We start from the raw sequence: 54,440 nt of genomic DNA on the forward strand, positions 1-54,440 counted from the left end.
CATCGGGCGGCTCCACGGCCCGCCAGGCACGCCCGTCCCACCGCATCATCAGCGACTGGTCGCCCGCGACGAACGCCCACGCTTCCCCCGACCTCATGGCAGCGATCGAGTGCCACCCATGTTCTCCGGCCCCGTTCCAGGTGTGCGTCAGCCGCCACGACCCATCCGACGCCTCTGGCGTCTGGGCGGGTGATTCGGCGCTGGGAGCACACCCCACGAGCAGCAGAAGCAGTATCCAGGCCAGCCGCATACCGGCCAATCTTAGGACGCTTCGGACCGAGGGCCTCCGGCGAGCATGACCTGGCCAGGCGCACAGTTTGGCATATCTCGCCCTTCTCCGTACATTAGTAAATGAATATCCATTTACTAACGGGAGACTTCCATGACCACCCGCCGCCCGTTCACCTGCTCGGTCTTCATCGGCATCAGCCTCGACGGGTTCATCGCCCGCGAGGACGGCGACCTTCACTGGCTCACCAGCCGGGGCGAGGCCGCCGGCGACGACCTCGGCTACGACGCGTTCATCAAGGACATCGACACCGTCGTCATGGGCCGCGGCACGTACGAACCCGGCCTGACCTACGATCCATGGCCGCACGAGGACAAGCACGTAGCCGTGCTCAGCAGCACCCTGCCCGAGGACGCCGACCCCCGCGTCACCGTCCACCGCGACCTCGACGCGCTCCTGAAGCACCTGACCGAGCGCGGCGCCAAGGGCGTGTACGTCGACGGCGGCCAAGTGATCCGCACGTTCCTCCGTGCCGGGCTGATCGACGAGATGACCCTCACGACGGTCCCGGTGCTGCTGGGCACAGGGCTGCCCCTGTTCGGCCCGGTCGGCGGTGACATCCCGCTCGTCCACGTGTCGACGCAGGTGTTCGGCGCGGGCGTCGTCCAGTCCGCCTACCAGGTCCAGCGCCCTTCCGGCTGAAGCCGCGCATGATGGCGTTCGCCCAGCTCAAGCGGCTTGTGACGGCATGTCGGCGGTGTAAGACTGGACCTGACGGGAGGAGAAAAGTCATGATCGAAGTCAAGAGCATCGACAAGCCCGACGAACGCCGCGACTTCCCGATGGGCCACCTGGAGGTGTGCAACCTCAGCGGGCTCACCTTCGGCGTCGCCACGTTCGAGCCGGGCTGGCGCTGGTCGGCCTCCGTCAAGCCGATCGCGGGGACGGACCTGTGCGAGGTCCACCACAACGGGTTCGTCGCCGAAGGGCGCCTGCGCATCCGCATGAACGACGGCACCGAGGCCGAGGTGGGCCCGGGCGAGGTCTTCGTCTGCCCGCCGGGCCACGACGCCTGGGTCGTCGGCGACCAGCCGGCCGTTGTCTACGACTTCGCGGGCGGCGCCGCCGACTACGCCAAGACCAAGAGCGGCTGATCGCGCCGCTCACCGCCACATTCCGGCCCGCCCTCCACCGGCGCCCATCCGGGGGATCCGCCTCACCTCTCACGGAGCACGGGCCGGACACACCGGCCTTCGGCGGGCGGACGCGGGCTACGCGCGGCGGCGGGCTCGGTAGGCGCTGGCCTTGGCGCGGTTCTGGCAGGAGACGCCGCAGAACCGGCGCGAGGCGTTCCTGGTGACGTCGAAGAACACCAGGTCGCAACCGTTCGCGTCGCAGGAGCGCAACCGTACGCCCTGTCCGACGCCGATCACCATGGCCAGCGCTGTCGCGGCGTCGGCGGCCCAGGCGTCCACCCGGTCGGCCTCCGGCCGATGGAAGGCCAGCATCGGCGGATCACCGTACAGGTTGGGCACGGCGGCGTGACGCACCAGGCACTGGTTGAGCATGGCGACCGCGTCGGAGGCGCCGGTGAAAGCGGGGTGCAGTTCGGCGGCCACACCCGCGAGCAGGTTGGCCTCCTCGTCCGTCAACGCCAGGTCGATGCCCGCGCCCTCGTCCGAGACGGAGCCGGCCGCTCCGGCACGCGCTTGGCCGTCGCCCTCGCCCGCGCCGAGCCCACCCGCGCCGGCGCCGCCCCGCCGCGGGGTGGTGTACGGCTGTGCGGTGGTGTCCGGCCCTGGGTGGGGCGGCGGGGCGGGGGTCCATGCGCTGCGGGCGAAGGCGGCCTCGAGGGCGACGCGCCGCCCGGCAAGAGGCCCCGCGAACGGCCCCGCAGGCAGCCCCGCAGACAGGTCGGCAGGCAGATCGGCAGGCAGATCGGCAGGCAGATCGGCAGGGCGGCTGGCGGGTCGGCATGCTGAGCGGCCGGCTGAGCGGCCGCGGGCCTGGGTGACGGCCAGTTCGTTCACCAGCAGGACGGCCAGCTCCACCCATCGTCCGACATAACTGTCTATTTGCGATTGACCAGTGATGCGCCATGCCTCTATTGTCACCGTCATACCTTATCTAGACAGTGAGGATGTTCCATGAGCACCTGGTCCAGGCTTGCCCGCCGCATGTGGCACCAGCTCGAGCCGGTCCACGCCGCGGTGTACTTCTCGCCCCAGGCGTTCGAGGCGGCCGCGGCCCTCGGATACGACGTCGAATCGCGCTGGCCGAGCTACTTCGCCTACCGCACGGCCCCGCTCGGGCGGGCCGGAGCGGGGCTGGCCACGGCGGCGTACTACAGCTTCAGCCCGCGGACGGTGGCCGAGCACGTGCCGGCCGTGTGGGAGGTGGCCACGCCCGGGCAGGTCCTGGCGGCCCGGCTGGCGGCGGTCGACAGGACGTACCGCGACCTGATGGGCGGCAAGGTGGACGGACCCGAGGCGGCGGAGGCGGCGGAGCTGGCCAGGCGGGCGGCCGAGAGCGTGACGGTGGCGGGGCGCCCGCTCGCCGCGGCCAACCTGGATCTGCCCTGGCCCGAGGAGCCGCATCTGGTGGTGTGGCAGGCCGCCACCGTACTGCGCGAGCACCGGGGTGACGGGCATCTGGCGGCGCTGCAGGCCGCGGAGCTGGACCCGTGCGAGTCGCTGGTGTCGTTCGCGGCGATCGGAGCCGCCCCCGTGGCGAACTTCGCCGGGCGCGGATGGAGCGAGCAGGAGTGGGCCGCCGCGCGGGAACGGCTGGCCGAGCGCGGGCTGGTCGGCCCCGACGGCGGGGCCACCGAGCAGGGCCGGGCTCTGCGCGAACGGGTCGAGCTGATGACGGACGAGCTGGCGGCGCAGCCGTGGCGGTTGCTCGGGGAGGAGCGCGCCGAGCGGCTGGCCCAGCTCGTCTCGCCCTTCCTGGGCGCGGTGTTCGAGGCGGGACTGCTGCCCATGACGAGCACGCTGGGCATCACCACCGTCGCGACCCCGGGCTGACCCTCCGATCAGCCGAACCCCGGGGCGGGCTGCCACAGGCTGATCTGGGTGCCCTGGTCGTCGGTGCAGGAACAGCCGCGCCCCGACCGGCCGGCGAAGACCTCCCCCGTGCTGCCGCCCAGCTTGCGCACCTGCTCGACCGCCGCGTCTATGTCGTCCACGTGGTAGTAGAGGTTCGGCTGCGCGCTGGGCTCGCCGGCGACGAAGCCCATCGGCACGGCGGTGTTGGTGACATGCAGGTACGTGTCGCGCTCGCGCCTGAACTCCCAGCCCAGCAGCGGCCCGTAGAAGGCGGCTGCCCTGTCGATGTCCCGGACGGACAGGGTGTAGTAACCGAGATCGGCGGCCATGGGCTTACCTCCGCAATAATTGTCGCTATCGTTAAGGAGAGAGCCTAACAAAAGGCGGCAATCATTAACAACAACGTTAACGATCTGGACGGCACGCTCGCGGCGCTCGCCGACCCCACCCGGCGCAAGGTCATCGACCTGCTCCGCGACGGGCCACGCCCGGCCGGCGAGCTCGCGCAGGCCGTGCAGATGAGCGCGCCCGCCCTCAGCAGGCACCTGCGCGTGCTGCGGGCGGGCGGTCTCGTGCAGGCCGAGGCCGGCGGTGACGACGCCAGGCTGCGCCTCTACACCCTGCGCCAGGAGCCGTTCACGGCGCTGCAGGCCTGGCTCGACCAGGTGCAGGCGTTCTGGGCCGAACAGCTCGGCTCGTTCAAGGACCACGTGGAGCGTGGCGGATGAGCTCCGTGCAGGCCAGCGTCACCGTGCCCGTCGAGCCCGCGGACGCGTTCCGCGCCTTCACCGACGAGATCGACAGCTGGTGGGTGCGCGGCCGCCACAGCTGGGTCGATCCCGCCCGCGCGGTCGGCATCCGCTTCGAGGACGGCTATCTGCGCGAGCTGTGGTCCGACGGCGGCCACGTCGACACCGGCAGGGTCCTCACCTGGGATCCGCCGCACCGCCTGGCGTGGGCCGACCTGATCAACACGACCGGGCGGATGGAGATCGAGGTCTCCTTCACCCCCGTCACGGGCGGCACCGAGGTCCTGCTGGAACACCGCGGCCTGGACACGCTGCCGCCCGACGTCGCCGATCGCATCCGGCGCGGCTACTCCTGGCAGATCGCGCTGCGCTGGTTCGCCGCCCGGTGGGAGACCTAGCGGCGGCCGTACTTCTTGTGCACGGCCTGCTTGCTCACGCCGACCGCCTCGGCGATCTGCGCCCAGGCCAGCCCCGCCACCCTGGCCCGCCGCACCTGGACCGCCTCCAGACGTTCGATCTCCCGGCGCAGCGCGGTCGTGGCGTGCAGGGCCCGCAGCGGATCGTCGTCCTGCGCCTGCCTCATGAGGGTCGCCAGGTCGTTCGTCATGCACTAAAGGTAATCCAGCAGCAGCGCGCTGATCTCCTCAGGACGTTCGAGGGCCGGCAGGTGCCCGGCCCACTCCAGCTCCACCAGCCGCGCCCGGGGCAGCTCGGCGGCCAGGTGGCGGGCGGAGGCCGTGAAGTACGGCAGGTCGTGCCCGCCGGCCACCACCAGCGCCGGCACGTCGATCGCCGGCACCGACAGCTCCCCCTCGACCTGCTCGGGCTCGGGTTCGGCGGCCAGCTGCACCTCGAAGGCGTGCCGCTGCATCGCCACCAGCCGCTCCCATGCCTCCGGGGAGGCCTCGGGACCGAGGAGGGTGCGCGCGTTCAGCTCGGCCGCGCCCTGCGCGTCGCCCTCTTCCAGCAGGCGCTCCTCCTCGTCCCAGTACGCCCGCAGGTCCGGCGTGGGTGGCAGGTCCGAGATCGGGTTCAGCAGCACCAGCCGGCCGGCCAGCCCCGCCGCGGCCAGCTCCAGCGCCACCCGGCCCGCGCCCGACGAGGAGACCAGCGCCGCACGGCTGATCTCCAGTGCGGCCAGCAGGCGGGCCACGTCACCACTGTCGCTGTACGGCCCGTCGGCACGGTAGGGGCTGCGCCCGTACCCGCGGAAATCCACCTTGATCACCCGGAACCGCTCGGACAGCGCCTCCCACTGCGCGTCCCACATGCCGGAGTCGGCCGCCGTCGAGTGCAGCAGCACCACGGGCTCGCCCGTCCCCCGCTCGTCGTGCCAGATCGTCATCGCGACTCCACCGCCAGCCGTACGCCCAGCCCGATCAGCACCACGCCGGAGACCTGCTCCAGCCGCCGCCGCACCGCGGGCCGGCCCAGCCACGCCTTCGCCCGCGCGACGGTCCAGATGACCAGCGTGTACCAGAGCAGGTCGACCAGCACCCACACGAGCGCGAGCGTGACCAGCGTGAACGGCACGTTCTGGCCCGCCGGCACGAACTGCGGCAGGAACGACATCGCGAACACCGCCGCCTTCGGATTGGCCAGGCACGTCCCGAGCCCGGCCAGGTAGGGCCCGCGCAGTCCTGGCACCACCTCGCCTTCGGCGGGCGGCAACCCCTTACGGGCCTGCCACAGCGCCTGTGCGCCCATGACGACCAGCACCACCGCGCCTGCGACCCGCATGGCGTCGTAGGCCAGCTGCGAGGCCACCAGCAGTGCCGACAGGCCGGAGGCCGCGCCCAGCCCCCACAGCAGGACGCCGGTCTCGTTGCCGAGCGTTGCCGCCAGGCCCGAGCCGCGGCCCGCACGCAGCGTCTGGCGCATGATGACGGCGGTGCTCACCCCTGGCGCCATGGCCACCAGGACGCACGCGCCCGCGAAAGCGAGGAGATACATGTCGGAATGCTGGCAGAATCGGGCCCCGGATATCGCCTCATTATTCGTACAACTTGCCGAGCTCGGCGACCGCCTCACGCATGAGGGCCCGCAGCTCCGGCGGCTCCAGCACCTCCACGTCGGCCCCCATGCGCAGCAGCAGCCAGCGGGCGTGCGTGACGGACTCGACCGGCACGGTGAGGGTGAGCCACCCCTCTGGGTCGGGCTCCCCCGCCGCGGCCAGCGCCGCGGCGACGACGTCGCCGCCCATCGTGTACGCCAGCAGGTCGCCTCTGCCAGGCGCCAGCCGGATGACGACCTCGGCGGTGTACATGCGTTCGCGGAACTCCTGGGCGTACGCGCGCCAGAACCCGCCCAGCTCGAACCCCTCCGGGCGTCCGAACCGTCCCGGCAGCGTCTCGACGGTCAGGATGCGCGCCACCCGGTACGTACGGGGCTCGCCACCGGGCCGGCCGTCCGCCGGCGCGGCGACCATGTACCAGGAACCGCCCTTGAGCACCAGCCCGTACGGATGGATCACCCGCTCGACCTCGCGCGGCCCCCAGCGGCGGTAGGTCATGCGCAGCGGCCGCTGCTCCCACACCGCCTCCGCCACCTCGCTCAGATGCGGCACGTCGTCGCTCGTGCGGTACCAGCCGGGCACGTCCAGCAGGAAACGCTCGCGCATCCGGGAGGCGTGCGAGCGCGGCTCGGGCGGGAGCGCGGCCAGCAGTTTCAGCTCGGCGTTGGCGGCCACCTCCGCCAGCCCCAGCTCGGCGGCCGGGCCGGGCAGCCCCGCCAGGAACAGCGAGGAGGCCTCCTCGGAGGTCAGCCCGTTGAGCCGGGTGCGGTAGCCGTCGAGCAGCTGGTAGCCGCCCGCCGGGCCGCGGTCGGCGTAGACCGGCACGCCGGCCGCCGACAACGCCTCGACGTCGCGGTAGACCGTGCGTACCGACACCTCCAGCTCTGCCGCCAGCTCGGGCGCGGTCATGCGGCCGCGCGACTGCAGGAGCAGGAGCAGCGAGAGCAGGCGGCTGGCACGCATGGCCACAGTGTATTTGCGCACATAACTGATGTTTGTGCTGCTGTGCGGCGAGGTACGCCAGGGCGAGCTGAACTTCATGGGCCCCCTCACCGAGAGCTCCATCAAGGCGCTGCGCTTCGACACGGCCGTGATCGGCTGCTGCGGCCTGTCGGCCGAGCGCGGGCTGACCGCGCACGACCTGCCCGAGGTCGCCGGCAAGCAGGCGGCCATCGCCTCGGCGCGGCGGGTGATGGATGTCAGCCGAACTGCTGCCAGCCCAGCCTGACCACCATGGCCGCCACCACGCACAGCAGGATGACCCGTACGAAGCCGGTGCCCCGCCTGAGCGCCATGCGCGCGCCGAGCTGGGCGCCGGCCACGTTGCAGGCCGCCATGCCCAGCCCCAGGGCCCACTGCACGTGCCCCTGCGCCCCGAACACCAGCAGCGCCCCCAGGTTCGTCCCGATGTTGATGATCTTCGCGGAGGCGGAGGCCGAGACGAAGTCCAGGCCGAGGATGGCGGTGAAGGCGATGATGAGGAACGTTCCCGTGCCGGGGCCCAGGATGCCGTCGTAGAAGGCGATGCCCACCCCCGCCGTCGCCACCGCCGCGGCCACCCGTCCCCGGGTGCGCAGGTGCGGCTCCGGCACGGCGCCCATGGCCGGGCGCAGCGTCACGAACGCCGCCACCGCCAGCAGCACCACCATGACGGCCGGCCGCAGCACCTCGGCCGAGATCGACGCCGCCGCCCACGCCCCGAGCCCGGCGCTGAGCACCGCCAGCGCGGCGCCCGGCAGCGCCACCTGCCGGTCGACCTTGGTGGAGCGCGCGTAGGCCACGGCGGCCGACGCGGTGCCGAAGACGGAGGAGAACTTGTTGGTGGCCATCGCCTCGACCGTCGGCATGCCGGTCACCATGATCGCGGGCAGCTGCAGCAGCCCGCCGCCGCCCACGACGGCGTCGACCCACCCCGCTCCCGCGGCGGCGCACAGCAACACCAGGACCTGCTCCAGTGGCACGCCACTCCCCCGATTTCCCCCAAGAAACCTCAAGAGTGTACAAGTCGCCCGTCAGCCGCCGGTGAGGGGATCCTGGCGGTCAGCGGGCCCCGGCCGGCGTGCGCTTCCTGGAGGCGTAGATGTCGTCCACCAGCCCGTAGGAGCGGGCCTGCTCGGCCGTGAAGATGCGGTCGCGCTCGATGTCCTTCCTGATCTCCAGCGTGCCCCGCCCGGTGTGCCGCGACAGGATCTCCTCCTGCTGGTCGCGCATGCGCAGGATCTCTCTGGCGTGAATCTCCAGGTCGCTGCCCTGCCCGCGCCCGCCCTCCGTGGCCGGCTGGTGCAGCAGGACGCGCGCGTGCGGCAGCGCCGCCCGCTTGCCCGGCGAACCGGCCGCCAGCAGCACCGCCGCCGCCGAGGACGCCTCGCCGATGCAGACCGTGTGGATCTCCGGCCGGACGAACTGCATCGTGTCGTAGATGGCCGCCATCGCCGTGAACGACCCGCCGGGCGAGTTGATGTAGATGTTGATGTCCTGGTCGGGGTCGAGCGACTCCAGCGTGAGCAGCTGCGCCATCACGTCGTTGGCCACGGTGTCGTCGATGGGCGCGCCCATGAAGATGACGCGGTCCTCGAACAGCTTGGTGTAGGGGGTCATCTCCTTCATGCCGTAGGAGGTGCGTTCGGTGAACGAGGGCAGCACGTAACGGCCGTTCATCGGACTTTCCTTTCGCCGGAGCCCTCGGGCTCGAGCCTTGGGGAGGAAGCGGACCGCCGCGTGGCGGTGCGTGGATCGACGGTTCGCCGTCCGGGCGAAACATCGCATGCGGGAAACGGCGGTGCACCTGTGTGCGAGCTGCCACCGCCTGTGACGCCCGCGGGAAGGTCCGGCCCGTGAGAGCACGGACCTCCCGGAATCGTCCGTCAGGAGGGACTCACATCAGTTCATCCCTTCTGCGATGTGGTCGACGAAGCCGTAGTCGAGCGCCTCCCGGGCGGTGAACCAGTGGTCGCGGTCGGAGTCGGCCTGGATGCGCTCCAGCGGCTGGCCGGTGTGGTGGGCGATGATCTCGGCCATCCTGCGCTTGGTGAAGAGCATGTTCTCGGCCTGGATCGCGATGTCGCTGGCCGAGCCGCCGATGCCGCCGAGCGGCTGGTGCATGACGATGCGGGCGTTGGGCAGGGCGTAGCGCTTGCCCTTGGCCCCCGCCGACAGCAGCACCTGGCCCATCGACGCGGCGAACCCCATCGCCACCGTCGCCACGTCGCACGGCACGAACTGCATCATGTCGTAGAGCGCCAGCCCCGCATGCACGGAACCGCCAGGAGAATTGATGTAAAGGGTGATGTCGCGCGCGGGATCCTCGGCCGCCAGCAAAAGCAGCTCGCCGCATAGCCGGTTGCAGATCTCGTCGTCGACCTCCTGGCCGAGAACGACGATGCGCTCCTTCAGCAGGCGCTGGCTGAGCTGGTCAGGCCACTGTGCGCGCTGGGTCTCCGTCATGACCGTCACCTTCCTGTGCGGGTATTTCCGCGAAAAACGTTAGTGCGGGAAGACGCCAATACAGAATTCTTTCGCTGGCGGCGCATTTCTCTAAGGGCGCATTATTCTGTGAGCGAATAAACATCGACATATAATCGCCGGTGTGAGAAGGAACCTGCCGCGCCGGTGGGCGTGCCTCATCCTGGGCGGCGCGCTGCTGATGCCGTACATGATGGTCGGCGTCCTGGTCGCGGCGATCTGGCAGGGCGAGAACGCCAACGTCCTGCTGCCCACCCAGATCGGCGTGTTCGTGGCGGTGCTGCCCGTGGTGGCGGCGACCGGGCTGTTCCTGCCGGTGCGGGCGCTGGAGGTGAACGCGGCGCAGGGCCTGCTCGGGGCGCACGTCGAGACCCCGCCGCGGCAGGCGGGCCGCTCCTGGCAGGAGCGCCGCCGCACCGCCGCCTGGTTCACGCTGCATCTGGCGGTCGGCGGCGTGGTCAGCGGCTGCACGCTGGCGATCGTGCCGTTCACGGCGTTCACGCTCCTGTTGCCCATCGTCGGCAACCCGACGCCGGTGTTCGGCGCCGTCGTCACGCCGGGGTGGAACGCGGTGTCGTGGGCGCTGGGCGGGCTCGCGACGCTGGCGGCGCTGGTCGTCGTGGCCGCGGGGGCGGGCGCGCTGCTGGCCAGGCTGGCGCCCGTCCTGCTCGGCCCCACCCCGGCCGAGCGCCTGGCCGCCGCCGAGGAGCAGGCCCGTACGCTGGCCGAGCGCAACCGGCTGGCCCGCGAGCTGCACGACTCGGTCGGCCACGCGCTGAGCGTCGTCACCCTGCAGGCCGCGGCCGCGGGCCGGGTGCTCGACCGCGACCCCGCCACGGCCAAGACCGCGCTGGCCGCCATCGAGCAGTCCGCCCGCGCCGCCCTCGACGACCTCGACCACGTCCTGGGCGTGCTGCGTGACGGAGACCGCAGCGGCGCCCGTGACGGCACCCACGGTGGCATCCGCGACGGCGACCACGGTGCCGACCACGGTGGCGACCACGGTGGCCCCCGCGGTGGCGACCACGACGGCGGCGGTGTGCCGAGCAGGCGCCCGCAGGCCACGCTCGCCGATCTCGGCGACCTCGTCGCCGCCTCGGGCGCGCAGGTGCGGCAGGACGTCGGCGACCTGTCCGGAGTGCCCGCCGTCGTCTCCCGGGAGGGTTACCGCATCCTGCAGGAGGCGCTCACCAACGCCATCAAGCACGGCCGGGGCCCGGTGCTTCTGTCGGCCGGCGTCCAGGACGGCGAGCTGCGGCTCGAGGTCACCAACGCCGCCGGAGGCGACGGCGCCCGCCCTTCGGGGGGCAGGGGCGTGGCGGGCATGCGCGAGCGCGTGCGCCTGCTCGACGGCGACCTCCACGCCGGCCCCACGCAGGCCGGGTGGACGGTCTCCGCGCGCCTGCCGCTACGGTCGAGTCCATGACTCTCACTGTCGTCATCGCCGACGACGAGGACCTCATCAGGGCCGGCCTGCGCATCATCATCGACGCCGAGCCCGGCCTGAGCGTGGTGGGCGAGGCCGCCGACGGCGCCGCGGTCCTGCCCGTCGTCCGCCGCGAGCGCCCCGACCTCGTGCTGATGGACGTGCGCATGCCCGCCCTCGACGGCATCCAGGCCACCGAGCGCCTCATGGCGCTGGACGACCCGCCCAAGGTGCTGGTGGTGACGACCTTCGAGAACGACGACTACGTCTACGACGCGCTGCGCGCGGGGGCCAGCGGCTTCCTGCTCAAACGCGCCAGGCCCGACGAGCTGGTGCAGGCCGTCAAGCTGGTCGCGGCCGGCGAGTCGCTGCTGTTCCCCGCCGCGATCCGCACCCTCGCCGGGCGCCGCCAGGAGGCCTCCTTCTCGCCCGCCAAAGTGCCGGGCATCGACCGGCTGACCGGGCGCGAGGGCGACGTGCTGCGCCTGATGACCCGGGGCCTGTCCAACCACGAGATCGCCGCCGAGCTGGTCGTCAGCCAGGAGACCGTCAAGACGCACGTCGGCAACGTGCTGGGCAAGCTGGGAGCCCGTGACCGCACGCAGGCGGTGATCGCCGCCTACGAGTCCGGCTTCGTCTCCCCCAGCTGAGACCACCCGCTGACCACCCGCCTGACTACCCGCGCAGGCCCGCGCGCCTCATCAGCTCGGCGGCCGGCAGCACGGTCGCCTCGGCCGCCGTCAGCCCGGTGGACTCCAGGATCTGGTCGACGAGCCGCAGCCCCACCGCATATCCCGCCATGTCGGGAATGCCGCGCGGCTCCTGCCCGAAGTTGCGCGTCGCGCTGTCGCCCAGCACGTACGCCGGCGTGTTCTGCATCCCGGCGAGGTCGAAGGCCGCCATGATCTTCTCGTACGCCAGGTCGTACCTCTCCCCGGTCACCATCGACGACCACGGCCCCATCGCCCGCGCCCCCGACAGCTCCCGCACGAACGCCTCCGCCAACCCTTCGGCCAGCACGTGCTCGCCGACGGTCACGGTGACCGGATTCCACTCGACGTTGGTGTAGCGCACGCCGTGGTGGAACTCGTGCACCGCGAGGTGCCCGATCTTGCCGATCACCTCGTCGGACGGCCAGGCCAGCAGATAGATCATGCCCGGCGCGCCGCCCATGCCGTAGTAGCCGCCGGCCGTCGTCATGAGGTGCTCGTTGTCGGGGTTGCCCATGACGAACCACACGTCCAGCGTGTCGCCCTGCTTGGCCCCGGACAGGCGTTCGCAGGCACGGGTCAGCTCACGCCGCACCTGGCCCAGAACGTCTGCCTCGATCATGCGCTCGACGGCGGGCAGGTAGCGCGGATCGTCGGTGTCGGCCCGGAAACCACCGCCGTTGTGGTGGATGTCGACGATGTCGCCCGGCATCGGGATCGCGTCGCGCAGCGGCGCCAGCATCTCCCGCAGCGCGTCCGGCCGCCGGTCGAGCGGCCCGCGCAACATCCCGGCCATCGGCGTCAACGTGTCATGAACGATGAACTCCATGGCGCAGGACCCTAGAGTCTCACGTTACGTGAGGGTCAAACGCGTTACCGGCCCCGACGCGTCAGAGCTCCGGTTCTTCGCCCCTCTCGTCGCCCGGCGACTCTCCCGGGGTGCCCGGCCCGGTCCGGCTGGGCTCGGGCGACTGCGACGGCGAGGGCTGCGGCTCGGGAGTCTCCGGCGTCGGCGGCGGCGTCGGCACGAACACCGTCGGCGGCAGCTGCCTGGGCTGCGGCTCGCTGTCCTGCCGGCCGAGCACCAGCAGCAGCAGGATGGCCGTCACCAGGAGCAGCAGCAGCACCAGGGCCAGCGCGGCCATCAGCACCCGCTTGCGCGTCTCGGTCAACGGCCTGCGCCGCCTGGTCAGCCGGGGCAGCGCCGGCGCACGGTCGGTCAGCCAGTACGGTACGAAGTCCGGCCCGTGAGCCTTCCCGATGAGGGTCCCGCCCACCATCACCGGCTCCAGGAACCGTTCCGCCCCCGGCCGGCCCGGCGCGTACGGCACCGCCACCCACGGCGCCCGCCCGCCGTCCATGTCGAGCACCTCGGGCGCGCCCTCCAGCACCGCGGCCCGCGGCCGGCCCGCCCGCCCGAGCCATCCGCGCATCCCGGACGGCCGGCTCTCCCCGGCGTCCTTGACGGCCGTCACGAACCGGTCGCGCGCGGCGGCGTCGAGCGCGGCGCCTCTGGTGAGCACCGCCAGCGACACGGCGCGCCCGTCGGGCGCCTGGCCCAGGTACACGAACCCGGCCGGTGCCGTCTGCAGGCGCGCCCGCACCAGGTAGGGCCCCAGCCGGGGCGGATCGCCGTACTGCAGGGGACTTGCCACGTTTGCCATGAAAGCACAGACGTGGCGTCGTGCGAGTTTGCGGCACGTTTGGTGGAATGGGGCTCATGAGCGTCGTCGAAGAGTTGCCGGGCGGAAACGACGCGGCACTGCTGCGTCAAAGTCTCGACGAGGTCCGGCGTGTCATCGTCGGACAGGACCACATGGTCGAAAGACTCGTCGTGGCCCTGCTGGCCCGCGGGCACTGCCTGCTGGAAGGAGTCCCCGGCGTCGCCAAGACCCTCGCCGCGTCCACGCTGGCCACCGTCGTGGGCGGCACGTTCGCCCGCATCCAGTTCACCCCCGACCTCGTGCCGAGCGACATCATCGGCACCCGCGTCTTCCACCCCTCCAACGAGAAGTTCGACGTCGAGCTCGGTCCCGTGTTCGTCAACTTCCTGCTGGCCGACGAGATCAACCGCGCCCCCGCCAAGGTCCAGTCCGCGCTGCTTGAGGTCATGGCCGAGCGCCAGGTCACCCTGGCCGGCGTCACCCACCCGCTGCCCAAGCCGTTCATCGTGCTGGCCACCCAGAACCCCATCGAGTCCGAGGGCGTCTATCCCCTGCCCGAGGTGCAGCGCGACCGCTTCCTCTTCCGGGTGCGGGTGCCCCACCCCACCGCCCACGAGGAGCTGGAGATCCTGCACCGGATGAGCGTCACCCCGCCCGTCCCCGACCGGGTGCTCGACCCCGCCAAGCTGCTGACGCTGCAGAAGGCCGCCGAGGACGTCTCGGTCCACCAGCTCGTCGCCGACTACGTGGTACGCCTGGTCATGTCCACCCGCTCCCCCGGCGAGTACGGCCTCGACGAGCTGGCCGACACCATCGAGATCGGCGTCAGCCCTCGCGCCACGCTGGGCCTGGTCTCCGCCGGCCGGGCGCTGGCCCTGCTGCGGGGCCGCGACTACCTGCTGCCCGACGACGTGCGCGACGTGGCCGTGGACGTCATGTCGCACCGGCTGATGCTCACCTTCGACGCCCTGGCGGACGGCGTCGACCCCGAGCAGGTCGTCCGGCAGATCCTGCACGCCGTGCCCCCGCCCGTCGTCGTCTGGAACCAGAACCGGTGACCCGATGAACACCGCCGAGCAGGCGCTGCGCCGGCTGGAGCTGACCGTCACCCGGCGGCTCGACGGGCTGCTGCACGGCGCGCACCAGGGACTGCTGCCCGGCACCGGCAGCGAGGCCGGCGACAGCCGCGTCTACGTGCCCGGCGAGGACGACGTGCGCCGCATGGACTGGGCCGTCACCGCCCGCACCACCATCCCCCACGTACGCGACCTGATCGCCGATCGCGAGCTGGAGACGTGGGCGCTGGCCGACCTGTCGCCCAGCATGGACTTCGGCACCGCCGACACCGACAAGCGCGACCTGGTGGTGGCGGCGATCGGCGCGATCGGGTTCCTGTCCAGCAGGATGGGCGACCGGTTCGGCGCGCTGGTGATCCACGACGAGTACATTCACCGCATGCCCGCCCGCACCGGCCGGGCCGCCCTGTACGGGCTGCTCCACTCCCTCATGGAGGCCCCCCGCGGCCAGGTCGTGCCGGACCCGCCCGACCTGGCCGAGGGCATCGAGGTGCTGTCGGCCAGCCGCAGGCGGCGCGGCATGCGGCTGATCGTCTCCGACTTCCTCGACGCCCGCCCCGACCTCGACCCCGACGCCGAACGCCCGTGGGAGCGCCCCATCAGGCGCCTGGCGGCCCGCCACCAGGTGCTGGCCGTCGAGGTGATCGACCCGCGCGAGCTGGAGCTGCCCGACGTGGGCCGGGTCGCGTTCGCCGACCCCGAGACCGGGAACGTACGCGAAGTGCATCTTTCACCCAAAGTCCGGCAAGCGTATGCCGAAGCGGCAGCCCAGCAACGCGAGGGCACCCGCCGGGCGCTGCGCCGCGCCGGCATCGCCCACCTCGTCCTGCGCACCGACCGTGACTGGGTGTTCGACGTGGCACAGTTCGTCCTGCGCCAGCGCCGCATGAGCCACCTGGCCCACCGGAGACCCATGTGAGCGAGCGAAACGAGGAGACCATCACCGACGCTATCGTGGTCACGATGCCCGGGAAGGAGGCCTGGTGAGCTTTCTCGCCCCTGCCTGGCTGTGGTTGTTCGTGCTGGTGCTGCTGCTGGTGGCCGGCTATGTCGTGGCGCAGCTCGCCCGCCGCCGCTACACCGTGCGCTTCACCAACCTCGCGCTGCTCAACCTCGTCGCCCCCGCCGGGCCGGGCTGGCGCCGCCACGTGGCGCCCGCGCTGTTCCTGGTCATGATGTCGCTCCTGGTCGTCGGAGCCGCCAAACCCGCCGGCGAGGTACGCGTGCCGCGCGACCGCGCCACCATCATGATCGCGCTCGACGTGTCGTTGTCGATGGACGCCGACGACGTCGACCCCGACAGGATCAGCGCCGCCAAGGCGGCCGCGCAGGCGTTCGCCAAGGAGCTGCCCGACCGCTTCAACGTCGGCGTGGTCTCCTTCGCCCGCTCCGCCAACGTGGTCATCTCCCCCACCACCGACCACCAGGCCGTGATCACCGCCATCGGCAACCTCACCACCCGGCCGGGCACCGCGATCGGCGAGGCCGTCTTCAACTCCCTCGAAGCGGTGCGCTCGTTCGACCAGCAGGCCGTCACCGACCCGCCGCCGTCCGCCGTCGTGCTGCTGTCCGACGGCGACAACACCTCCGGCCGGTCGGTCAACGAGGCCATCGAGGCGGCCCAGCAGGCCGGCGTGCCGGTCTCCACGATCGCGTACGGCACCCAGGAGGGCACCGTCAACATCGACGGCAGGCCGGTGAACGTGCCGGTCAACAAGCAGACCCTGCAGTCGTTGTCCGACGGCACCAGCGGCCGCGCCTACACCGCCGAGTCCGGCTCCGAGCTGCGCGAGGTCTACGAGCAGATCGGCACCTCGCTGGGCTACAAGCTGGTCAACCAGGAGATCACCCAGTGGTTCATCGTGGCCGCCATCATGGCCGGGCTGCTGGTGGCGGGAGCGGCCGTGCTGTTCGGCACCAGGATCCCGTAACGTTCTGCCCCGTGGCCCACTACTTCTCCGAGCAGCCGAAGAGCGCGAGCAAACCGGGCTCGGCCGACCTGGTCCTGCCCGACCTGCACCTGCGGCTGGAGACCGACAGGGGTGTGTTCTCCCCCGAGCGGGTCGACCTCGGCACGCGCGTGCTGCTGGAGAGCGTCCCGCCGCCGCCGCAGGAGGGCGACCTGCTCGACCTGGGCTGCGGCTACGGCCCCATCGCGCTGACCATGGCGTCGCGCGCGCCGCGGGCGACGGTGTGGGCCGTCGACGTGAATCGGCGGAGCCTGGAGCTGACCGCGCGCAATGCCCAAGCCGCCCGCCTTTACACAGTAAGGTCGGTGCATGTGGACGATGTGCCGGACGACGTGAGGTTCCGCGCCATCTGGTCCAATCCCGCGATCCGCATCGGCAAGCAGGCCCTGCACGACATGCTCACCAGGTGGCTGACCCGGCTGACGCCCGACGGCGTGGCCTACCTGGTCGTCCAGAAACACCTCGGCTCCGATTCCCTGCAGCGCTGGCTCGGCGAGCAGGGCTGGCAGGCCTCCCGCGAGACCAGCCGAGCCGCCTACCGCATCCTGAAGGTGACCCGATGAGAAGGCAGTTGCGCCCCACCGACGTCAAGCGGCTCAACCGCACCTGGCGCAGGAACACCCACAACCGCCTCGGCCTGATCGTCGAGTCGGTCACCGGCCCGTTCAACATCGGCTCGATCTTCCGCAGCGCCGCCGCCTTCGGCGTCGACGAGGTCTGGCTCGCCGGCAACGCGACCCCGCCGACCAATCCCAAGGCGGGCAAGACCGCGCTGGGCACCGAGCGGCTCGTCACCTGGCACGAGGCGATGCCGGCCACCGAGGCGGTCAAGGCCGCGCGCGAAGTGGGCTACACGGTGCTGGCCGTCGAACTGACCGCCGATGCCGTGCCCCTGCACCGGGCGGAGCTCGGCCGCGACGTGTGCCTGGTGGTCGGCAGCGAGGACCACGGCTGCTCCCCCGCCCTGCTCGACGCCGCCGACGGCGCCTGCTACATCCCCCAGGTCGGCCGGGTGGGCTCGTTCAATGTCGCGGTGGCGACGGCCATCGCCCTGGCCGAGGTTCGCCGCCAGGAATGGGAGAATCTCCCCGAATCGTAATCCGCACCGTTCCCCCAGAAGGGCATACTTCAGGACGTGCTCAGCCGCCGTTTCGCCTTTCTCGACCACCCGGGCCCGCTGGCCTTCGCCCACCGCGGCGGAGCGGCGGAGAACGCGGAGAACTCCGCCGCCGCGTTCGAGCGGGCGGTCGGCCTCGGATACACCCATCTGGAGACCGACGCCCACGCCACCGCCGACGGCGTGCTGCTCGCCTTCCACGACCACACGCTCGACCGCGTGACCGACCGGCGGGGCCGCATCTCCGAGCTCCCCTACCGGGAGGTCAAACGGGCCCGCATCGACGGCGTGCACGAGATCCCGCTGCTGGAAGACCTGCTGGGCTCCTGGCCGGAGATCCGTTTCAACATCGACGTCAAGGAATCGGCCGCCATCGCCCCGCTCGCCGCGGCGGTCCGGCGCACCAACGCCTACGACCGGATCTGCCTGACCTCCTTCTCCGACGAGCGCCTGGCCCTGGCCAGGGCGGCGCTGGGCAGGGAGGTGTGCTCGGCGCTCGGCCCGCGTGGCGTCGCCGCGCTGCGCGCCGCCGCCGCGACCTCCGGCTACGGGCGGCTGCTCGCCCGCCTGTCCCGCGCCAGGGTGCCGTGCGCGCAGGTGCCGGCGGGTTTCCGCGGGCTGCGCGTCACGACCCGGGCGCTGGTCCGCACGGCGCACGCCATCGGCATGCAGGTGCACGTGTGGACCGTCAACGACACCGCCCGCATGGAGCGCCTGCTCGACCTCGGCGTCGACGGCATCATGACCGACAACGTCACCGGCCTGCGCGACGTCCTCCAGCGTCGCGGCCAGTGGCACCCCGGCCGGTTGGCCGCCTGAGAGCGACGCACCCCCGCCCTGCCCTCATAGGAGCGACACGACACCATGCCCGCACCCGCACCCCCCGGGGCCCTCGACGACTCCCCCGCAGCCCGCCGGCGCGAGCAACGCGGCTGGTACCTCTACGACTGGGCCAACTCCGCCTTCTACACCACGATCATCTCGGTCTTCCTCGGCCCCTACCTCATCCCGGTCGCCAAGACCGCCGCCTGCGCCCAGGACTTCCCCGGCATGGCCTCCGGCCAGTGCGTGGCCGCCTTCGACGACCTGGTGATCGCCAACCCCGGGCTGGGGTACGTCGACGTGCTCGGCGCCGGCATCAGGCCGGCCGCGTTCTTCGGGCTGATCATGACGGTCGCGGTGCTGCTGCAGATCCTGTTCCTGCCCATCGTGGGCGCGCTGGCCGACCACACCGGGCGTAAGCGGGAGATGCTCGGCGGTTTCGCCTACGTCGGCGCGCTGGCCACCATGGGCCTGTACTTCGTCGAGGGTGACCGCTACATGCTCGGCGGCGTGCTGTTCGTCGTGGCCAACCTGGCCTACGGCTCCTCGGTCGTCGTCTACGACTCGTTCCTGCCGCAGATCTCCACCCCGGCCGAACGCGACACGGTCTCCTCGCGCGGCTGGGCCATCGGCTATCTCGGCGGCGGCCTGCTGCTGGCTCTCAACCTGGTGCTCTACCTGCAGCACGAGAGCCTGGGGCTGGCCGAGGGCATGGCGGTGCGCATCAGCATGATGTCGGCGGGACTGTGGTGGGCCATCTTCACCGTCGTCCCGCTGCTGCGGCTGCGCAACCGGCCGGTGCCCGCGCACGAGACCACGGCGCTGCGCTCGGCCGGAGGCAGCTTCCGCCAGCTCGGCCGCACGCTGGCCGAGCTGCGCCGCTACCCGCTGACGTTGCTGTTCCTGGTGGCCTACCTCGTCTACAACGACGGCGTGCAGACGGTCATCGGCAACAGCGCGGCCTTCGCCTCCGAGGCTCTCAAGCTGGACAAGACCGTGCAGATCAGCGCGATCCTGATGGTGCAGTTCGTGGCGTTCTTCGGCGCGCTGCTGCTCGGGCGGCTGGCGGGCGTCTTCGGCACCAAGCGCACGGTGCTGGCCAGCCTGGTGGTGTGGACCGCGATCGTGGTGGTGGCCATGTTCGTCGGTGAGAGGCAGGCCCTGCAGTTCTACCTGATGGCGTTCGCGATCGCGATCGTGCTCGGCGGCACCCAGGCGCTGTCGCGCTCGTTGTTCTCGCAGGTGATCCCGAAGGGGCGCGAGGCCGAATACTTCAGCCTGCTGCAGATCAGCGACAAGGGCTCGGCGTTCATCGGCTCGCTGACGGTGACGGTGGCGCTGCAGCTCACCAACAGTTACCGCATCGCCATCGTCTCCATGATTATCTTTTTCGTGCTCGGTTTCGTGCTCCTGGCCCTGACCAACCTGCCCAAGGCCATCCGCGCCGCGGGCAACGAGGTGCCCGAGCGCATCTGAGCGCTCAGCCGGCGCCCCCTCCGGCGCCACCGGCGGCCCGAGTGCCGACGAGCATCGTGCCCGGCCCCTGGGACGCTCCAGGGCCGGGCACGGCCGTCACCGTGCCGGCGGTGACCTCCCCGCCGCAGTGCGGGCAGGTGACCACGGGCGTGAAACGCTCGCCACAGGAGTGCACCAGCAGCGCGGGCGGGCCGCCCGGCGGGGTGGACCAGCGATCGCCCCAGGCCATCAGGGTCGTCAGGGCGGGCACGATGTCGCGGCCCGCCTCCGTGAGGACGTACTCGTGGCGCACCGGCCGCTCCTGGTAGGGGCGCTTCTCCACCACCCCCGCCGCCACCAGACGCTCCAGGCGGCCGGCCAGGAGGTTGCGGGAGATGCCCAGGTCCGCCGCCAGATCGTCGAACCTGCGCAGCCCGAGGAACAGGTCGCGCAGGATCAGCGGCGTCCATGGCTCGCCGACCACCCCGACGGCCTGGGCGATGGAGCAGTGCATCTCACCGAACCTGTTCATGGACCCAGGATAGTGGGTTGATAAAGTGTACTCATGACAGTTCATATTCAGGCCTCACCAGCCGCGGCCTACCGCCGGGCCGGCGAGGCCCACGACCTCGACGCGCTCATGACCACGCTCGCCGCCGACGTGACCCTGCACTCCCCGCTCAGCGCCGGGGCCACCTTCGAGGGCAAGGACCAGGTGGGCGAGCTGTTCTCCGTCGTGCTGAGCGTCCTGTCCGGCATGCGCTACCACAGCGACATCGGCGACGACCGGACGCGCGCGCTGACCGCGACCGCCCGCCTGGGGAGCCTGGAGATCCACGAGGCCGCCGTCGTCGAGGTGGACGACGACGGTCTGGTCAGCGACATCACCCTGTTCATCCGGCCGCTGCCCGCCTTGACCGCGCTGATGGGCGCGCTGGGCCCCGGCATGGCCCGCGCGTCCGGCAGGCCGGGCCTGGCACTGCTGGTCGGCGCCGCCGTCAGGCCGCTGGCGGCGATGACCCGGCTGGGCGACAGGACACTGGTGCCGCTGGTGACCCGGCGAGGCAGAAGATAGCCGATCTCAATCGAGAGCAGTGCTCTTGACATGAGCCTCGCAAGTGGAGAGCATTGCTCTCACACAAGAGCGGAGCACATTTCAAGGAGCACTGATGTCCACCAAACCGGTCGCCGCGGCGTTCGCCGCGGCAGGGATCCTCTTCTTCCTCTATCCCGCGATCCGCCCCTCGGGCGACGATGCCGCGGCCATGGCCTCCTCCGCCTGGGTCGCCGGGCATTCCGCCGCGATGATCGGGTTCGTCCTGCTCGGCCTGGCGGTGCTCGGGCTGCACCAGGTGCTCGGCGACCGGCTGTCGCTGCGGGCCGCGGCGGTGACCTGGGCAGGCGCGGGCCTGACACTCCCCTATTACGGCGCGGAGACGTTCGGGCTCCACGTGATCGCCCGGCGCTCCCTGCGCGACCAGGCGCCCGCGCTGACGGAGCTGGCGGCGGAGTTCAGGTTCGGGGCCGTCCCCGTCAGCATGTTCGCGGCCGGGCTCGTCCTGCTCGCCGCCGGCACGGTGATGGCCGCGGTGTCCGTCTGGCGGTCAGGAACGCTGCCCAAGTGGAGCGGGACGGTGCCGGCACTCGGATTCGTGCTGTTCATCCCGCAGTTCTTCGGGCCGTATCCGCTGCGCATCGCGCACGGCGCCCTCATCATGGCCGGCGCGCTGTGGCTCGCGGCGGCGATCGTGAGCGGGCGTCGCGGGAAAGCGGTCACGGGCCGAGCAACCGGCTGAAACGCGGTGCGTACGCGCTGAGCTGGCCCGGAACCCCCGAACCGCCCGGCCAGGAGACCCGCGGCCGGGCCTCGCAGGAAGAACCGAGGCCCCAAGCGCGATTGGATCACCCCACGGGTGGGAATCCCATCACGGTACCAAGCGTTAGACACCGTGGGAGACAGACCCCCCACGCATGGGGGCCCTGTAGGAGGCATTGAAACATGGGCGAGCGCGCGCTTCGTGGCACCCGGCTCGGGGCAACCAGCTACGAAAACGACCGTAACACGGATCTGGCCCCACGCCAGGAGGTGTCCTACACCTGTCCTAAGGGGCATTGCTTCGAGGTTCCGCTTGCCGCCGAGGCTGAGATCCCCGCGACGTGGGAGTGCCGCATGTGCGGTGCGACCGCCGTCCGCGTGGACGGCGAGCAGCCGGAATCGAAGAAGACCAAACCGCCGCGGACACACTGGGACATGCTCCTGGAGCGGCGATCCATCGAAGATCTCGAGGAGGTGCTCAACGAGCGGCTCGCCGTGCTGCGAGCCCAGCGTCGTAAGAGCGCCTGATCTCCTCTCACGGTGAAACCCCCGGGCGGCGCCCGGGGGTTTTCTCGCGCGGAAACGTCAGGATTCGCGGTCTTCCCGGATCACCTCGCCGTGCACCACCTGGGCGCCCTTCGGCGCGCCCTCATCGGGAGAGGCGGTGCCGGGGAAGTCACCACCCGGCGGGAACATGCCGGCGTAGGGGGAGGCGGCGGCCATGCGCTTCACCCTGCGTTCGAAGAACGACGAGCCCAGGCGGCGCATCAGCGGCCGGGTCACCGGCAGGACGCAGGCCAGCCCGAGGACGTCGGTGACGAAGCCCGGCACCAGCAGCAGCCCGCCGCCCACCAGGATCAGGCCGCTGTCGGCCAGCTCGCGCTCGGGCATGCGCCCCGTCTGCATCGACTCCTGAAGGACGCGCCAGGCCCTGCGTCCCTCGCGCCGCATCAGCCAGGCCCCCAGCAGGCTGCCGGCGATGAGCAGGGCCACGGTCGCCGGCCCGCCGATCGCGGCCCCGACCTGGAACATCAGCCAGATCTCCAGGACCGGGAAGAGCAGGAAGGGCAGGAAGAGCAGCAGCCGCATCGTTTCCTCGATTCCACACGCGCGTACAGCAGGAACAACGCGCGGCGCCGCCGAACCGTTCCGCCGCGTCCGAGATCGGTGATCCTCGCCCTAGTCGTGGCCTCGCCTGCCGCGCAAACGTTTGGGCAGGCCCGTGACACCCCACAGCCCGATCCGCCACAACGCCTCGGACATGACCTTGCCGCTCATCTTGCTCTTGCCGACCGTACGCTCCACGAACGTGATCGGCACCTCGACCACCCGCAGCCCGTGCCGTGACGTGCGCAGCGTCAGGTCGACCTGGAAGCAGTAGCCCTGCGACTCCACTCCCGCCAGCCCCACCTTGTCCAGCGTGGCCGAGCGGTAGGCGCGGAACCCGGCGGTCGCGTCGCGCACGGGCAGGCCGAGCATGACCCTCGTGTAGATGTTGGCGCCCTTGGACAACATCTCGCGCCGGTGCGGCCAGTTGACCACCTTGCCACCGGGCACGTAGCGGGAGCCGATCGCCAGGTCGGCCCCGTCGGCCAGCGCCTCCAGCAGCTTGGGCAGCTCCTCCGGCTGGTGCGAGCCGTCGGCGTCCATCTCGACCAGCACGTCGTAGCCTTCGTCCAGGCCCCAGCGGAACCCGGCGATGTACGCGGCGCCGAGGCCCTGCTTGCCGGGCCGGTGCAGGACGTGCACGTGGTCGTCGCCGGCGGCCAGCCCGTCGGCGATCTCGCCGGTGCCGTCGGGGCTGTTGTCGTCGGCCACGAGCACGTGGGCCGTCGGCACGGCGGTCCGCAGCCGCTCGACGATCTTGGGAAGGTTGTCGCGCTCGTTGTATGTCGGCACGACGACGAGCACCCGGCCGAGAGTCTCCATGTCAGTCGTTCCTCATCCGGTCTTCTCGCCGCCTGCCACGCCACGCGGCGACTCCGGCCGCCGCCGCTCCCATCACCATCAATGCCCACTCAGGAAACGCCCCCACCCTGGTTGCAAGCGTTTTCTCAGTGCGTACGGGCACCTTGACCACGTTCATGTCCGCGACCAGTTCGCGGGTCTGCCAGGAGACCTTACCGTCAGGCGTGACAAACGCGGAGATCCCTGTGGTGGCCGCGGTCACGACGGCCCTGTTGTGCTCCACCGCCCGCAGCTTCGACATCGCCAACTGCTGCGGCGGCAGGTTGGACAGGGCGTAGCTGGCGTTGTTGGTCTGCACCACGAGGGGGGTGCCCCCGGCACGCACGGTCTCGCGCACGGTGCCGTCGTAGGCCACCTCGTAACAGTTGACCGCGCCGATCGTCACCGGCCCCATCCTCAGGTCGCCCGGCTTGTCGCCCGGCACCGACTGGCGGCCCACCAGTCCGGCCCGTTCCCACAGGGCCAGCACGATGTCCTTGAGGGGCGTGAACTCCCCGAACGGCACCAGGTGCTGCTTGTCGTAGTAGTCGCCCGCTCCGGTCACCGGGTCCCACACGAGGCTGCGGGTGGCGCGGTGCTCGTCGCCGATCGCCACGACCGCGCCGACGAGCGTGGGAACCCCGATGTCCCGAACGGAGTCGTGGATGGTCTCCCGGGCGAACTGGTCGCGGTAGGGGTCGATGTCGGTGGAGTTCTCCGGCAGGACGACCAGGTCGGGCTTGGGGAGTTTGCCCTCGCGTACGGCCTGGGCCAGGCGCTTGGTCTCGTTCGCGTGGTTGCGCAGGACGACGGCGGGCTCGTCGCCGAGCACGTTCATGCCCCGGCCGGGCACGTTGCCCTGCACGATGCCGATGTTGACCGTACGGCCCTCGTCGCCCGGCCTCGGCACGGCCAGGCTCAGCACGGGCACGGCCAGGGCCAGCGCCACGGGAGCCGCCCTGCGCCAGAGCGCGTGCCCGCCACGCGACAGGAAGGCGTGGGCCAGCAGGGCGCCGCACAACACGACGGCGAACGACACCAGCGGCACGCCGCCCAGCGCCGCGTAGGTCGTGAACAGCGACTCCCCCTGGCTGAAACCCACCCGCGCCCACGGGAACCCGCCGAAGGGCACCAGGCCGCGCAGCCATTCCATGGCCACCCACAGGCCGCCGAACCACACCGGCCAGCCGGGCAGGCGGAACACGAGCGCCGCCGCGGCGGCCATGGCGGCGTAGAAGAGGCTCTCCGCGCCGACGAGCATGAGCCAGACGTCGTCGCCGATCGTGCGCACCCACGCCACGCCGGGGAACAGGAACGCCGCGGCGCCCACGTAGCCGAGCCAGGCGGCCCTCCTGGGGCGGGTGCCGTGGAGGGAGGCGACGATCAAGGCGATGCCCAGCGGTGCCAGCCACCACCAGTCGAGCGGCGGGAAGGCGGCGAACAGCGCCAGCCCGCCGACCACGGCCGCCGCGACCCTGGCCGCCAGCACGCGCCGCGGCTCGCGTCCCGGCTCGCCTGCGGCCCTGGGCCCACCCTTCGCCGGCACGCCGTCACCGGTCACGGCCTCGGCTTCGCCCCGCGTCCCGCGCGCCTCGCCACCCTCGCTCACGCCGCGGCCCCGCACGCCCTGGCTCACCTCGGACGCGGGCCCGGATTCAAGCCCGGACTCAAGCCCGGGCCCGGGCTCAGCCAGGGACTGGGACGTCAGTTCAGGCCCGGCCCCGGGCTTGGACTCGGACTCGGGTTCGGGCTGGGGCGACGCGGCGGCAGGGGCGTGACCACCGCCAGGGGTCGAGTCGCGCCCGGGTGTGGGCGGTAGGCTCGTTCTGTCCTGAACCACTCCGGGGTCTCCTCCGCCGTCATCGCACGCCTGCTTGCGAAAACGCTACCGTCCCACGGCCCCACTTCATGCAGCGCGGCGCGGGGAGATCGAAAAAAGGCGGGCGGTCGCGGCAGGGTGATCCCGCGGGTGACGGGACCACCCGGCGCACGGCGGTCCTGCGCACGAGAACGGGAAGAGGGCCCGGAAACCCTTCGGACCGGACCCGTCTCGTCGGCGGCGAGCGCGGAATTCCGTTGTCTACTGGGCTCCCGGGCCCGTCCCGGGTCCAACCCCCCGCCCGGTTGGGGTGCCCCGACTCGACGGACCGACGGCCCTGCACCTGGCTGTGTGGACGAAGTCACACTCCGTCACGGACGCAGGATCCGGCGATGTCAGAGACGGCCAACCGGCCAAGTCCCGTGCTGGACTGCGCAGCAAACTACCGACTCCACCTCAGATGTCAACCGTGTCCCGATCAGCAGAAACATCAAGTTTTCGCAGGTGGTACATGATCGGCGGCCCGCGGTAAAGCGGATCAAAGCCCCTTTGCGGGCACCTGCGAGCGGCCGGGCAGGCCCTTCAGCGCCTCGGAGAGCGGCTGCTCGTGCACGACGCCGAGCCGTTGCGTGGCACGGGTGAGAGCAACATACAGGTCGCTCGGCCCTCGTGGCGACTGGGCGGCGATGAGGTCGGGCTCGGCCACGATGACCGAGTCGAACTCCAGCCCCTTCGCGTCCGTCACCCCCATCACGGCCACCGGCGCGTCGAGCGCCTCCGCACCCTTCGCCCGGCCGGCCCCCGGCGTCACCACCACGGTGCCGGCCACGGCCGCGGCGACCTCGGCGCCGAGCGTGGCGAGCAACCTGTCGGGCACCACCACGGCGATCTTGCCGCCCTCGCCCACCTCGGCCTTGACCAGCTCGGCCAGCGCGGAGAGCGGCGCCGACCAGGGTTGCACGCCCAGCTCGCGGACGGACACCGGGGCCTCGAGCGCGGGGTCGACGGTGGCCAGGACGCGCGCCGCGACCGCCATCAGCTCCACCGGCGTGCGGTAGTTGACGCTCAGCCCCTCCTGGCGCCAGCGCCCGGCCACGTAAGGGTCGAGCACCTCCGCCCAGGAGCGCGCGCCGGCCGCCGAGCCGGTCTGCGCGATGTCGCCGACGATCGTCATCGAACGCGTGGGGCAGCGCCGCATGACGGCCCGCCAGGCCATCGGCGACAACTCCTGCGCCTCGTCCACGATCACGTGCCCGTAGGCCCAGGTGCGGTCGGCGGCGGCGCGCTCGGCGGTGGTGAGGTGAGGGCCGTCGCCACGCTGGCGTTCGGCGAGGCGCTCGGCCTCCATGACGTCGGACAGGCCCGTCAGCTCCAGGACCTCCCGGGCGTAGGCGAGTTCGGCCTCGCGCTCGCTCTCCTCGGCCTGCCTGGCGGCGGCCAGTTCCTCCTCCGCCTGCATGGCGCTGGCGCGCAGCACCTGCTCGTCGATGTCGCCGAGCAGGTCGGCCGCCTCGTCGAGCAGCGGCACGTCGGACTCGGTCCACGCGCCGCCGTCCCGGCGCAGCAGCGCACGCTCGCCGGGGGTGAGGGACGAGGCCGCGTACTCCAGGCGCTCGGGCGAGCCGTACAGGCCGAGCAGGAGGCGTTGCGGGGTGAGATACGGCCACAGCCGGTTGAGCGCGGACTTGACGACCGGCTCGGTACGCAGCTCCTCGCGCATGTCGGCCAGGTCGTCCTCGTCGATGAGCCCCTTGCCTATCTTGCGGGCCTGCTGCCGGGCCAGCGCGTTGAGCAGCGACCTGACGAACACCGCGCGGGCCTGGTTGTGCGGGCGGCGCGAGCGGGTCGCCTTGTTCCTGGCCGCGTCGAGCATGGCGCGGTCGATGGTGAGGGTGAGGCGGCCGAGGGTGAGCTCGACGGGCTTGCGCGGCACCCGCTGCCGGTCGCGTACGGCCTTGGCGATCACCGCGGCCATCCGTGCGTCCCCCTTCAGCGCCGCCACCTCGGCCCGCTCGCGGGCGGTGGCGGTGACGCCGGGATAGAGCTCGCCGACCGTGGACAGCAGCACGTCGTTCTCGCCGAGCGAGGGCAGGACCTGCTCGATGTAGCGCAGGAACGTGAGGTTGGGCCCGAGGATCAGCACACCCCTGCGCTCCAGCCGCTCCCTGTGCGTGTAGAGCAGGTACGCGGCGCGGTGCAGGGCCACGACGGTCTTGCCGGTGCCGGGGCCGCCCTGCACGACCAGGACCCCGTTCAGGTCGCCGCGGATGACGCGGTCCTGCTCGGACTGGATGGTGGCCACGATGTCGCGCATGCGGCCCGTGCGCCGCTCGTCCAGCGCGGCCAGCAGGGCCGCCTCGCCGTTGAGCGTGGCCCGGTCGTCGTCGGTGAGCGAGTCGAGGTCGAGCAGGTCGTCGTCGACGCCGACCACCGCGCGGCCCTTGGTCTGCAGGTGGCGACGCCTGGTCACGCCCATCGGGGCGGCGGGTGTGGCGCGGTAGAACGGCTGCGCGACCGGCGCCCGCCAGTCGATCAGCAGGCGCTGCTGCTCGTCGTCGGTGAGGCCGAGCTTGCCGATGTAGAGGCGGCCCTCGTCGACGTGGTCGAGCCGGCCGAAGACCAGGCCGCGCTCGACCGCCCAGAGCCGGGCGAGCCTCACGGCGTACATCTCGGCGAACGTGTCGCGCTCCGACCTGTTCTGCATCGTGCCGACGGCGCCGCTGGCCAGCACCTCCTTCAGCTGTCGCTGGGTGCGCTCGCGCAGCTCGTCGAGACGGTCATAGAGGCGGGTGACGTACGCCTGCTCTCTGGCGCGTTCCGTTTGACGCGTTACCGTCTGACCATTAATGTGGTTAATGGGACACTCCGGGCCATTCTGCTTGTTGTTACGACAAACGATGACATTAGCACGCCTGGTGCAGCACTCCCATCACTTCGTCCCGTTCACTGCGACTCTCGGATTATCAGCGATCCGCCGCGTAGCGGGTATCCCGTTCGCCGCCGCCCGCGCAGGCGGGCGAGAAGCCGCTCTCTTCTGGGAGCGGAGGAGTCACTCCTGCGCCCGGTCATCCACAGCACGTACAGCGTGCACCACACGACACACACGGCGGGAGCCCGGCGTGCCCGGGCGCCCGCTACGGGCGGCCGTGGGCGGCGCCCACCGGAGCCGTGCCTGACCCGCGGAGAACGGCGCCCACCAGGACCACCGCCCCGGCGGCGGCGTAGGCGGGCGTGCCCGCCGCCGGGGCGAGGTAGGCCACCGCGCCCGCCAGGGGGACGCCGAGCCACTCCCAGCGGCCGTCCAGGGCCACCAGGGCGACGATCAGCAGCGCGTACCACGGATATCCGGGGGTCAGCAGCAGGAACGCCGTCCCGGTGACCACCAGCGCGCCCCGCCACGGCCGGTCCGGATCGCCGCGCGTGACGACGTGGAACGTCACCGCCGCCATGACGAGGAGGACGGCGGGCACGGCCCAGGAATCGGGAAGCACCAGCCGCAGCAGCCCGTAGCGGTCGCGCGCCCCGGCCTCGTCGTAACCCTCCTCGGCCACGTACCCGGACAGGTAGCCCAGCACCGAACCCCGCGACACCAGGACGTAGGGCAGGTAGGCGGCGGCCACGACGAGAACGGCGAGCGCCGTCGTCCCCACGGCCCGCCGTGCCGCCCGGCCGCTCGACAGCGCCCCGGACAGTGCACCGGGCAGCACCACGGCAGGCACCAGCTTGACCGCGATCGCCCCGCCGAGCAGCACCCCCCGCAAGAAGGGCGCCGCCCGCCCGCCGAGGGCGAGCACCACGGCGGCGACGGCGAGCATGTCGACATGGGCGTTGTTCACCGCCTCCATGGGAACGGCCGGGCACCACGCCCAGTACGCGGCCCGCCGGCCATCGCTCCCGCGCAGCAGGACCAGCAGCGTGCCCGCGGCCAGCAGCGCACCGGCGACCTGGAGCGGCTTGTGCCGGGTGTCGCCGGGCGACAGCCGGTCCACCACCATGAAGTACGCCTCCGCCAGCGGCGGGTAGATCGTGTGCGCGGACGGCCTGTTGATCCTCGTGCACGCGCCCCCTTCGATCGGGTAGAAGTGCCCCTCCGAGCAGCGGGGGAACAGCCACGGGTCCCGGAGCGAGGCGAGCGCGGGGTCGGCCGGGGCGTGGTCGTAGGGCGAGATGCCGGCCGACTGGACGCGGCCGTCCCAGGCGTAGCGGAAGGAGTCGGTGCTGGTCGCCGGAGGCCCGAGCAGCCCGGTGGCGATCATGGCCAGGCCGCCCGCCAGCACCAGCCTTCCCGCCGCCGGTCCCGGCACGCCGCGCGACACCCACACCGCGGCCCCGAACAACGCCCACGTGATCGCGTACCACCCCACCAGGGTGCTGCCGGGGGGCGCTTGGAAGATCGCGGCCAGCACCGCCGCCTGGACGGCGAGCAACGCGGCGACTGCCGGGCCCCGCCGTCCGGACTCCCCCATCGCCCGCCTCGCATTCCCCGCCACGTCCGCGGCGTCTCCCCCGACAGGGACACGTCCACATCATCGGCCACGCTCCCCCGGAAGGCGCCGATCTCCGGCTCCCCTGGCGTGCCTCGCCGGCGAGGGCCTCACGCGAATCCCCCGGCGGGACGGGGTCAGCCGGTGCGTTCCGCGGCGGCTTCGCCGGCCAGCTCGGGGGCGCGGTGCTCGTAGGGGGTGCTCAGCACGACCGTGGTCCGGGTCGAGACGTTGGCCGAGGCCCGGATCTGCTGCAGCAGGTCTTCGAGCGCCACCGGCGAGGCCACGCGGACCTTCAGGATGTAGCTTTCGTCACCCGCCACGCTGTGGCACGCCTCGATGGCCGTCAGGTGCGCCAGCCGGTCCGGGGCGTCGTCGGGGGCGGCGGGGTCGATCGGCTTGATCGACACGAACGCGGTCATCGGCAGCCCGACGGCGTCATGGTCGATGATCGCGGCGTATCCGCGGACGACTCCTCGTTTCTCGAGCCTGCGTACGCGCTGGTGCACGGCCGAGACCGAGAGCCCGGTCTCCCTGGCCAGATCGGTGAAGCTCATGCGGCCGTCGCGGGCCAGCAGCGTGACGATCCGGCGGTCGATTTCCTCCACCGGTCAAAGGTAGCCGGTCATGGTCACGACATGGTCCCGACCGGGGAGACGCCCCTGCGGATCGCGTGCTCCATCAGCGTGATGAGCACCTCCCTGCCGGAGTCGCGCCTGCGGGCGTCGCAGAGCACGATGGGGACGTCCGGCTCCAGGCCGATCGCCGAGCGCACCTCTCCGACGGTGAAGGGCCTGCTGCCTTCGAAGCAGTTGAGCGCCACGATGAACGGCTGGTCGCGCTTCTCGAAATAGTCGACGGAGGGGAAACAGTCGTCGAGGCGGCGGGTGTCGGCCAGCACGACGGCGCCGAGCGCGCCCACGGCCAGCTCGTCCCAGACGAACCAGAACCGTTCCTGGCCGGGGGTGCCGAACAGGTAGAGCATGTAGTCGTTGCGGATCGTGATGCGGCCGAAGTCCATGGCCACGGTGGTGGTGAGCTTGCGCTCGACGCCCGCGAGGTCGTCGATGTGCGCCCCGATATGGGTGAGCGCCTCTTCCGTGCGCAGGGGCCGGGTCTCGGACACGGCTCCGACCATGGTGGTCTTCCCCGCGCCGAAGCCCCCGGCGATCAGAATCTTGATCGCCGTGGGAAGCCGCCAACGGTCAGTGTGACCGAATTCCATCCAGCACCGCCTGTACCTCTCCCGCGCATGCACAACCCCGCCCCTGTGGTGCCGTGGTCAGTGGTACCTGTCAAGGCGCGTTGAGGAGGTCGATCCACATGCCTGGCATCGAGACACCCTAGCAACGCCACATTTTCCTCTCAAGCCGCAAGCTTTTACAAGAAACAAAATGTCACGGTTTGTTGCCCATAACGCCCTTATTCGCCGATACTGCCGGGCCAGTGTCAAGCTCGCCTGTCAAGGAATCCGACAAGTCTTTTACGCTGTCCGGTCGAAGTCCGAAATTCCGTTGATGCCGGCGGTGAAGCCGATCTGTCTTCGCAGGTAGATGGCGGTGCGCGGGCTGCGCTCCCGTACCGGCTCGATGAGGCCCGCGGCCTCGCGCGCCAGCCCGGCCATCGCCTCCCTCACCTCGGTGCTGCTGACGCCGAGCGACAACACGTTCAGATCGCCCCAGCTCACGTCCTTGCGGTAGGAGGTGACGTCGCCGAGCAGGTGCAGGTAGCGCTGGACCAGCCTGCTGACGTCCCGCAGGTCCTCCAGGTGCGCCCTGGCCCAGCGGTCGGCGGTGTAGATCCAGTGCGACAGGTCGACGAAGCACGAGCCGCGGCTGTCGGCGTTGTCGAGGTAGCGCTCCAGCGTCGGCACGGCGTTCCCGTCGCGCCACACCCACGCCCTGACCATGCACGCCAGCATCCTGGCGAGCTGGTCGCGCCAGAGCCACCGCAGCTCGCCGAACTCCCGGGCGGTGGCCAGCTCGTCGCGCAGGTCGGCAAGGAAACGGGTGGCCGCCGACCGGGGCACGGCGCCGTCGGCGACGGACAGGCACTCGCGGACCACGCGGTCGACCTGCTCCCGGGTGATCGCGCTGTGGTTGACCAGCCGGTCGACGGCCTTCACCCACAGGGCGGCCCTGTTGACCACCTTCAGGCGATCGGCGCCGGCCCAGGGCGCGCTGAAGGCCGTGGTGAGAGTGAGGGCGTTGTAGCACTCCGCGTCGAAGGCCGCCGCGGGGAACAGCCCGCTGTACATCTCCGCGCACCGTCGCAGGTCTCTGCCGCATTCGGCGGCCAGCGCGCATGTCCGCCCGAGCTCGAACGCCTCGTTCAGCTCGTCGTCGCGCATCCTAGGGCCGCTCGATCGGCTCGCGGATCATGGGCGACGACCCCCAATATCCGGCTATATATCCTGTTACCGAATTGTTTCATGATCGTGCGCGTGCGATCAAGGTATCAGCAGCGTGGCCGATCAGCCCGCTCCGTTGACTGCGGGCGACACTCCTCTGGCCGGCCCGCGCCCGGCAGCGGATCCCGGCCGGCCCCGGGCGTCCTGGGCGAAGGCCCGGGCAGGTCTAGCCGTCCAGGCGTCCCCAGGCCACGGTGGCGTCGTCGTGCGGCTTGCCGGACACCGGCCCGCGGGCCGACTCCAACTCCCGCACGGCCGCGATCAGCGCGGCGGGCCCCTGGTCGGCCAGCGCCGCCGGCACGTCCGCCCACCTCCATCCGTACCAGTCGACGAGTCTCGCCGCCCCGTCGGTGAGCACCGCCACCCCGGTGGCGGCCACCGCCCCGCACACGCTCTCCCTGGCCGCCTCGGGGCGCGCGCCCGCCACCCAGAAGCCGCCGGGCGCGTTGCGCATCCGCCGCACCAGCTCCAGCGAGTACGGCCGCCCGCCCGGCAACCGCTCGAGCCGGTCGTCGACCACCGCCAGGGTCCCGCCGTCGGCGAGGGAACACACGACCGGCGAATCCCCCAGCACGAGGTAGTCGACCCGCCCGCGATCCGCCCGCACCATCGCCACCGTCGAGGACGGCGAGTCGGGGTTGCCCAGGTCGCAGCCGCCGCCGTGGGCCGCCGCCAGTTCCTCGATGGAGGACTCCAGGATCGCGGCCAGCGTGTCGCCCTGGCCGGTGGCCAGCCGCGCCGCCAGCGCTCCCCCGAGCCGCGCCACGAGCCACGGGACGTCGTGCGCGCACCCGCTGTCCACCCCGGCCGCCGCGGTGGCCCCGTCGAGCACGACGATCCACGACGGCCCGGCGATCACCAGGTCCTCGTTCCTGCGCGGAGAACCGGCGCTGGTGGCGTACGTGACCTCAGTGAACATGGCAGCGACTGTGCCACACCCGCCCGGTCAGCGGGCGGACGGCACGCGCCGGCGCTCCTCGCCGGGGGCGGCGCCGCCCACCGGCCGGGCCCGGATCTCCCTGAGTTCGGCCTGGCTGTCGCGGATGCCGGTGATCAGCACGTACGCGACCAGCAGCAGCCCGAGGCAGAGGGCGTCGGCCGCCCACCAGGGGATCTCGGCGAGCAGCAGGTAGCCGTCGCGGTCGCTCAGCTCCCTGATCACCACCGTGACCACGGCGATCACCACGGTCACCAGTAACCAGGTGCGCAGCCGGGGCAGGCTCCCCTTGCTCCACAGCCGGAGCCGCCAGTTCATGAACACGGCGAGCACGCCGAGCAGCGCGCAGAACCCGATGAGCCACCAGGGCAGGGCGAAGGCGGTCTGGTCGGCGATCTGCTGCTGCGTGGTGCGCAGTTCCGCCTCGGCCTTGCGCTGGGCCGCCACGGCCGCGTCGAGCTCGCGTTCGAGCTGGGCCACGGTCTTCTGCTGCCGCTGGGGCGGCGTGGCGTCCTCCGTAGGCAACATCCGCGCCACGACGGTCAGCATGATCGCGATGAACGACAGCGCCAGCACGATGGCCATGAACAGGTCGATGAAGCGCAGGTCGAGCGGCGGCGCGAACGAGGTGGAGGGCCGCTTCCTCACGGCTCCCTCACCAGGGTGTACTTCTGCGGACGGGTCTCGGCCGCGCTCATCCGCTCGACGGCGGTGCGCAGCGCGTCGAGGCCCTTGACCAGCTCTTCGGTCCTGCCCCTCGTCTGGGCCATCTCCTGCCGGGACTGGGCCAGCTCCTGAGTGAGGCCGTGCATGGCGGGAGCGGCCTGCTTGGCGGGCAGGCGCGCGATGTAGATGAGGAACACGTCGTCTGCGGCCACCACGCTGGCCCGCTCGGCCCGCTCGACCAGGGCCATCGCGCCGAACGCGACCACGCTCAGGAACAGCGCGATCAGGGTGACGCCGAACGCCGAGGCCAGCTCGGGCAGCACGTGCTGCTTCAGCGCGTCGATCAGCACGCTGGGGTCGCCCTGGTCGTCGAGGGCGTTGGAGAACGAGGTGACCATGCCGGCCATGGTCAGGGCGGTGCCGATGAACCCGAAGACGGGCAGCGCCCAGATGAGCGCGTGGTCGAGATGGTGCTTGTTGGCCATCTCGCTGTCGTCGAGCGCGGAGCGGGCGCTCAGCACCGCCTCGCAGTCGTTGCCCGCCTCGGCCGCCTCCCTGAACAGGCGCAGCCGGCGCCCCACCAAGGTGTCGTCACCGGGCTTCACCGCCTGCACGTTCGCCACCGCCCGCGCCGTCGCGGCGCTCTCCCGCCGGATGTCGGGCACGGCCCTGACGATCCGGAGAACGGCGGTCAGGAACACCGCGATGATGAGCGTGACCACGAACGCCGCGCCCGCCGGCGCCGTCGTCGCGCCCACGAATGTCAGCAGCGCGCCCACCGCCCCCGACACCAGCAACAGCATCGAGACCATCAGGCTCACCGCCGGCGCGAACGCCGAATGACACCAGCCGTACCTTGACACCCTTCAACTCCACTCCGGCACACAACAAGTCAAAGGAATACCTAAGCACACGTAAAGGAGTCGTAGAGTCACGACTGGCGACCGATTCGCGGGAATCTGGACGGGCGTCTAGACGATCACCAGGTCACGCGGGGTGGTGTTCAGCCGTTCCCCGCCGTTTTCGGTGCAGACCACGATGTCCTCGATCCTGGCGCCGTGCCGCCCCTGCAGGTAGATGCCCGGCTCGACCGAGAACGCGAAGCCTGGCTCCATCACCTCGCCGTTGCCGGCGACGATGTAGGGCTCCTCGTGCGTCTCGATGCCGATGCCGTGGCCGGTGCGGTGGATGAAGGCCTCGCCGTAGCCCGCCGCGGCGATCAGGTCGCGGGCCGCGGCGTCGATCGACTCGCACGGCACCCCCGGCCGCACCGCCGCGCAGGCCGCGTCCTGGGCCCGGCGCAGCACCTCGTAGTAGGCGGCGAAATCGGCGGGCGGCTCGCCCACGCTGTAGGTGCGCGTGGAGTCGGAGCAGTAGCCGTTGTGCAACTGGCCGCCGATGTCGACCACGACCGGCTCCCCGGCCTCGATCACCCGGTCGGAGACATCGTGGTGCGGGCTGGCGGCGTTGGGGCCCGAGGCCACGATGACGAAGTCGACGGTCGCGTGCCCGGAGGCCAGGATCGCCTCGGCGATGTCGCGGCCCACCTCGCGCTCGGTGCGCCCGGCCCGCAGGAACTCCGGCACCTGCCGGTGCACCGAGTCGATGGCCCGACCCGCCTCGCGCAGCGCCGCCACCTCGGCCGGCGACTTGCGCATGCGCAGCTCCCGCAGCACGCTCCCGGCCAGCACCTGCTCGGCGTCCGGCAGCACCTCACGGAAACGCAGCGACGACATGGCCCACATGCGGTCGGCCAGGCCCACCCTGGCCACCCGGCCCAGGCGCGCGGCCACGACCGCGTAAGGGTCGTCGGTCTCGTCCCACGCCACGAACTCCAGCCCCAGCCGCGCGGCGGGCGACGCCTCGGCGGCCGGCGCCTCCAGCCGTGGCACCATCATGAAGGCCTCGCCGGAGGCGGGCACCACCAGGCACGTCAGCCGCTCCAGCGGCTTGGCGTCGTAGCCGCTGACGTAGCGCAGGTCGGGACCGGGAGTGAGGAGCAGGGCGTCGAGGCCGCCCTTGGCGGTGGCCTCGTGAACGGCGGCAAGGCGGGACACGGGATAAAGATCTGAGGACGTCACAGGCCCAAATCTACTCCTGACGGCACCTCCTAAAATCCGCGAAAAGCTCTCACAACACCGGAAGACGTCGCTACGCTCCGCCCCACGGCACTCACGTAATGTGAGGCCAATTGTCCAGTTCCACTGCGCTTTGAGAGTGAGACCCCATGGTCGACGTCATAGGCGCCGCCGGGCTGCTCGGGCATGAGAGCGACGCCGAGCGGCTGGCCGTACGACTGGCGCACGCCCAGCGGCTGGGCAACATGGGCTGGGCGGAGTGGCACCCGCACACCGGCGAGACCATCTGGTCCGACCAGGTCTACGTGATCTTCGGGCGTGACCCAGCCCTGGGCCCGATCCCGCTGCCGGAGCTGGCCGAGCTCGTCGAACCCGCCGACATGGGCACGCTCGACCGCCTGCTGTGGTCGGTGGTGCGCGGCGTCGAGCCGGTGCAGGCCGAGTTCCGCATCCGCCGCGGATCGGGCTCCGGCGAGCTGCGCGACCTGCGGGTCGTCCTCGAGCCGCTGACCACGCCCGGCGGCCCCGTGGGCATGCACGGCGTCATCCAGGACATCACCGGCCGCCGCCGCGCCGAACGCATGGTCTCCGAATCACGCCGGCGGCTCCTCGAAGCCCGCGAGCAGGCCGCCGAGGAACGCCACGTCATGCTCGCGATGCGCGACGCCGTCCTGCCCGGTCCCGCCGGACGCCTCGACCTGCCGCACGCCAGGATCGCCGTGCGCTACGTGCCCGCGGAGAAGACCGCCAACCTGGGCGGCGACTGGTTCGAGGCCGCTCCCGCGCCCGACGGCCGGCTGCTGCTGGCCGTCGGCGACGTCTCCGGCCACGGCCTGCCCGCCATCGCGCGCATGGCCCAGCTCCGCCACGCCCTCGTCGGCCTGGCCATGACCGGCCGGCCCGCCCACCGGCTGCTGGCCTGGCTCAACGAGCTGGTCATGCACCAGCTGAAGGACACCACCGCCACCGCGATCGTCGGCCACCTCGACCCCGACACGCGCGTGCTCGCCTGGAGCCAGGCGGGCAACCTGGCGCCCGTCCTGGTGCGCGACGGCGTGGCCAGCCGGCTCGCCCAGCCCCGAGGTGTGCTGCTCGGCGCCGGCTGGCCGGGCCCGTACGAGCCGGCGACCACCCGGCTGCTGCCCGGCGACCTGCTGCTGATGTTCACCGACGGGCTGGTCGAGCGGCGCACCCGCGACATCGACGTCGGCCTCGACCTGGTCATGGCCGCCGCCCGCGACGTGTCCGTCCGCGACCTGGAGTCGGGTCTCGACCGCCTGCTGGCCGACATCGGCGGCCCCAACCCCGAGGACGACGCGTGCCTGCTCGCCGTCGGCGTGCCCGCGCGCGAGGAGGAGCGGCCCGGGTGAGCGGGGAGAGTGCGACGATAGAGGCGTGCTCATGCTTCTGGACACCCCATCGCTCTACTTCCGCGCCTTCTACGGCGTCCCCGAGTCGGTCAAGGGGCCGGACGGCTCGCCCGTCAACGCCGTACGCGGCCTGATCGACATGATCGCCACCCTCGTGCGCGGCCACTCCCCCACCGCGATGGCGGCCACCATGGACGCCGACTGGCGGCCCGCTTTCCGGGTGGCGGCGATCCCGACGTACAAAGCGCACAGGGTCGCCCACGGCGACACCGAGGAGGTGCCGGAGGCGCTCGTGCCGCAGATCGCGGTCATCCAGGAGGTGCTCGACGCGCTCGGCATCGCCCGCCTGGAGTCGCCGGGCTACGAAGCCGACGACGTGATCGGCACGCTCACCCACCAGGCCGCGGGCGCCGTCGACATCGTGACCGGCGACCGCGACCTGTTCCAGCTCGTCGACGACGCGCGCCCCGTACGCGTCCTCTACACCGCCCGCGGGATCCGCAACCTGCAGATCGTCGACGAGGCGTTCGTCACCGCCAAGTACGGCATCCCCGGGCGTGCCTACGCCGACTTCGCGACCCTGCGCGGCGACCCCAGCGACGGCCTGCCCGGCGTCGCCGGCGTCGGCGACAAGACCGCCGCGGCGCTCATCACCCGCTTCGGCTCGCTCGACGCCCTTCTCGAAGCCCTCGACGCGGACGTCACCGACGGTTTCCCCGCCGGCAGCCGCACCCGCCTGGCCGCGGCCCGCGACTACCTGCGCGCCGCCCCCGCCGTCGTCGAGGTCGCCTCCGGCGCGCCGCTGCCGGCCGCCGACCTGACCCTGCCGGCCAAGCCGCGCGACCCCGAGGCGCTCGTCCGCCTGGCCGACCGCCACGGGCTCGACAGCCCGCTCAACCGGCTGCTCGACGCCCTGGGCGGCTAGCTCCCGAGCAGGGCCAGGACGGCCGCCTGCGCGGCGTCGCGCAGGCGGGCGTGCACGAGCACGTTCTCCTCGCGGTCGGTGCGCACCTCGACCAGGCGGGGCCCCTCGCCGCGCAGCGCCTTGGGCAACTCGGTGATCTCGCCCACCAGCGTGTACGGCGTCCCGGTCGCGGCCGCCACATAACCGAGGTCCACCCCGTGCGGCGTGCCGAAGACCCGCTCGAACGGGTCGCGGACCGCCGCCTGGGGCAGCAGCGAGAAGATGCCGCCGCCGTCGTTGTTGACGACCACGAAACACAGGTCGGGCCGGGGCTCGCGGGGCCCGAGGATCAGACCGTTCTGATCGTGCAGGAACGACAGGTCGCCCATCAGCGCGTACGCCGGGCCGTTGTGCGCCAGCGCCGCCCCCATGGCCGTCGACACCAGCCCGTCAATGCCGGAGGCGCCCCTGTTGGCCATCAGCCGGATGCCGCGCCGCGGCCGCATCGCCTGGTCGAGATCGCGGATCGGCATCGAGGACCCGCAGAACAGCAGGGCTCCGTTCGGCAGCGCGTCGACCAGGTCTCTGGCCAGGCGGGGCTCGCTCGTGCCCGACACGTCGAGCACCTCGTCGAGCGCCGTCCTGGCCGCGACGTCGGCCTGGCGCCAGGAGTGCAGCCACGTGTCGTCGCCGGAGGCCACCGGGATCTCCACGGCCTGCGCCACCTGAGTGGCCGACCTGGTGGGGTCGGGCCAGCGGTCGAGGTCGGGCGCCACCACGATGTGCTCCCCCGCGCGCCGCAACCACGACAGCAGCGGCCGCGACAACCCGGGACGGCCCAGCGTCACCACCACGTCGGGCAGGTGCGTGTCGGCGAACTCCGGCGTGCCCAGCAGGTAGTGGTAGGTGGAGACGGCGTGGTCGCCGTAGCGTCCGCCGCCGTTCGGCTCCGACAGCACCGGCCAGCCCGCCATGCCGGCCGCGGCGACGTAGCGGCGCACGTTGGCGGCTCCGTCGCCGACCACGAGCACGCCGCGCCTGGTCGGCGGGAGGTGCAGGGCGACCGGCGGAGGCGCGACCCTGGCCCGCGCCCAGGGGCCGTTGGCGCCGCCGTCGAGCGGCTCGCACCACGCGGTGTCGCCGTCGGGGATCAGCGGTTCCCTGAAGGCCAGGTTGAGGTGGACGGGCCCCGGCGCGGCCGGGCCCGACGCCCGCTGGTAGGCGCGGCAGGCCAGCGACCGCCAGTAGGCCACCTGCCCCGGCCGGTCCTCCGGCACGCCGACCTCGGCGAACCAGCGGGTGGCGTCGCCGTACAGCTTGATCTGGTCGATCGTCTGGTTGGCGCCGGTGCCCCGCAGCTCGGGCGGGCGGTCGGCGGTGAGCACCAGCAGCGGCACGCCCGCCTCGCTCGCCTCGATCACGGCCGGGTGGAAGTTGGCGACGGCCGTGCCGGAGGAGCAGATCAGCGCCACCGGGCGCTCGGAGCGCCTGGCCAGCCCCAGCGCCAGGTAGGACGCGGAACGCTCGTCGATCCGCACGTGCAGGCGCACCCGCGACTCGGCGTGCAGCGCCAGCGCCAGGGGCGCGGAGCGGGAGCCGGGGGCCAGCACGACGTCGGTCAGGCCGCAGCGCACCAGCTCGTCGACCAGCACCGTGGCCAGCGCGGTAGCGGGGTTCAACGTGACGCCTCCTGCATCCGGCTCAGCCACTGGGGAGAGTCGATTTCATATGCCGACAAATGCTGATAATTCACCGTCGGACGCCGTACGCCCAGCCGCCCGTCCACCGGCACCAGCGAGTCGTCCACGACGTCACCCGACAGCAGCGGCATCGTGCCCAGCCCGCACGCGTACGGCAGGGACGGCAGCGCCGCGGCCAGCGCCAGCCCCGCGGCCAGCCCCACCGACGTCTCGACGGCGCTGGAGACCACCGCGGGCAGCCCGCACGCCTCCACCACCCGCAACGCCGCGCGCACCCCGCCCAGCGGCTGCACCTTGACCACCGCGATGTCGGCCGCCTCCGCCGCCTTGACCCGCAGCGGGTCCTCCGCCCTGCGGATCGACTCGTCGGCCGCGATCGGCACGTCGCACGCCCGCCGCACCGCGGCCAGCTCATCGAGGGTGGCGCACGGCTGCTCGGCGTATTCCAGGCCGAACCGGTCGAGGCGTCTGAGCCGCTGCACGGCCTCGCCGACCTCCCACGCGCCGTTGACGTCGACCCGCAGCCGGCCCGACGGCCCGAGCGCGTCGCGCACGGCCTCCACCCTGGCCACGTCGTCATCGAACGTCTGGCCCCGCTCGGCCACCTTCACCTTCGCCGTGCCGCAGCCGGAGCGGCGCACCATGTCGTGAGCGCGCGCGGGATCGACGGCGGGCACGGTCGTGTTGACGGGCACGCTGTCGCGCACCGGCTCGGGCCAGCCCTCGAAGGCCGCCTCGCGGGCGCACGCCAGCCAGCGGGCGCACTCGCGCGGGCCGTATTCGGGAAACGGGGAGAACTCGCCCCAACCGGCGGGACCCTGGAGCAGGACCCCTTCCCTGACGGTCTGCCCGCGAAAACGCGTGCGCATCGGGATGCGGAAGACATGGACCCCGTGGTGGTCACGCTGCTCGGGCGCCATGGGAGAACGCGTCACGACCCTCCCTGCACATCTGTCCGACCTGTCGCCACTAACCTTACGAGCATGTGGAGGAACCCGTCGCATCCGGACCGTCCGCTTCATGCCATTGTGCAGCCTCCAGGACCTGCCCTGTTCGCGGCGATCCGTGACGCGCTCGCGGGCGACGGCCCGGCCGTCCTCCCCCTGCCGCCCGGCCACTCCGAGGCTGCGCTGGCGGCCCTGCGCCCCACCCACGTCGACGGAGCCCTCCAGACCGGCGGCGAAGGCGTGCCGGGCGACGTGGCGGTCGTCATCGCCACCAGTGGCAGCACCGGCGCCCCCAAGGGGGTGCTGCTCTCGGCCACGGCCCTGCGCAGCTCGGCGGCGGCCTCCCTGCGCCGCGTCGAGGCCTCCAAGGGCGAGCGCTGGTTGTGCTGCCTGCCCGTCTCCCACGTCTCGGGGCTGCAGGTGCTCGTACGCGCCCTGCTGTCCGAGAGCGAGCCGATCATCCACCCGTCGTTCGACCCGCGCGCGGTCCTCGCCTCCGGCGCCGACCACGTCTCCCTGGTGCCCACCCAGCTGCACCGGCTCGTCGGGCTGGGCGCGGACCTGTCGGTCTTCCGCACGATCCTGCTCGGTGGTGCGGCGCCCCGGCCCGGGCTGCTGGAGCAGGCCAGGGATCTCGGGGCGCGGCTGGTGACGACGTACGGGATGAGCGAGACGTGCGGTGGCTGCGTCTACGACGGCCAGCCCTTTTACAATGTAGATCTCAAGGTCGGCGACGACGGCCTGATCAGGATCGCCGGCCCCGTGTTGTTCTCGGGCTACCGTTTCGGCGGGCCGGCCCCGCTCGAGGACGGCTGGTTCGTCACCTCCGACCTCGGCGAGCTGACCGGGGGCCGCCTGCGCGTGCTGGGCCGCGCCGACGACGTCATCAACACCGGCGGCGAGAAGGTCGTGGCCGGCGCCGTGACCGCCGTGTTGTGCACGCATCCCGAGGTGGCCGACGCCGCCGTGTTCGGCACGCCCGACCCCGAATGGGGCGAGCGGGTCACGGCCGTCGTCGTTCCCGCCAACCCCGACACACCCCCCACGCTTGAACAATTAACGGCATACTGCCGCGATAGGCTTCCCCCCTATGCCGCCCCGCGCGAGCTGCGCCTGGAGCTCCGGCTGCCGCTGTTGCCGAACGGAAAGACCGACCTTGTGCGGTTGAGGGCAGGAACCTGATGAGTTGCGGCTGCGTCAAACCGGGGAAAGGGAGGGAGCCTTCATGGACCAGACCCGCAAGATGTGGGCATCCGTCGCCGTCGTCGGCGTGATCGTGGTCGGAGGCGCCTCCATCGCGGCGGCCGCCTCGGCGGGCAAGCTCTCGCAGGTCGACGAGGAGACCAGGGCCGTGGTGGAGCAGGCGTCGCCGTCCGGCCGGCCAGATACCTCCACGTCCGACCCCACCGGCGACCCCACCGGCGACCCCACCGGCGACGACGTCGTCGTCTCCCGCGAGGTCAACCCCGATCCCGGCCAGGTCATCGAATACTGGACCGGCGAGCGCATGGAAGACGCCGATCCCATGCCGATGCCCGAGGTCTCGATCGAGGTGGGCGACTAGCGAGCGAACCGAGGGGTGGTCCGCCGAAACGCGCGATCCGCCCCTTTTTCATGACATTCGTCCGCACAGGGAACAAATGGCGGCGATTGGCGTTATTGATACTGGTGCGCCGTGCGGACGACGAAGCCGCCCCACCACAACCTGCCTGATCGCTTCTACTCCGTACGGAGGAGGTGTCCTCATGCCCAGAACCGCCTTGGCGACCCCGCCCGTGTCTCTCGACCAGCTGCTCGAACGAGGGCGAGCCCAGGGTCACCTATCTCTGGCGGAGCTGCGGGACGCGTTCGGCGAAGCCGGGATCAGCCCCTCTGAGGGCCGCACGATATTGCGGGAGCTGTCAGAGGCCGGCGTGAGCCTGGCCGCCGAGAACGAGCCGTCTCTCAGCACGACCGCCACTCCCGGAAAGACCACCCAGAAGAAAGCAGCGACCCCCAAGAAGCCTTCGCGGGCCAAGACTACCGGCCGCAAGGCAGCCGAGGCAAAAACCCTTTCCCCGGCGGACGCGAAGTCCGTCGTCCCTCCGGAGCCCAAGCCGGAGCACGAGGAGGACCTGCCGGAGGAGATCGAGCTGAGCGCCGAGGACGACGGCGACTCCGTCGACCTCGACGACGCCCAGTCGGTCATGGGCGACTCGGTGCACACCTATCTGAAGTCCATCGGCCGCCGCACGTTGCTCACCGCGGCACAGGAGGTCGAGCTGGCCAGGCGGATCGAGGCCGGCCTGTACGCCGAGTACAAGCTCGAGTCCCAGCCCGATCTGCCGCCCGCCGCGCGGGACGACCTGCGCATGGTCGTCGAGGACGGCAAGCAGGCCAAGGACCACATGCTGGAGGCCAACCTGCGCCTGGTCGTGTCGGTGGCCAAGAAGTACACCGACCGCGGCATGTCGCTGCTCGACGTGGTCCAGGAAGGCAACCTGGGGCTCATCAGGGCGGTGGAGAAGTTCGACTACACCAAGGGCTTCAAGTTCTCGACGTACGCCATGTGGTGGATCAGGCAGGCCATCCAGCGCGGCTTCGCCGACTCGGCGCGGACGATCCGGCTGCCGGTGCACGTGCTGGAGATGTTGTCCAAGCTGTCGCGCATCGAGCGTGACATGCACCAGCGCCTGGGACGCGAGCCCACCCCCGAGGAACTGGCGGTCGAGCTGGACAAGACCCCGGACCAGATCGAGGAGCTGCTGCGCACCAGCCGCCAGCCGATCTCGCTGAACGCGACGATCGGCGAGGACGGCGAGACCACCATCGGCGACCTCATCGAGGACGTCGACTCCCCCGAGGCGTCGGAGATCGTCGACCGCCAGCTGCTGGGCGACCAGCTGCGCGGCGTGCTCGACAACCTCTCACCGCGCGAGTCGAAGATCATGGCACTGCGTTTCGGCCTGGTGGACGGCAAGCCGCACACGCTGGACGAGATCGGCAGGCACCTGGGGCTGACCCGGGAGCGGATCCGCCAGCTGGAGAAGGAGTCGCTGTCCAAGCTGCGCCACCCGAGCAACACCCGCCCGCTGCTCGACTGGGCCAGCTGACAAGGGAGCCCCGGCACACCACGTGCCGGGGCTCTCGTTTCCTGGACGCCTGGTGACCGGCGCTCAGACGGTGGCGGGCACCGGGCGCGGCACCCGCGGGATGCCCCACATCCGGTTGTCCTCGCGCAGCGTGCGCAGGCGCTCGACCTCGGCCGTCCACATGGCCCCCGCGGGGGTCGCCTTGGCCTTGCGGCGCGCGATCCGGTCGTCGTAGGCCTTCACCCCGAACGTGGCCCGCTGCCCCGCCTCCGCGGCCCGCAGCGCGTCGGTCAGCGCCCGGTCGAGGGCCTGGCCTGCGGCCAGCAGCTCGATCTCGTCGGCCGCCGAGGCCTGCAGCTCGCGCAGCGTCCGCTCGGCCTCGCGGGCCTTCTCGAGCAGCTCGGGGAAGCCCCTGGAGATCTCCTGGTCCGCGTGGAAGCGAACCTCGGCCTCCCGGCTCACCCGCGGACGGAAAAACGCCATCGACTCGGCCCCTTCACGCTGTCGCCATTCGTTCCGACGCTTAGCGTACGCCGTTACGCGACACGTGCGGAAATCGGCCCGGAGCGAGCGCCTTTACATAGTAAGATGATCTCCATGCCCGCCAAGCGACCACCCGTCCCCCTCTCCCGCGAGCGCATCATCGAGGCCGCACTCCACATCGCCGACGGTCAGGGCCTGCGCCGGCTCACCATGCGCCGCCTGGGCGACGCCCTGCAGGTGGAGGCGATGGCCATCTATCACCACCTGCCCCGGGGCAAGGAAGCGCTGATGGACGCGCTGGCCGAGCACGTCACCGCCATCCACGTCGAGCAGCGCTCCACCTGGCAGGAGACGGCCAGGGCCTGGTGCCGGGCGAGCAGGGAGGCGCTGCGCGAGCATCCCGGCGTGCTGGCCCTGGCCCTCACCAAGCCCCCCAAGGGCGCGACGGCGGTCGCCGTCAAGGAGCAGACCGAGCAGCTCGCCGACGCGGGCCTCCCGGACGCCGCCGAGGCCGTGCGCACGCTGCGGGCCTTCGTCTTCGGCAGCGTCGCCGTCGAGGTGCAGCAGTCAGGCTGGGCCGACCCGGACGTCGATGAATGGGTCAGACGGGATGAAAGAGCCGATATCGACTTCGAGCGCGGGCTCGACGCTCTTCTCAAGGGATTGCAAACGTGATGCGCGTGTCACGCTTGGCCGGTTATCCTGCATAAGGCACGCTGTGTCGAAGGTCACACGCACCAGGGATCCTCCTGTAACAGCCCGAACGGGCTATGTCGGAACGCGTGACACAGTCGCACACTTGCCAGGACAACAACCCGAGCCGGCTCCCGCCCCTCCAGAACGGGAGCATCACACGAGATATCGGAGGCACGCCGATGTGCCCGCACGACCCGGCCTGTCCGGATGCCGAGGCGCCTGACCGCGAGGCGGCACGCACCCTCGCCTGCCACCCCGAGCAGGGGTGGAGCCTGCTCTGCAACGGGGTCGTCCTGTTCGAGGACACCGGCGAGCTGCTGCCCAGCGGCACCGTCATCGCACCTCATCGGCCCGATCCGCTGGTGGGCGCGGCCTGAGCCACACGCGGGCGGCGCCGCCGGCCGGTGTTGCCCTGCCGTGGCGGCCCGCCATAGCGGGTGATCCACTCCGCCACGACCTCGCCCACCCGGGCGGGGTCCTTTTTCAGGTCATGGCCCTCTCCCGGCAGCACCACCAGGCGCGCGGCATCCGCGGCGTCCGGCACTCCGAAGGGGTCACGATCGCCGTTCACGACCAGCACGTCCACCCCGGCGCCGCGTAGCTCCCCGGCCCGGGAACGCTCCGGCTTCCCCGGCGGATGCAGCGGAAAGGCCAGCGCCACCACCGCCTCCGCGCCGACCGCCTTCGCCGTACGGCACGCCACCCGAGCCCCGTTGCTCCGCCCGCCCTGCACGAGGGGCAGCCCCGGCAGGCGCGCGCGCAGCTCGGACAGCACGATCTCCCACGCCTCGTCCTGCCTCGCCGGCGAGCCGGGCGCCCGCGCCCCCGCCAGCCTGAACGCCTGCGTCACCCGCGCCACGCTGGCTCCCACGCCCATGGCGGCGTCGCGCACGGCCAGCAGATCGGGAGCGTCCACTCCCCCGGCCGAACCGTGGGTCAGGACCAGCAGCAGCCGCGCCCCCGGCACCTCGTCGATCTCCACGAGCGCGGGCCCGCGCGGGGTCATCACCTCCATGCCAGCACCGTACCTGGGGAGGATGACACGCTAGCCCTCAGGTCGGATGACGACACCACATCCGGGATGGATGATGACCTTATGCCGGACCAGCGCCCCATCAGGGAAGACCTTCAGGCCACGCTCGACGCCCGCCGCGATCTCGGACCCGACTACGAGGCCGCGCTCGTCGACTCGTTCACCGAGCGCCTCGAGGCCACCATCGCCGCCCGGGTGCGGGCCGAACTCGACCGCCACGGGCCCCCGCCGCACAAGAAGTCCACGCCGGGCGCGGCGATGATCCCGGTCGCGCTGGGCTCGATGGCCCTGGGCATCCCGCTGACGGGCATCGGAGTGGCCAACGCCGGGCTGGTGGGGCTGATCATCACGTGGCTGGCCATCGTCGTCATCAACGTGGCCGCCGCGGCGGCCATCATGCGCCGCGGCTGACCTCCGCCCGGCGGAGGGGACGGGAGCACCTCCGCCATCCCGCGGGCATGCCCGGGAGGAGCGCCTCGGTGGCACGGGTCAGGGCGTCACGCACACTGGAACCCCCGGGCGTCAGGTGTCGCGCTGGTAGCGGAGCCTGACCTCCGCGGCCAGCGTCTCGTCGGCGTGCTCCAGCCCGTACGACCAGACCCGCCCCGCGTCGTCGTCGCGCCCGCGCAGGGGCAGGGTGCGGGCGAGCAGCTCGATGGCCAGCGCGCTCGTCTGCGCGTCTGCGCCTCCCTCCACGGTCTCCGCGAACTCCGCGCAGGCCAGCTCCAGGTGCGCGATGCCGAGCCGGACCCGCAGCCCCGGCGTCTCCTCCTCGGGCACGGCCTCCAGGGCGTCCAGGAGGAGCTCAGCCGCCGCCCCGGGCTCTCCGTGCTCCATCAGCAGGTCGGCCAGCTCCTGCGCGGCTCGCGCGGCGACCTCGCCGTCGCGGGCCTCCATCGCGGCCCGCAGCTCCCGCTCCGCCTCCTCCAGGTCCAGCGCCCGCACGGCCAGCCGGGCCAGCGCGAGATGGGCCAGCGGGACGTACGCGGCCGCCCCGACCCCCAGCACGGCCTGCCAGGCGGCCCTGGCCTGCTCGGCCCGCCCTTCCCGCTCGAAGCCCTGGGCCAGGTGGCAGGCGGCCTGCGAAGCGTATTCGGGGTGCCCCGTCGCCAGGGCGGTCCTGGCGGCGGCCCTGGCGGCCTCGACGTCGCCACGCTCCTCCAGCACCACGGCCAGCCCGACGGCGGCCTGAGCCCTGTCGGGCTCGTCGGGGTCGGCGGCGAGCTCGCTGAGGATGGCGGCGGCGCCGTCGAGGTCGCCGCGTTCGGCCAGACGCCGGGCGGTGTCGAGAGGCGGGGTCTCCAGCTCTGAGGACGTCAAGAGAGCTCCTTCTGGCGACGGTCGCCCTGAGCCTAACGACTTCCGGCGATCATGTCTGCCCGGTTGACGCCGAAGGTCTGACCCTCCCGGTGACTAGTCCTCGTACGCCTCCAGCGGGGGGCACGAGCACACCAGGTTGCGGTCGCCGTAGGCCTGATCGATGCGGCGCACCGGCACCCAGTATTTGCCGTCGCGCAGCGACGGCAGCGGGTAGGCGGCCTCGGTCCGCGTGTACGGGTGGTGCCACTCGTCGGCGCTGACCGACTCCGCGGTGTGCGGCGCGTTGCGCAGGGGGTTGTCGCTCTTGTCGTAGTCGCCGGACGCCACCTTGGCGATCTCGCCCCTGATGGCGATCATCGCGTCGGCGAACCGGTCGAGCTCGCCGAGGTCCTCGCTCTCGGTCGGCTCGATCATGAGCGTCCCGGCGACGGGGAACGACATGGTGGGCGCGTGGAAGCCGTAGTCGATGAGGCGCTTGGCCACGTCGTCCACGGTGACGCCGGTCTCCTTGGTGATCTGGCGCAGGTCGATGATGCACTCGTGGGCCACCAGCCCGCCGCGTCCGGTGTAGAGCACCGGGAAGTGGGGCGCCAGCCGCTTGGCGAGGTAGTTGGCCGACAGGATGGCCTGCTCGGTGGCCGCCGTGAGCCCGTCGGAGCCCATCATCCGGATGTACGCCCACGAGATCGGCAGGATCCCGGCCGACCCGTAGGGCGCCGCGGAGACGGGCCCCACCGGCGAGCCGTCACGCAGCGGGTGGCCGGGCAGGTAGGGCGCCAGGTGGCCGCGGACCGCGACGGGGCCGACGCCGGGGCCGCCTCCGCCGTGCGGGATGCAGAACGTCTTGTGCAGGTTGAGGTGGGACACGTCGGCCCCGAACTCCCCGGGCTTGGCCAGCCCGACCAGCGCGTTGAGGTTGGCACCGTCGACGTAGACCTGGCCGCCGGCCTGGTGCACCTTGGCGCAGATCTCGGTGATGGTCTCTTCGTAGACGCCGTGCGTCGACGGGTAGGTCACCATGATCGCGGCGAGCGCGTCGCGGTGCTTGGCGATCTTGGCGTCGAGGTCGGCCAGGTCGACGTTCCCCTCGGAGTCGCAGGCCACGACCACGACCCGCATGCCGGCCATGACGGCGCTGGCGGCGTTGGTGCCGTGGGCCGAGGAGGGGATGAGGCAGACGTCCCGCCCGCTGTCACCGCCCGCGTGGTGGTAGGCGCGGATGGCCAGCAGCCCGGCGAACTCGCCCTGGGAGCCGGCGTTGGGCTGGATGGAGACGGCGTCGTAGCCGGTCACCTCGGCCAGCCAGCGCTCCAGCGTGCCGATCAGCTCGAGGTAGCCCTCGGCCTGGGCGGCGGGTGCGTAGGGGTGGACGGCGGCGAACTCCGGCCAGGTGATCGGCTCCATCTCGGTGGTCGCGTTGAGCTTCATCGTGCAGGAGCCCAGCGGGATCATGGACCGGTCGAGTGCGATGTCCTTGTCCTGCAGCCGGCGCAGGTAGCGCAGCATCGCGGTCTCGGAGCGGTGGTCGTGGAAGACCGGGTGGGTCAGGTAGGCGGACTCGCGCAGCAGCGAGGCGGGCAGCGCGTCTGCGGCGCCCTCGACGTCGGTGGAGGTGGTCGTGACTCCGAACGCGGCCTGCACCGTGGCCAGGTCGGCGGCTCCGGTCTTCTCGTCGCAGGCGATCGAGACGTGGTCGGCGTCCACCTGCCAGAGGTTGACGCCCCGCTCGGCGGCCGCGGCGACCACGGCGGACGCGCGCCCTGGCACGCGCACGAGCACGGTGTCGAAGAACTCCGCGTGCACGACCTCCACGCCCGCCCGGCGCAGCCCTTCGGCCAGGGCGGCGGCGTGGCGGTGCACCCGGTGGGCGATGCGGCGCAGGCCGTCCGGGCCGTGGTAGACGGCGTACATGCTCGCGATGACGGCGAGCAGGACCTGCGCGGTGCAGATGTTGCTGGTGGCTTTCTCGCGGCGGATGTGCTGCTCGCGGGTCTGCAGGGCCAGGCGGTAGGCGGGGTCGCCGTCGGCGTCGACGGAGACGCCGACCAGGCGGCCGGGCAGCTGCCGCTGCAGGCCCTCGCGTACGGACATGTAGGCGGCGTGCGGCCCGCCGAACCCGAAGGGCACCCCGAACCGCTGCGAGGAGCCCACGGCGATGTCGGCGCCCAGCTCGCCGGGGGCGGCCACGAGCGTCAGCGCCAGCAGGTCCGCGGCGGCCACGACGAGGGCGCCCGCCTCGTGCGCGGCGGCGGACACGGCGCGGAAGTCACGCAGCCGGCCGGACGCGCCGGGGTACTGCACGAGCACGCCGAAGCACTCGGGCAGCTCGCCGTCGAGGGAGTGCTCCACGAGCGTGATGCCGAGCGGCTCTGCCCTGGTGGCGAGGACGGCCTTGGTCTGGGGCAGCGCGTCGGCGTCGACCACGAACACGGCGCTCTTGGACTTGCCCGCCCGGCGGGCCAGCGTCATGGCCTCGGCCACGGCGGTCGCCTCGTCGAGGAGCGAGGCGCCCGACACCGGCAGGCCGGTGAGGTCGGAGACGACGGTCTGGAAGTTGAGCAGCGCCTCGAGGCGGCCCTGCGAGATCTCCGGCTGGTAGGGGGTGTAGGCGGTGTACCAGCCCGGGTTCTCCAGCAGGTTGCGGCGGATGACGGCGGGCGTGACCGTGTCGTGGTAGCCCAGCCCGATCATCGAGGTCAGCACCTGGTTGCGATCGGCCAGGGCGCGCAGCTCGGCGATGGCCTCGGCCTCGCCGGCGGGGGCGGGCAGCGTGAGCCGGTCCTTGGCCCTGATGGACTCGGGGACGGCGACGGCCACCAGGTCCGCCACGGACTCGAAGCCCACGGCCTCGAGCATGCGCTGCTGATCGGGCTCGGAGGGGCCGATGTGCCGGGACGAGAACGGCGGGGCGGACAGATCGGTCATGGAGATGCCTCCCGAGGCTGTGGAGACCGGCGCCAGGGCGCGGGCGTGTGCCGGATCTCCCCCTCTGTCAGCGCGGGCCCGGGACAAGCGCGGGGCCGCGACCTGAGAGCTTCACCCCCGGTGGGGCTTGCACCGTCGGTGAGGCGCGCCTGGCGGGTGCGCCTGCTTTCCAGAGTTGCCTCGCCCGAGCGGTACGGGATGCCTGAGAGATTCCGGGGAGGGTTGCTCCTTCGGCGCCCCGGAGCCCAGAGGCCCGGGGACTCTCCCGCACGGGGTCGTCGGCCTTGCTGCCCTCAGGTTACTACGCCCGATTCGTACGGCTGCCAGGAGCCGTACTCACCCCGTGCGGCGGGCGCGGCGCCTACGGGCGAGTTCGTCAGCGGGATGGTCGGCCGGGACGGTGTCCTCGACCGCCGCGCGTTCCCCCGGCAGCTCCGCGAGGGAGCCCTCGACCTCGCGCCAGACCCGGCCGAGCGCGATGCCGAACACGCCCTGCCCGCCCTGGAGCAGGTCGATCACCTCGTCGGCCGAGGTGCACTCGTAGACGCTGACGCCGTCGCTCATGAGCGTGATCTGCGCGAGGTCGGCGACCCCGCGGTCACGCAGATGTTGCACGGCCGTGCGGATCTGCTGCAACGACACCCCGGTGTCGAGGAGCCGCTTGACGACCTTGAGGACCAGGATGTCGCGGAAGCTGTAGAGACGCTGGGAGCCTGAGCCCTGCGCGGCTCTTATCGTGGGCTCGACGAGGCCCGTGCGCGCCCAGTAGTCGAGCTGCCGATAGGTGATGCCGGCCGCCGAGCATGCCGTCGGCCCGCGGTATCCGATGTCGCCCGGCAGCGCCGCGGGCTGTTCGTCGAAGAGCAGACCCTGCTCCCCGGCACGCTGCCGCGCGCTTTCGCGCCGCACCGGATCTTCCTGGCCGGCCGTCTTTCCCTCGCCGCTGCTGACCGCCACGCGGACCTCCGGCTTTCTCTCATCCCGCGGCCTGATCTGGGGGTACGTGAAGCGCGGCCACGGGTTTCACTTGCACCGTAGGACCGCGACCATGCTCAGTCAACGATCCGGCTCGGCGCGTCGTGAAGCGTAAATGCACTGAAATACCTACCCCGCCCGGCCGAAGTCCTCGGGAGTGATCGTGTCAAGAAACTCCCTGAACTTCTCCACCTCGTCTTCCTGGTCGTCCGGGATGATCACCCCGGCCTCCTGGACGACCTCTTCGCTGGCGAAGATGCGCGCCCCGGTGCGCAGGGCGAGCGCGATCGAGTCGGACGGCCGCGCGCTCACCTCCACGCCGTTGGAGAACACCAGGTCGGCGAAGAAGATGCCGTCACGCAGGGCGACGATGTTGACCGCCCGCAGGCCTACGCCCAGCGCGCTCAGCACGTCACGGAAGAGGTCGTGGGTGAGCGGCCGCGGCGGAGGCTCCTCTGCCTGGGCCAGGGCGATGGCCGTGGCTTCCGTCATGCCAATCCATATAGGAAGGAACCGCTCCCCGTGTGCCTCCTTCAGCAGGACGATCGGCTGATTTGTGGGCATTTCAACCCGAACGCCCACAACCTCCATCTGCAACACGGGCTGCTCCGTATTCCTGACCGGTGACCCGGCACAGCTATTTGGTCGTTGCTTCTGCTGACTGGCTTCTGCATTTCAACGTAACACCCGGCGGGCCTGGAATGTGCCCCCGCCTCCCAGCTCGCCGGGCTCTCAGCGCCCCAGCACGGACCGGACGCCCGTGCGCACAAGGGATGCGTGCAGGTCGAGCAGGAGCGCGGAAAGCTCCCTGGCCACCTCGTCGGCCTCGCCGATGGCGCCGGGGGCGCGCCGCTTGAGTATCGGGGCGACGGTCTGCTCGACCAGGCCGCACTCGCGCTCGGCCGCCGCTTTGACCGCGCGCAGGTGCCGGGCGCGCAGGCCGAAGCGGGCCAGCGCGCCGACGGTGCGCGCCACCGCGAGCGCCTCCTCGTCGTAGCGACGGGCCACCGGGGCGAGCAGGTCGTAATCCTCAAGCTCGGCAAGGGTCTCCTCGTCGATGCTCGCGGCCTCGATCAGCTCGGCGCGGCTGAGCCTGATCTCCTGCTTGTCGTTGTCCTGGAGGGCGCGCGGGCGGCCGAAGCCCTCCGCCATCTTGTCCTTGATCACCCGCAACGGCAGGTAGTGGTCGCGCTGCTCGGTGAGGATGAAGCGCAGCTGCTCCACGTGCAGGTGCGTGAACTTGCGGTAGCCGGACGGGCTGCGCTCCGGCTCGATCAGCCCTTCCCCCTCCAGGAAACGGATCTTGGAGATGGTGACATCGGGGAACTCGCCCTGCAGGAGCGCGAGCACCTCCCCGATGCTCATGTGCGAGCGTGCCGCCTGCGACGTCATGCGCGCTCCTCCCCTTGCCGCATGGTCACGCACGAGACGGCGTACGCCGGTCGCCCGCTTCGCCCCCTCATGCCCCGGAGCTGCCCCGCATCAGGAAGACAAGGCGGAACTTGCCGATCTGCACCTCGTCGCCGGAGTGCAGGGGAACCTCCTCGATCCGCTCCCTGTTGACGTAGGTGCCGTTGAGGCTGCCCACGTCGCGCACGGAGAACTGGCCGCCGCGGTGGCGGTAGAACTCGACGTGGCGGCGGGAGACGGTGATGTCGTCGAGGAAGATGTCACTCTCCGGATGGCGCCCGGTCGTGGTCAGGTCCTTGTCGAGCCGGAAGCGACTGCCCTGGTTGGGCCCCCTGGTCACCGTGAGCAGTGCCGCGCCGGGCGGCAGCTGCTCGACCAGCGCCCGCTCGGCCAGGAGCATGTCGCCTGTCTCAGCCTCATACGCCTCGATTCCCGCCACCGAGATCGTCGATGTGGTGTCCCCGGAGACCTCGAGTCTGGTCAGCGGTGACCCACAGCGGGAACAGAAACGGGCATCCTCGGGGTTGGCGTGCCCGCACTGCGTGCAGTAGACGCTCGGCATCGATCGGCTCGGCCTCCTACCGCGAAGACGCGGCGACGGTGCTCTGGAGCGCGCCTCGCTTCGCTTTTTCAAGTTTGCGAATGCCGCAACTTACGCTGATCAGCGGCAAAGGTCAAGACGGGGGCGCTGGACTGTGGTCAGGACGCAGACAAAGTTACCGTCGCCCCCGCCCTGCGGTCCATGCCGCCGCGCGTTTCTACATTACGATCTTGCGGGACCGTCCGCGCACATCGCGGCTCGGCCGTTCTCGCGCCCGCCGGCCGCGGCGTCACGTGGCGGCCTGTTCCACGATGCGGGCCCAGCGTTCGAGCAGCGCCTGCGCGCCGTCCACGTCGGAGGCCTCGGCCCACAGGTCGGTGACGGGCTCTGCCGCGGCCGGCAACACCAGCACCCAGCTGCCGTCGTCGCGGGCCACCCGCACCCCGTCGGTGGTGTCGATGCGGCGGCCCTCCGGCTCGGCCTCGGCCGCCTCGATGACCGAGCGCATCACGGCGCCCTTGGCCGCCCACGGCGTCGGCACCGTCCGCCTGAGCAGCTTCACCTCGGGGATCCTCGCGTCGATCTGGCTGAGCGACAAGCGGGTGCGGGCGACCAGGCCGAGCAGGCGCAGGAACGCGGCCAGCCCGTCGATCGCGGGACTGAACTCCGGCACCACGAAGCCGCCGCGCCCGTCGGCCGCGAAGATCATGTCGGGGCCGGCGGCGGCCGAGGTGAGGGCGTCGAGCGCGGTGGACGTCCACTGCACCTGCACGCCGTGGAAGCGGCACACCTGCTCGGCGACCCTGGTCGTGGTGACGGGCAGGGCCACCCGGCCGCTCCTGCGTTCGGCGGCCACGAGGTCGAGCACGACGAGCAGCGCGCGTTCCTCGCTGATGAGCTGGCCCATCTCGTCGACCAGGGCGATGCGCTCGCCGACCGGGTCGAACCTGACGCCGAAGGCGGCCCGCGAAGAGCTGACCAGCTCCGACAGGCGTTGCAGGTCACGCCGCCGGCCGGCGAGCGTCTCGGTGGGCGAGACGTCGTCGAGGCGGGCGTTGACGGTGAGCACCTCGACGCCGACCCGGCCGAGCAGCGTGGGCAGCACCAGCGAGGAGGTGCCTCCCGCGCAGTCGACGACGACCTTCATGTCCTTGACCCCGGTCACGC

Annotated in this window: 62 protein-coding genes and 1 riboswitch (2 of these 63 only partly in view); of the genes, 26 read left to right on the forward strand and 36 right to left on the reverse strand. The window is 71.7% G+C overall.

Features of this window, described 5'->3' with window-relative positions; all coding sequences use genetic code 11:
* Positions 1–97, reverse strand: partial view of a hypothetical protein gene (locus ABGB01_RS31790; RefSeq protein ID WP_347777190.1) — the 5' portion only. 230 nt of this gene lie to the left of the window's left edge; 97 of the gene's 327 nt are visible here — the first part of the coding sequence; the start codon lies at positions 95–97; its stop codon lies off the left edge, out of view.
* Positions 98–382: 285 nt separating this feature from the next.
* Between ABGB01_RS31790 and ABGB01_RS31795 the strand changes: the two genes are divergently transcribed.
* Positions 383–931, forward strand: a complete 549-nt coding sequence (locus ABGB01_RS31795; protein ID WP_347777191.1) for a dihydrofolate reductase family protein — start codon at positions 383–385, stop codon at positions 929–931.
* Between the two features lie 89 nt (positions 932–1,020).
* Positions 1,021–1,383 (forward strand): cupin domain-containing protein, encoded by a 363-nt coding sequence (locus tag ABGB01_RS31800; RefSeq protein ID WP_347777192.1) that lies wholly within the window; start codon positions 1,021–1,023, stop codon positions 1,381–1,383.
* A 117-nt stretch (positions 1,384–1,500) separates the two neighbouring features.
* Here ABGB01_RS31800 and ABGB01_RS31805 read toward each other — a convergent pair whose 3' ends face one another.
* Positions 1,501–2,280 (reverse strand): CGNR zinc finger domain-containing protein, encoded by a 780-nt coding sequence (locus ABGB01_RS31805; RefSeq protein WP_347777193.1) that lies wholly within the window; start codon positions 2,278–2,280, stop codon positions 1,501–1,503.
* Between the two features lie 96 nt (positions 2,281–2,376).
* On the opposite strand from ABGB01_RS31805, the gene ABGB01_RS31810 reads away from it, so the two are divergent.
* Positions 2,377–3,255, forward strand: a complete 879-nt coding sequence (locus ABGB01_RS31810) for a hypothetical protein (protein ID WP_347777194.1) — start codon at positions 2,377–2,379, stop codon at positions 3,253–3,255.
* 8 nt (positions 3,256–3,263) lie between these two features.
* On the opposite strand, the gene ABGB01_RS31815 is transcribed toward ABGB01_RS31810, so the two are convergent.
* Entirely contained in the window at positions 3,264–3,605 is a 342-nt protein-coding gene (locus ABGB01_RS31815) for a VOC family protein (RefSeq protein WP_347777195.1), read from the reverse strand.
* 84 nt (positions 3,606–3,689) lie between these two features.
* Between ABGB01_RS31815 and ABGB01_RS31820 the strand changes: the two genes are divergently transcribed.
* Together ABGB01_RS31820 and ABGB01_RS31825 are read left to right on the forward strand one after the other, a co-directional pair.
* Positions 3,690–4,004, forward strand: coding sequence for a metalloregulator ArsR/SmtB family transcription factor (locus ABGB01_RS31820; protein ID WP_347777253.1), 315 nt, complete (start codon positions 3,690–3,692; stop codon positions 4,002–4,004).
* Positions 4,001–4,423, forward strand: a complete 423-nt coding sequence (locus ABGB01_RS31825) for an SRPBCC domain-containing protein (protein WP_347777196.1) — start codon at positions 4,001–4,003, stop codon at positions 4,421–4,423. The genes ABGB01_RS31820 and ABGB01_RS31825 overlap by 4 nt, the downstream gene beginning before the upstream one ends.
* Here ABGB01_RS31825 and ABGB01_RS31830 read toward each other — a convergent pair.
* From ABGB01_RS31830 to ABGB01_RS31845, 4 genes are read right to left on the reverse strand one after another with little or no spacing between them, the layout of a single operon-like run.
* Positions 4,420–4,632 carry a hypothetical protein gene (locus ABGB01_RS31830; protein WP_132599661.1) on the reverse strand — a complete coding sequence of 71 codons (213 nt, stop codon included), beginning with the start codon at positions 4,630–4,632 and terminating at the stop codon, positions 4,420–4,422. The two genes, ABGB01_RS31825 and ABGB01_RS31830, sit on opposite strands and share 4 nt — an antisense overlap.
* Positions 4,633–4,635: 3 nt before the next feature.
* On the reverse strand, positions 4,636–5,370 hold the full coding sequence (locus tag ABGB01_RS31835; RefSeq protein WP_347777197.1) for an alpha/beta hydrolase: 735 nt from the start codon (positions 5,368–5,370) through the stop codon (positions 4,636–4,638).
* Positions 5,367–5,978 carry a LysE family translocator gene (locus tag ABGB01_RS31840; RefSeq protein ID WP_347777198.1) on the reverse strand — a complete coding sequence of 204 codons (612 nt, stop codon included), beginning with the start codon at positions 5,976–5,978 and terminating at the stop codon, positions 5,367–5,369. Before ABGB01_RS31840 ends, ABGB01_RS31835 begins: the two co-directional genes overlap by 4 nt.
* 40 nt (positions 5,979–6,018) lie before the next feature.
* Positions 6,019–7,002: a YafY family protein gene (locus ABGB01_RS31845; protein WP_347777199.1), complete on the reverse strand. Its 984-nt coding sequence runs from the start codon at positions 7,000–7,002 to the stop codon at positions 6,019–6,021.
* A gap of 28 nt (positions 7,003–7,030) precedes the next feature.
* Between ABGB01_RS31845 and ABGB01_RS31850 the strand changes: the two genes are divergently transcribed.
* A complete protein-coding gene (locus ABGB01_RS31850) occupies positions 7,031–7,267 on the forward strand; it encodes a hypothetical protein (RefSeq protein WP_347777200.1) in 237 nt (78 codons plus the stop codon).
* Here the strand turns inward: ABGB01_RS31850 and ABGB01_RS31855 are convergent.
* The 3 genes from ABGB01_RS31855 to ABGB01_RS31865 all read right to left on the reverse strand — a co-directional run bounded on the left by ABGB01_RS31855 (position 7,239) and on the right by ABGB01_RS31865 (position 9,483).
* A complete protein-coding gene (locus ABGB01_RS31855) occupies positions 7,239–8,000 on the reverse strand; it encodes a TSUP family transporter (RefSeq protein WP_347777201.1) in 762 nt (253 codons plus the stop codon). The genes ABGB01_RS31850 and ABGB01_RS31855 overlap by 29 nt on opposite strands.
* 79 nt (positions 8,001–8,079) lie before the next feature.
* On the reverse strand, positions 8,080–8,697 hold the full coding sequence (locus tag ABGB01_RS31860; RefSeq protein WP_347619437.1) for an ATP-dependent Clp protease proteolytic subunit: 618 nt from the start codon (positions 8,695–8,697) through the stop codon (positions 8,080–8,082).
* A 222-nt stretch (positions 8,698–8,919) separates the two neighbouring features.
* Complete coding sequence (locus ABGB01_RS31865) at positions 8,920–9,483, reverse strand: ATP-dependent Clp protease proteolytic subunit (RefSeq protein ID WP_347645101.1); 564 nt, start codon at positions 9,481–9,483, stop codon at positions 8,920–8,922.
* 142 nt (positions 9,484–9,625) lie between these two features.
* Between ABGB01_RS31865 and ABGB01_RS31870 the strand changes: the two genes are divergently transcribed.
* Together ABGB01_RS31870 and ABGB01_RS31875 are read left to right on the forward strand one after the other, a co-directional pair.
* Entirely contained in the window at positions 9,626–10,927 is a 1,302-nt protein-coding gene (locus ABGB01_RS31870) for a histidine kinase (protein WP_347777202.1), read from the forward strand.
* Complete coding sequence (locus tag ABGB01_RS31875) at positions 10,924–11,577, forward strand: response regulator transcription factor (protein WP_347777203.1); 654 nt, start codon at positions 10,924–10,926, stop codon at positions 11,575–11,577. Before ABGB01_RS31870 ends, ABGB01_RS31875 begins: the two co-directional genes overlap by 4 nt.
* Before the next feature lie 25 nt (positions 11,578–11,602).
* Here ABGB01_RS31875 and ABGB01_RS31880 read toward each other — a convergent pair whose 3' ends face one another.
* Positions 11,603–12,466 carry a DUF2268 domain-containing putative Zn-dependent protease gene (locus ABGB01_RS31880; RefSeq protein WP_347777204.1) on the reverse strand — a complete coding sequence of 288 codons (864 nt, stop codon included), beginning with the start codon at positions 12,464–12,466 and terminating at the stop codon, positions 11,603–11,605.
* A 61-nt stretch (positions 12,467–12,527) separates the two neighbouring features.
* Complete coding sequence (locus ABGB01_RS31885) at positions 12,528–13,301, reverse strand: hypothetical protein (protein WP_347777205.1); 774 nt, start codon at positions 13,299–13,301, stop codon at positions 12,528–12,530.
* Positions 13,302–13,357: 56 nt separating this feature from the next.
* Here ABGB01_RS31885 and ABGB01_RS31890 point away from each other — a divergent pair, with 56 nt between their 5' ends.
* From ABGB01_RS31890 to ABGB01_RS31920, 7 genes are all read left to right on the forward strand, one after another.
* Positions 13,358–14,359 carry an AAA family ATPase gene (locus ABGB01_RS31890; protein ID WP_347777206.1) on the forward strand — a complete coding sequence of 334 codons (1,002 nt, stop codon included), beginning with the start codon at positions 13,358–13,360 and terminating at the stop codon, positions 14,357–14,359.
* 4 nt (positions 14,360–14,363) lie between these two features.
* Positions 14,364–15,296, forward strand: coding sequence for a DUF58 domain-containing protein (locus ABGB01_RS31895; protein ID WP_347777207.1), 933 nt, complete (start codon positions 14,364–14,366; stop codon positions 15,294–15,296).
* Positions 15,297–15,360: 64 nt separating this feature from the next.
* Positions 15,361–16,308, forward strand: coding sequence for a VWA domain-containing protein (locus ABGB01_RS31900; RefSeq protein WP_347777208.1), 948 nt, complete (start codon positions 15,361–15,363; stop codon positions 16,306–16,308).
* Positions 16,309–16,319: 11 nt separating this feature from the next.
* The gene (locus ABGB01_RS31905; protein ID WP_347777209.1) at positions 16,320–16,910 is read left to right on the forward strand and encodes a methyltransferase; all 591 of its coding nucleotides are present in this window, start codon (positions 16,320–16,322) and stop codon (positions 16,908–16,910) included.
* The gene (locus tag ABGB01_RS31910; protein WP_347777210.1) at positions 16,907–17,446 is read left to right on the forward strand and encodes a TrmH family RNA methyltransferase; all 540 of its coding nucleotides are present in this window, start codon (positions 16,907–16,909) and stop codon (positions 17,444–17,446) included. Before ABGB01_RS31905 ends, ABGB01_RS31910 begins: the two co-directional genes overlap by 4 nt.
* A 36-nt stretch (positions 17,447–17,482) precedes the next feature.
* Positions 17,483–18,283: a glycerophosphodiester phosphodiesterase family protein gene (locus tag ABGB01_RS31915; protein WP_347777211.1), complete on the forward strand. Its 801-nt coding sequence runs from the start codon at positions 17,483–17,485 to the stop codon at positions 18,281–18,283.
* A gap of 45 nt (positions 18,284–18,328) precedes the next feature.
* Positions 18,329–19,762 carry an MFS transporter gene (locus ABGB01_RS31920; RefSeq protein WP_347777212.1) on the forward strand — a complete coding sequence of 478 codons (1,434 nt, stop codon included), beginning with the start codon at positions 18,329–18,331 and terminating at the stop codon, positions 19,760–19,762.
* A gap of 4 nt (positions 19,763–19,766) precedes the next feature.
* Here the strand turns inward: ABGB01_RS31920 and ABGB01_RS31925 are convergent, their stop codons facing one another.
* Positions 19,767–20,273 carry a helix-turn-helix domain-containing protein gene (locus ABGB01_RS31925; RefSeq protein ID WP_347777213.1) on the reverse strand — a complete coding sequence of 169 codons (507 nt, stop codon included), beginning with the start codon at positions 20,271–20,273 and terminating at the stop codon, positions 19,767–19,769.
* A gap of 33 nt (positions 20,274–20,306) precedes the next feature.
* Between ABGB01_RS31925 and ABGB01_RS31930 the strand changes: the two genes are divergently transcribed.
* From ABGB01_RS31930 to ABGB01_RS31940, 3 genes are all read left to right on the forward strand, one after another.
* Complete coding sequence (locus ABGB01_RS31930; RefSeq protein WP_347777214.1) at positions 20,307–20,816, forward strand: nuclear transport factor 2 family protein; 510 nt, start codon at positions 20,307–20,309, stop codon at positions 20,814–20,816.
* A 94-nt stretch (positions 20,817–20,910) separates the two neighbouring features.
* A complete protein-coding gene (locus ABGB01_RS31935; protein ID WP_347777215.1) occupies positions 20,911–21,537 on the forward strand; it encodes a hypothetical protein in 627 nt (208 codons plus the stop codon).
* A 203-nt stretch (positions 21,538–21,740) separates the two neighbouring features.
* Positions 21,741–22,085 (forward strand): RNA polymerase-binding protein RbpA, encoded by a 345-nt coding sequence (locus ABGB01_RS31940; RefSeq protein WP_132639740.1) that lies wholly within the window; start codon positions 21,741–21,743, stop codon positions 22,083–22,085.
* Between the two features lie 57 nt (positions 22,086–22,142).
* Here the strand turns inward: ABGB01_RS31940 and ABGB01_RS31945 are convergent, their stop codons facing one another.
* From ABGB01_RS31945 to ABGB01_RS32000, 12 genes are all read right to left on the reverse strand, one after another.
* A complete protein-coding gene (locus ABGB01_RS31945; protein WP_347777216.1) occupies positions 22,143–22,646 on the reverse strand; it encodes an FxsA family protein in 504 nt (167 codons plus the stop codon).
* A 90-nt stretch (positions 22,647–22,736) separates the two neighbouring features.
* Positions 22,737–23,486 carry a polyprenol monophosphomannose synthase gene (locus tag ABGB01_RS31950; protein WP_347777217.1) on the reverse strand — a complete coding sequence of 250 codons (750 nt, stop codon included), beginning with the start codon at positions 23,484–23,486 and terminating at the stop codon, positions 22,737–22,739.
* Between the two features lies 1 nt (position 23,487).
* Complete coding sequence (lnt, locus tag ABGB01_RS31955; protein ID WP_347777218.1) at positions 23,488–25,128, reverse strand: apolipoprotein N-acyltransferase; 1,641 nt, start codon at positions 25,126–25,128, stop codon at positions 23,488–23,490.
* A 733-nt stretch (positions 25,129–25,861) separates the two neighbouring features.
* Complete coding sequence (locus tag ABGB01_RS31960) at positions 25,862–28,054, reverse strand: ATP-binding domain-containing protein (RefSeq protein WP_347777219.1); 2,193 nt, start codon at positions 28,052–28,054, stop codon at positions 25,862–25,864.
* Positions 28,055–28,457: 403 nt separating this feature from the next.
* Positions 28,458–29,813, reverse strand: coding sequence for a glycosyltransferase 87 family protein (locus ABGB01_RS31965; protein WP_347777220.1), 1,356 nt, complete (start codon positions 29,811–29,813; stop codon positions 28,458–28,460).
* A 131-nt stretch (positions 29,814–29,944) separates the two neighbouring features.
* Positions 29,945–30,415 (reverse strand): Lrp/AsnC family transcriptional regulator, encoded by a 471-nt coding sequence (locus ABGB01_RS31970; protein WP_347619415.1) that lies wholly within the window; start codon positions 30,413–30,415, stop codon positions 29,945–29,947.
* 23 nt (positions 30,416–30,438) lie between these two features.
* Positions 30,439–31,032: an ATP/GTP-binding protein gene (locus ABGB01_RS31975; protein WP_347777221.1), complete on the reverse strand. Its 594-nt coding sequence runs from the start codon at positions 31,030–31,032 to the stop codon at positions 30,439–30,441.
* 258 nt (positions 31,033–31,290) lie between these two features.
* Entirely contained in the window at positions 31,291–32,157 is an 867-nt protein-coding gene (locus tag ABGB01_RS31980) for a terpene synthase family protein (RefSeq protein ID WP_347777222.1), read from the reverse strand.
* A gap of 226 nt (positions 32,158–32,383) precedes the next feature.
* Positions 32,384–33,136: a protein phosphatase 2C domain-containing protein gene (locus ABGB01_RS31985; protein ID WP_347777223.1), complete on the reverse strand. Its 753-nt coding sequence runs from the start codon at positions 33,134–33,136 to the stop codon at positions 32,384–32,386.
* 27 nt (positions 33,137–33,163) lie between these two features.
* Positions 33,164–33,802 carry a hypothetical protein gene (locus tag ABGB01_RS31990; protein ID WP_347777224.1) on the reverse strand — a complete coding sequence of 213 codons (639 nt, stop codon included), beginning with the start codon at positions 33,800–33,802 and terminating at the stop codon, positions 33,164–33,166.
* Positions 33,799–34,632, reverse strand: a complete 834-nt coding sequence (locus ABGB01_RS31995; RefSeq protein WP_347777225.1) for a hypothetical protein — start codon at positions 34,630–34,632, stop codon at positions 33,799–33,801. Before ABGB01_RS31995 ends, ABGB01_RS31990 begins: the two co-directional genes overlap by 4 nt.
* Before the next feature lie 159 nt (positions 34,633–34,791).
* Positions 34,792–35,877, reverse strand: coding sequence for a Xaa-Pro peptidase family protein (locus ABGB01_RS32000; protein WP_347777226.1), 1,086 nt, complete (start codon positions 35,875–35,877; stop codon positions 34,792–34,794).
* Between the two features lie 170 nt (positions 35,878–36,047).
* Here ABGB01_RS32000 and ABGB01_RS32005 point away from each other — a divergent pair, with 170 nt between their 5' ends.
* The gene (locus tag ABGB01_RS32005) at positions 36,048–37,268 is read left to right on the forward strand and encodes a SpoIIE family protein phosphatase (protein WP_347777227.1); all 1,221 of its coding nucleotides are present in this window, start codon (positions 36,048–36,050) and stop codon (positions 37,266–37,268) included.
* A 31-nt stretch (positions 37,269–37,299) separates the two neighbouring features.
* Positions 37,300–38,193: a 5'-3' exonuclease gene (locus ABGB01_RS32010; RefSeq protein ID WP_347777254.1), complete on the forward strand. Its 894-nt coding sequence runs from the start codon at positions 37,300–37,302 to the stop codon at positions 38,191–38,193.
* Here ABGB01_RS32010 and menD read toward each other — a convergent pair.
* Both menD and ABGB01_RS32020 read right to left on the reverse strand, forming a co-directional pair.
* Positions 38,190–39,851, reverse strand: coding sequence for a 2-succinyl-5-enolpyruvyl-6-hydroxy-3-cyclohexene-1-carboxylic-acid synthase (gene menD / locus ABGB01_RS32015; protein ID WP_347777228.1), 1,662 nt, complete (start codon positions 39,849–39,851; stop codon positions 38,190–38,192). The genes ABGB01_RS32010 and menD overlap by 4 nt on opposite strands.
* Positions 39,848–40,792: an o-succinylbenzoate synthase gene (locus tag ABGB01_RS32020; RefSeq protein WP_347777255.1), complete on the reverse strand. Its 945-nt coding sequence runs from the start codon at positions 40,790–40,792 to the stop codon at positions 39,848–39,850. Before ABGB01_RS32020 ends, menD begins: the two co-directional genes overlap by 4 nt.
* 108 nt (positions 40,793–40,900) lie before the next feature.
* On the opposite strand from ABGB01_RS32020, the gene ABGB01_RS32025 reads away from it, so the two are divergent.
* The 3 genes from ABGB01_RS32025 (at position 40,901) to ABGB01_RS32035 (ending at position 43,911) form a co-directional block, all read left to right on the forward strand.
* Positions 40,901–42,001, forward strand: coding sequence for an AMP-binding protein (locus ABGB01_RS32025; protein ID WP_347777229.1), 1,101 nt, complete (start codon positions 40,901–40,903; stop codon positions 41,999–42,001).
* Between the two features lie 43 nt (positions 42,002–42,044).
* Positions 42,045–42,383, forward strand: coding sequence for a hypothetical protein (locus tag ABGB01_RS32030; protein WP_347777230.1), 339 nt, complete (start codon positions 42,045–42,047; stop codon positions 42,381–42,383).
* Between the two features lie 181 nt (positions 42,384–42,564).
* On the forward strand, positions 42,565–43,911 hold the full coding sequence (locus ABGB01_RS32035; RefSeq protein ID WP_347777231.1) for an RNA polymerase sigma factor: 1,347 nt from the start codon (positions 42,565–42,567) through the stop codon (positions 43,909–43,911).
* Positions 43,912–43,974: 63 nt separating this feature from the next.
* Here ABGB01_RS32035 and ABGB01_RS32040 read toward each other — a convergent pair whose 3' ends face one another.
* Positions 43,975–44,373: a hypothetical protein gene (locus ABGB01_RS32040; protein WP_347777232.1), complete on the reverse strand. Its 399-nt coding sequence runs from the start codon at positions 44,371–44,373 to the stop codon at positions 43,975–43,977.
* Between the two features lie 114 nt (positions 44,374–44,487).
* Between ABGB01_RS32040 and ABGB01_RS32045 the strand changes: the two genes are divergently transcribed.
* On the forward strand, positions 44,488–45,048 hold the full coding sequence (locus ABGB01_RS32045) for a TetR/AcrR family transcriptional regulator C-terminal domain-containing protein (RefSeq protein WP_347619402.1): 561 nt from the start codon (positions 44,488–44,490) through the stop codon (positions 45,046–45,048).
* 200 nt (positions 45,049–45,248) lie between these two features.
* Entirely contained in the window at positions 45,249–45,446 is a 198-nt protein-coding gene (locus ABGB01_RS32050) for a DUF5999 family protein (protein ID WP_132341476.1), read from the forward strand.
* Here ABGB01_RS32050 and ABGB01_RS32055 read toward each other — a convergent pair.
* Complete coding sequence (locus tag ABGB01_RS32055; protein WP_347777233.1) at positions 45,413–46,084, reverse strand: alpha/beta family hydrolase; 672 nt, start codon at positions 46,082–46,084, stop codon at positions 45,413–45,415. The two genes, ABGB01_RS32050 and ABGB01_RS32055, sit on opposite strands and share 34 nt — an antisense overlap.
* Positions 46,085–46,165: 81 nt before the next feature.
* On the opposite strand from ABGB01_RS32055, the gene ABGB01_RS32060 reads away from it, so the two are divergent.
* Positions 46,166–46,513, forward strand: coding sequence for a hypothetical protein (locus ABGB01_RS32060; protein WP_347777234.1), 348 nt, complete (start codon positions 46,166–46,168; stop codon positions 46,511–46,513).
* Positions 46,514–46,624: 111 nt separating this feature from the next.
* Here the strand turns inward: ABGB01_RS32060 and ABGB01_RS32065 are convergent, their stop codons facing one another.
* From ABGB01_RS32065 to ABGB01_RS32095, 7 genes are all read right to left on the reverse strand, one after another.
* Positions 46,625–47,422, reverse strand: a complete 798-nt coding sequence (locus ABGB01_RS32065) for a tetratricopeptide repeat protein (protein WP_347777235.1) — start codon at positions 47,420–47,422, stop codon at positions 46,625–46,627.
* Positions 47,423–47,515: 93 nt separating this feature from the next.
* Positions 47,516–50,347 carry an aminomethyl-transferring glycine dehydrogenase gene (gene gcvP / locus ABGB01_RS32070; RefSeq protein ID WP_347777236.1) on the reverse strand — a complete coding sequence of 944 codons (2,832 nt, stop codon included), beginning with the start codon at positions 50,345–50,347 and terminating at the stop codon, positions 47,516–47,518.
* Between the two features lie 179 nt (positions 50,348–50,526).
* Positions 50,527–50,625, reverse strand: a riboswitch (glycine riboswitch).
* Between the two features lie 58 nt (positions 50,626–50,683).
* On the reverse strand, positions 50,684–51,304 hold the full coding sequence (locus tag ABGB01_RS32075; RefSeq protein ID WP_132507171.1) for a MerR family transcriptional regulator: 621 nt from the start codon (positions 51,302–51,304) through the stop codon (positions 50,684–50,686).
* A 147-nt stretch (positions 51,305–51,451) separates the two neighbouring features.
* Positions 51,452–51,922, reverse strand: coding sequence for a bifunctional nuclease family protein (locus tag ABGB01_RS32080; protein ID WP_090771501.1), 471 nt, complete (start codon positions 51,920–51,922; stop codon positions 51,452–51,454).
* 132 nt (positions 51,923–52,054) lie between these two features.
* The gene (locus ABGB01_RS32085) at positions 52,055–52,714 is read right to left on the reverse strand and encodes a MerR family transcriptional regulator (RefSeq protein ID WP_347777237.1); all 660 of its coding nucleotides are present in this window, start codon (positions 52,712–52,714) and stop codon (positions 52,055–52,057) included.
* A 67-nt stretch (positions 52,715–52,781) separates the two neighbouring features.
* Positions 52,782–53,294: an FHA domain-containing protein gene (locus tag ABGB01_RS32090; RefSeq protein ID WP_132603765.1), complete on the reverse strand. Its 513-nt coding sequence runs from the start codon at positions 53,292–53,294 to the stop codon at positions 52,782–52,784.
* Positions 53,295–53,562: 268 nt separating this feature from the next.
* On the reverse strand, positions 53,563–54,440 hold the 3' end of the coding sequence (locus ABGB01_RS32095) for a mannose-1-phosphate guanyltransferase (protein WP_347777238.1). 1,627 nt of this gene lie beyond the right edge of the window; the window shows 878 of its 2,505 coding nt (coding positions 1,628–2,505); its start codon lies off the right edge, out of view — the gene reads right to left on this strand; the stop codon is at positions 53,563–53,565.

This window comes from Nonomuraea sp. B5E05 (assembly GCF_039880665.1).
Lineage (GTDB): Bacteria > Actinomycetota > Actinomycetes > Streptosporangiales > Streptosporangiaceae > Nonomuraea.

Bases quoted from the DNA above. Each gene is read 5' to 3' on its own strand.
- ABGB01_RS31795 (WP_347777191.1), top strand. From the start codon at position 383: ATGACCACCCGCCGCCCGTTCACCTGCTCGGTCTTCATCGGCATCAGC.
- ABGB01_RS31800 (WP_347777192.1), top strand. From the start codon at position 1,021: ATGATCGAAGTCAAGAGCATCGACAAGCCCGACGAACGCCGCGACTTC.
- ABGB01_RS31810 (WP_347777194.1), top strand. From the start codon at position 2,377: ATGAGCACCTGGTCCAGGCTTGCCCGCCGCATGTGGCACCAGCTCGAG.
- ABGB01_RS31815 (WP_347777195.1), bottom strand. From the start codon at position 3,605: ATGGCCGCCGATCTCGGTTACTACACCCTGTCCGTCCGGGACATCGAC.
- ABGB01_RS31825 (WP_347777196.1), top strand. From the start codon at position 4,001: ATGAGCTCCGTGCAGGCCAGCGTCACCGTGCCCGTCGAGCCCGCGGAC.
- ABGB01_RS31830 (WP_132599661.1), bottom strand. From the start codon at position 4,632: ATGACGAACGACCTGGCGACCCTCATGAGGCAGGCGCAGGACGACGAT.
- ABGB01_RS31835 (WP_347777197.1), bottom strand. From the start codon at position 5,370: ATGACGATCTGGCACGACGAGCGGGGGACGGGCGAGCCCGTGGTGCTG.
- ABGB01_RS31840 (WP_347777198.1), bottom strand. From the start codon at position 5,978: ATGTATCTCCTCGCTTTCGCGGGCGCGTGCGTCCTGGTGGCCATGGCG.
- ABGB01_RS31845 (WP_347777199.1), bottom strand. From the start codon at position 7,002: ATGCGTGCCAGCCGCCTGCTCTCGCTGCTCCTGCTCCTGCAGTCGCGC.
- ABGB01_RS31850 (WP_347777200.1), top strand. From the start codon at position 7,031: ATGTTTGTGCTGCTGTGCGGCGAGGTACGCCAGGGCGAGCTGAACTTC.
- ABGB01_RS31860 (WP_347619437.1), bottom strand. From the start codon at position 8,697: ATGAACGGCCGTTACGTGCTGCCCTCGTTCACCGAACGCACCTCCTAC.
- ABGB01_RS31865 (WP_347645101.1), bottom strand. From the start codon at position 9,483: ATGACGGAGACCCAGCGCGCACAGTGGCCTGACCAGCTCAGCCAGCGC.
- ABGB01_RS31875 (WP_347777203.1), top strand. From the start codon at position 10,924: ATGACTCTCACTGTCGTCATCGCCGACGACGAGGACCTCATCAGGGCC.
- ABGB01_RS31880 (WP_347777204.1), bottom strand. From the start codon at position 12,466: ATGGAGTTCATCGTTCATGACACGTTGACGCCGATGGCCGGGATGTTG.
- ABGB01_RS31885 (WP_347777205.1), bottom strand. From the start codon at position 13,301: ATGGCAAACGTGGCAAGTCCCCTGCAGTACGGCGATCCGCCCCGGCTG.
- ABGB01_RS31890 (WP_347777206.1), top strand. From the start codon at position 13,358: ATGAGCGTCGTCGAAGAGTTGCCGGGCGGAAACGACGCGGCACTGCTG.
- ABGB01_RS31895 (WP_347777207.1), top strand. From the start codon at position 14,364: ATGAACACCGCCGAGCAGGCGCTGCGCCGGCTGGAGCTGACCGTCACC.
- ABGB01_RS31910 (WP_347777210.1), top strand. From the start codon at position 16,907: ATGAGAAGGCAGTTGCGCCCCACCGACGTCAAGCGGCTCAACCGCACC.
- ABGB01_RS31920 (WP_347777212.1), top strand. From the start codon at position 18,329: ATGCCCGCACCCGCACCCCCCGGGGCCCTCGACGACTCCCCCGCAGCC.
- ABGB01_RS31925 (WP_347777213.1), bottom strand. From the start codon at position 20,273: ATGAACAGGTTCGGTGAGATGCACTGCTCCATCGCCCAGGCCGTCGGG.
- ABGB01_RS31930 (WP_347777214.1), top strand. From the start codon at position 20,307: ATGACAGTTCATATTCAGGCCTCACCAGCCGCGGCCTACCGCCGGGCC.
- ABGB01_RS31935 (WP_347777215.1), top strand. From the start codon at position 20,911: ATGTCCACCAAACCGGTCGCCGCGGCGTTCGCCGCGGCAGGGATCCTC.
- ABGB01_RS31940 (WP_132639740.1), top strand. From the start codon at position 21,741: ATGGGCGAGCGCGCGCTTCGTGGCACCCGGCTCGGGGCAACCAGCTAC.
- ABGB01_RS31945 (WP_347777216.1), bottom strand. From the start codon at position 22,646: ATGCGGCTGCTGCTCTTCCTGCCCTTCCTGCTCTTCCCGGTCCTGGAG.
- ABGB01_RS31950 (WP_347777217.1), bottom strand. From the start codon at position 23,486: ATGGAGACTCTCGGCCGGGTGCTCGTCGTCGTGCCGACATACAACGAG.
- ABGB01_RS31975 (WP_347777221.1), bottom strand. From the start codon at position 31,032: ATGGAATTCGGTCACACTGACCGTTGGCGGCTTCCCACGGCGATCAAG.
- ABGB01_RS31980 (WP_347777222.1), bottom strand. From the start codon at position 32,157: ATGCGCGACGACGAGCTGAACGAGGCGTTCGAGCTCGGGCGGACATGC.
- ABGB01_RS31985 (WP_347777223.1), bottom strand. From the start codon at position 33,136: ATGTTCACTGAGGTCACGTACGCCACCAGCGCCGGTTCTCCGCGCAGG.
- ABGB01_RS31995 (WP_347777225.1), bottom strand. From the start codon at position 34,632: ATGGTCTCGATGCTGTTGCTGGTGTCGGGGGCGGTGGGCGCGCTGCTG.
- ABGB01_RS32005 (WP_347777227.1), top strand. From the start codon at position 36,048: ATGGTCGACGTCATAGGCGCCGCCGGGCTGCTCGGGCATGAGAGCGAC.
- ABGB01_RS32010 (WP_347777254.1), top strand. From the start codon at position 37,300: ATGCTTCTGGACACCCCATCGCTCTACTTCCGCGCCTTCTACGGCGTC.
- ABGB01_RS32020 (WP_347777255.1), bottom strand. From the start codon at position 40,792: ATGGCGCCCGAGCAGCGTGACCACCACGGGGTCCATGTCTTCCGCATC.
- ABGB01_RS32030 (WP_347777230.1), top strand. From the start codon at position 42,045: ATGGACCAGACCCGCAAGATGTGGGCATCCGTCGCCGTCGTCGGCGTG.
- ABGB01_RS32035 (WP_347777231.1), top strand. From the start codon at position 42,565: ATGCCCAGAACCGCCTTGGCGACCCCGCCCGTGTCTCTCGACCAGCTG.
- ABGB01_RS32040 (WP_347777232.1), bottom strand. From the start codon at position 44,373: ATGGCGTTTTTCCGTCCGCGGGTGAGCCGGGAGGCCGAGGTTCGCTTC.
- ABGB01_RS32045 (WP_347619402.1), top strand. From the start codon at position 44,488: ATGCCCGCCAAGCGACCACCCGTCCCCCTCTCCCGCGAGCGCATCATC.
- ABGB01_RS32050 (WP_132341476.1), top strand. From the start codon at position 45,249: ATGTGCCCGCACGACCCGGCCTGTCCGGATGCCGAGGCGCCTGACCGC.
- ABGB01_RS32055 (WP_347777233.1), bottom strand. From the start codon at position 46,084: ATGGAGGTGATGACCCCGCGCGGGCCCGCGCTCGTGGAGATCGACGAG.
- ABGB01_RS32060 (WP_347777234.1), top strand. From the start codon at position 46,166: ATGCCGGACCAGCGCCCCATCAGGGAAGACCTTCAGGCCACGCTCGAC.
- gcvP (WP_347777236.1), bottom strand. From the start codon at position 50,347: ATGACCGATCTGTCCGCCCCGCCGTTCTCGTCCCGGCACATCGGCCCC.
- ABGB01_RS32085 (WP_347777237.1), bottom strand. From the start codon at position 52,714: ATGACGTCGCAGGCGGCACGCTCGCACATGAGCATCGGGGAGGTGCTC.
- ABGB01_RS32090 (WP_132603765.1), bottom strand. From the start codon at position 53,294: ATGCCGAGCGTCTACTGCACGCAGTGCGGGCACGCCAACCCCGAGGAT.